Here is a 57,671-nt window from a genome sequence, read left to right on the forward strand (position 1 = left end):
CAGGCGCGAGGCTGCGGTGCACTCGCGCGGGCTGGTGTCCTACGTGCCGAGCGCGGCGCTGCTGGCGCGGCGCAGGGCGCTGCTGGAACAAGGCGGCTTCGACGAGTCGATGCACGTCGCCGAGGACGTCGACCTGTGCTGGCGGCTGGAGCGGGCGGGCTGGCGGCTGCGCTACGAGCCCGCGGCCCACGTGGCGCACGACCACCGGGTGTGCTTCCGCGCGTGGTTCGGCCGAAAGCTGTTCTACGGCACCGGCGCGGCGCCGCTGGGCGAGCGGCACGCGGGAACGGTGTCACCGCTGTCGGTGCCGTCCTGGACGCTGCTGGCCGCTTTCCTGTTCGCGACGCTCACCAAGTGGGGACTGTTCGGCGGCATCGTCACCCTGATCACCGCGCTGGCCCGGTTGCGCCGCGTCTTCGCCGGGCTGGACAACTCCACCCGGATCGCCGCGATCTATCTGGCGCGCGGCTTCTTCGCCGGACTATGGCGTCTGGCCTCGGCGATGTGCAGGCATTACTGGCCGATCACGGTGCTGGCGATGTTCTTCTCCCGTCGGGTGCGGCGCATCGCGATCACCATGGCCGTCGCGGACGGATTGGCCGACTGGTTCACCCACCGCGACTCGGGCGGCCTCGATCCCGTCCGCTACACGGTCTACAAGCGCCTCGACGACATCGCCTACGGCACCGGCCTGTGGCTCGGCGCGTTCCGCGCGCGCAGCGTGGAAGCGCTGAAACCCACCACACCATCCCGTTGATCGACCCGAATCACCCGCGATGACCTGGATCTTGCCCGCACCCTCGCCGCGCCGCCGTCCGGCGACGCGGACCGCGCCGAGATACTGAACGGGAGTCCGAATGGCCGACACGCTCATCGTCGGGGGCGGTACCGCCGGGTGTGTCCTGGCGGAGCGGTTGAGCGCCGATCCGGCGCACACGGTGCGGCTGCTCGAAGCCGGTCGGATGTGGAGCAGTCGCGAGGCGATGCCCGCCGAGTTGCTGGACGCCGCGTCGCTGCCGATCGGTCCGGAGGCCCCGTGGCTGTGGCGTTACGAGGTGGTCCTCGCCGACGACCCGCCGGTGCCGGCAACCATCGTGCGCGGCAAGGTGATCGGCGGCTCGGGGGCGGTCAACGGCGGTTACTTCGTCCGTGCCACGGTGGCGGATTTCGACGCATGGAGCCGGGTGCTCGGCGACTCGAACAGCTGGTCGTTCGATTCCGTGCTTCCGCTCTACTGCCGGATCGAGCGTGACCTCGACTTCGGCGAACAGCCCTGGCACGGCGACCGCGGCCCGATTCCCGTGGTGCGCAGCTCGGATCCCTCGCCGGTCAGCGCGGCGTTCACGGAGGCCTGCCTCGCGTCCGGGTTCGCCGAGGTGCCCGATCTCAATGCCCCCGGCAGCGGGGCGGGGGTGGGCGCGGTGCCGTGCAATTGCGACCGAGGCAGGCGCATCGGCCCGTCGATCGGCTATCTGCTGCCCGCGCTGGCCCGCCCGAACCTGACCGTCGCCGGGGAAACGTCGGTCACGCGAATCCGCTTCGACGGAACCCGTGCGGTCGGCGTGGAGTACGTACGCGATGGCGAGAGCGGCATCGAGTGGGCCGACCGGATCGTGCTCTGCGCGGGCGCGATCGAGTCGGCCACGCTGCTGTTGCGCTCCGGCGTCGGCGACCCGGAACGGCTGCGCCCCCTCGGCATCCCGGTCGTGCACGCCGCCCCGGTGGGCTCATGGCTCAGCGACCATCCGGAAGTGGGCATCTCCTATCTGCTGCACCTGGCCGAACCGCCGAGCGTCCCGCTGGAGACGGTGCTCGAGGTGGACGATGTCGAAATCCGGCCGTACGCCGTGTCGTTCACACCCGGGGTGCGCAGGCTCGGCGTCACACTGATGCGGCCGCGATCCTCCGGCGTGCTCCGCTTGCGGTCGGCCGACCCCGGCGCCGCGCCGCTGATCGACTACCGCTACCTGACCGCCGACCAGGATCGCGCCCGATTACGCGACGCGGTGGCGACCGCGGGCGGGCTGCTGCGACGAATGAACGCGCGGCCGGTCGATCCGATTCCGCGGCCCGCGGATCTCGATGCCTGGTTACGCGCGAATCTCGCCACTTCGCAACATTTGTCCGGAACCTGTCGAATGGGCCGGGAAAACGATGCGGCCGCCGTGGTGGACGAGCGCTGCCGGGTGCGCGGAGTTACCGGGTTGTCCGTGGTGGATCTGTCCGTGGTGCCGGTGCCGCTCGGTCGTGGACCGCAGGCCACGACCATGGTGATCGCGGAAAAGGCGGCCGCACACCTGTGCTCGTGAAGTGAAAGACGGTTCGGTCACAATTTGCCGGGATGCGCACCGGGTGTGACCTGGCGGACAAAGCCGAACATCGGTCGTTCCCGCCCTGAGTGCGCCGGTACAGTTTGGGGCGGAAAGAAAGGCAAATGGTCAGCAACATCGCAGGTGGGCGACCCCCACGGCCGGGCGTGGAGCCGGGCGCCCAACTCGGTGCGCTCGAAGTCTACGCCGCGCAGGCGCACGGATATCTCGGCGCGGGTGGCGATCAACTTGCCCGCCTCGCCGGTCTGCTGCGTCCCGCCGTGCTGGAGTCCTGGCTGCGCAGCTTGCGCGGCGGGGTCGATCCGATGGACGCGGTCGACGGCCGCGGTCTGCGCGGCGCCGATCTGCAGCGCTATCTCCAGGCACATCCGATCGCCGCGCTGATGCCGCTGATCGACAAATTGCTCGTACAGGACACGGCCAGAACAGGTTTGATCGTCGTGGTGGCCGATCAGTTCGGCCGGGTGCTCTCGGTGCACGGTGGTGACGAACAGGTCGCGGCCGCCGCGGAGATCGGCCTGCGCGCCGGTGACGACCTGAGCGAGCGCCGCATCGGGACGAACGCGGTCGGCCTGGTGGTGCGTACCGGGCGCGCCGCGTGGATCCACGGCCCGGAGCACTTCCTGCACCGGATGCACCAGATCACCGGAGCCGCGGCCCCGGTGCACGATCCGGACGGCAGGCTGGTGGGAGTGCTGATGATCGCGGGCGGCGTCCGGGTGGCCAAGCCGGAGATTCTCGCCCTGATCAAAGCCACCGCCACGGCCGCGGAGATGGACCTGCTGCTCACCGCGATACGGTCCGGCGAGCGTCGGAACGACGGTCGCGGCAGGCGTGACCCGGCGCAGCCGCACCCGGCGGGCAGGCTCGCGCTCGACGTGCTCGGCCTCGGTCAGCCGCAACTGAGCGTCGCGGATGATCGAGTGCCCCTGTCGCAGCGGCATGCCGAGATCCTGCTGCTGCTGGCCGAACATCCGGAGGGACTCGGCGCCGATCATCTCGCGCTGTTGCTCGATGACACCGATCTGGACAACGGCACCATCCGCGCGGCCGTGTCCCGCTTGCGTTCGGTGGTCGGTCCGACCGTGTTCGGTTCGCGGCCTTACCGTTTGCGCGTTCCGGTCGCAACCGATGTGGAGGCTTTGCGCGCGGCGCTCGACTCCGGTGATGTCGATTCCGCATTACGGCTCTATGCCGGGCCGGTGCTGCCGCGTTCGACCGCGCCGGGCATCATCGATATTCGCGACGAACTGCGGGTTCGATTGCGCACAGCGGTGCTGGCTTCGGGCGACCCGGCGGTGCTGCGCCGGTGGACCGCGTGTCCGGAGGGGCGCGACGACGCCGCGGCGTGGGCGGCCTACCGGGCCACGGTCGATCGTGACTCGCCGCTGTACGCGCAGATCGAGGCCAAGATCCGGGTACTGGATCGCCGCCTCGGCGCCGATGCAACGCGAATGCAACGTTTCGGCTCATAGTCTGCACAGCCATCGGCGTCGCCGCGGTCGAATGTGATCGCGCATTACGCTTTGCCCTGGACTTCCGGCCCTGGTAGCCGCGTTGGACAAGCGTCCAGAAGTTTTTAGTGCAAATTGTTCCCTTTTATTAACGAAGCGCCTAATGTTCGCAATGCACGGATCACGACCGTGTGACGTAGCTGACATAGCCGTGGCGCCCGCTCCACGGCGATGACGTTGGAGGATTGGCGGCTTTCCGCGCGAGCGTGCCCGAGCACCGCTCGCGCTCTCATCGAATCGCACGTGGTGGTCGACGCCATGCGCCCGGGCTGGGCAGCCGGGCGCAGCGGCTTGTTCGTGCTGCTCGAAAGCGTTCGGACAGCCGTTGTTCCGCCGAGTAGGAGGCTCTGGTGCACGATACGGAGTTGGGTGGGGCCAGCGCGTTGCCGCCGCGTTCCGTCGAGCCGGAGTCGTCCCGGATCGCACCCGAACCGTTCGCTCTGGCGCCCGCGCAGCTCGGCGTCTGGTACGCGCAGCTGCTCGACCCGGACGCGCCGATCAACGTCGCGCAGTACGTGGACGTGCACGGCGAGTTGGATGCCGTTCTGCTGCAAGAGGTCTCGGTGGAGGCGGCGCGCGAGTACGAGTCGGTGCTGGTGCGGCTGGGGGAATCCGGCGGCGTCCCGCACCAGTACGTCGACTTCAGCCTCTCGGTCGACATTCCGCTGATCGACCTGCGCGACCAGACCGACCCGGTGGCCGCGGCGCACGCCTGGATGCGCGCGGACGCGAGCGCGCCGGTCGACCTGCGCACCGACCGGCTGTTCGCGGGCGCCCTATTGCGCGTCGCCGAGCGACGGTACTTCTGGTACCTGCGGGCTCATCACATCGTGCTGGACGGCTACGGCGCGCTCACCAACACCATGCGGGTGGCCGAGCGGTACACCGCGCGGATGCTCGGCACCGAACCCGAGGCCGTGCGGCCGGGGACGCTCGCCTCGTTGACGCAGGCCGAACTCGCCTACCGGAGCAGCCCCCGGTTCGAGTCCGATCGCGCGCACTGGGCCGGGCGGGTGGCCGGGCTGGACGGCGCGACCAGCCTCGCCGGTCGCTCCGCACCCCGTGGCGCGACCAACCTGATCGCCGGGCGAGCGCTCACGCCGGAACTCGTCGAACGGATGAACGCGCTTGCCGCGAGCCAGGATTCGACGCTCGCCGTGGTGCTGCTCGCGGCGTTCGCCGCCTACCTGGCACGACTGACCGACCGGGACGAGGCGGTGCTGAGCCTGCCGGTGACCGCGCGCACCACCGCGGCGCTGCGGCGCTCGGCCGGCATGCTGTCGAACATCGTGCCGCTGCGGTTGCCGGTCGACGGCAGCTGGGGCGCGTTGCTGCGCGCCACCCGCGTCGAGGTCGCGGGGGCGCTGCGCCACCAGCGCTACCGCCACGAGGACATCCAGCGCGACACCGAGCGCGCCGCCGGTCCGGCGCGCCGCGGGCTGTTCGGTCCGCTGGCCAACATCATGCTGTTCCGCAGCGATCTCACCCTCGGCGCCACCGTGGGGCGGTACCACGTGTTGTCCACCGGTCCGGTCGAGGACCTGAGTCTCAACGTCTACTACGGCGACCGGGACCGGGTGCACGTCGACTTCGAGGCCAATCCGCACCTGTACACCGCCGACGACGTCGCCAGGCAGCACGCCCGGTTCCTCCGCTATCTGGAGCGCCTGGTCGCCACCGAGCCGGACACCGCGCTCGCCGTCGTGGACGTCGCGACCGAGCTGGAACTCGAGGTCAGCACCCGGATCTGGAACGAGACGGGTTTCGACGTGGAAGCGCAGCTGCCGGGTCGCTCCGCGGCCTTCGCTCCCGTGGCGACGCTGGTGTCGATGTTCGAGGCGCAGGCGGCCCGCACGCCGAGCGCGGTGGCGCTGCGGGCCGCCGGTGCGCCGGACCTGACCTACCGGGACCTCGCCGCGCGCGCCAATCGGCTCGCCCGCACGCTGATCGCGCTCGGCGTCGGGCCCGAAACGCTGGTGGCGCTGCGCCTGCCGCGCTCGCCGGAGCTGGTCGTCGCGATGTACGCGGTGCTCGCCGCGGGCGGCGCCTATCTGCCGCTGGATCCGGATCACCCGCCCGAGCGCACCGCGCACATCCTGGCCACGGCCCGTCCGGCCTGCGTGCTGATCGCCGGGGACGAGCGGCCGCCGGAGCTGTCCGGTCTGCCGGTGGTGCGGGTGGACCGAGCCGACGAGACGGTCGGGGCGGGGCCGATATGGGACCGGGAACGAGTCGCGGCCTTGCGGCCGGAGCATCCGGCGTATGTGATCTTCACCTCCGGATCGACCGGTCTGCCCAAGGGCGTCGCCATCACCCACCGCGCGATCGTCAACCGGTTGGTGTGGATGCAGCAGACCTACCGACTATCGGCGCAAGACGTTGTGCTGCAGAAGACTCCGGCCACGTTCGACGTGTCGGTGTGGGAATTCTTCTGGCCGCTGCAGATCGGCGCGACGCTGGTGCTCGCCCAGCCGGACGGGCACCGCGATCCCGCTTATCTGCGTCGGGTCATCGACGAATACGGAGTCACCACAGCACATTTCGTGCCTTCGATGCTCGCGGCGTTCCTCGCCGATCAGCATGTCGCGTTCCGCACGCCGCTGCGCACGGTGTTCGCCTCCGGGGAGGCGCTGCCCGCCGCGCTCGCTCAGCGGCTGCGCGCCATGACCGGCGTTCGCCTGCACAATCTGTATGGTCCGACGGAAGCAGCGGTCGACGTCACCTTTCACGAAGTCGCCGACACCGATACCCTCTCGGTGCCGATCGGCGCGCCGGTGTTCAACACCAGGCTTCATGTTCTCGACTCGCGGCTTCGGCCGGTGCCGGTCGGGGCGCCGGGTGAGCTGTATCTGTCGGGGGTACAGCTCGCCCGGGGCTATGTGGCTCGACCGGAACTGACCGCGGCGCGGTTCGTAGCCGATCCGTTCGGCGGGCCCGCACAGGCGGGGAACCGGATGTATCGCACCGGTGACCTGGTGCGATGGACCACGCACGGCGAGCTGGAGTATCTCGGCCGTACGGACTTCCAGGTGAAGCTGCGCGGTCTGCGCATCGAACTCGGCGAGATCGAGGCCGTGCTCGCCGGGGTGGACGAGGTGGCCCGCGCGGTGGTCGTGGTGCGCGACGACGCGGGGATCGGCGAGCAGTTGGTGGCCTACGTCGTGGCGGCGGTTCCCGGCGCGGTGCGTCCGGAGCGGCTGCGCGCCGTGGCGGCCGAGGCGCTGCCCGGGTACATGGTGCCCGCCGCCTACGTGGTGCTCGACACATTGCCGGTGAACGCGTCCGGAAAGTTGGATCGCGCCGCTCTACCTGCCCCGAGCAGAACTTCGACGGGCTACACCGCGCCCGCCACCCCTGTGGAACTGGCGGTCGCGCGGGTGTTCGCCGAAGTGCTCGGTAACGAGCTGGTCGGTCGCGACGACGACTTCTTCGCACTCGGCGGAAACAGTTTGGTGGCCACGCAGGTCGCCGCGCGGCTGTCCGCCGACCTGAACTGCCCGCTCGGAGTCCGCGACGTGTTCGCCGCCTGCACGGTGGCCGAACTCGCCGGGCTCGTCGAGCGGGCCGGTGGATCCGGCGGCGCGTCCTTGGTCGCGCAGCTGCGGGCACGGCCACGGCCGCCGCTGGTTCCGCTCTCTCCGGCGCAGCAGCGCATCTGGTTTCTCAACCGGTTCGAGCGCGCCGGCGCGAGCTACAACATGCCCTTCGTGGTGCGGCTGCGCGGGGCGGTGGACGTTACCGCGCTGCGGCAGGCGCTCGATGACCTGGTTCTCCGGCACGAAGTGCTGCGCACGATCTTCCCCGCGCTCCTGCCCGCCGACGGCGCGGGGCTCGCGGCACGGCAGGTCGTGTTGTCGGTGGCGCCGATCGCCGCCGCGCCGGAGGCGATCGGCGCCGCCGACCTCGACGAGCGGCTGAGCGCGTTCGCCGCCCGCGGCTTCGATCTGGAACGTGAGATCCCGATCCGGGCGCGGATCTTCGCGGTGGACGACGGCAGTCACGCCCTCGCGCTGGTCCTGCACCACGTCGCCGCCGACGGGCTGTCGCTGCGCGTGCTGGCCCGCGACGTGATGACCGCGTACGGGGCGCGCCGCGGCGGCAGCGCGCCCGCATGGGCCCCGCTGCCGATTCAGTACGCCGACTACAGCCTCTGGCAGCACGAGTTGCTGGGCTCCTCGGACGATTCGTTCGCGGCCGATCGGCTGTCGTTCTGGACCGACGCGCTGGCGGACGCGCCCGACCAGCTCGACCTGCCCGCCGACCGGCCCCGCCCTGCGGTCGCCTCCGGCCGTGGCGCGGTGTTCGGTTTCGAGTTCCCCGGCGAACTGGTCGCCCGGATGAACGAATTCGCCCGCGCGCACGGCGTTTCGACCTTCATGCTGACGCACGCCGCACTGGCCGCGCTGCTGGCGCGGCTGTCCGGCGCCGACGACATCGTGATCGGCACCCCGGTCGGAGGTCGGGGCGACCGCGCGCTCGACGACCTGATCGGCATGTTCGTCAACACCCTGGCACTGCGCACCCGGTTGGACGCCGCCGAGCCCTTCACCGCCTTGCTGGCGCGGGTCCGCGAGGACGACCTCGCCGCCTTCGGCCATGCCGAACTGCCGTTCGAGCGGGTGGTCGCGGCGCTGGATCCGCCGCGCTCGCAGGCGCGCCACCCGTTGTTCCAAGTGCTGCTCGCCTTCGACAACGCCGAGGCAATCGCTTTCGAACTGCCCGAACTGTCGGTCGCCACCAGTACCCTGGACACCGGAGTGACCAAGCTGGATCTCCAGCTCACGGTCACCGAGAACGCCGCCGGTGCCGGACTCGGGGAAGGTTCGGCACCGGCGGGGGTTCCCGCGGAATTCACCTACGCCACCGATCTCTTCGACGAAGCCACCATCGCGGGTTACGCGGGCAGGCTGATCGGCTTCTTGTGGGCGATCACCGCCGATCCCGCGATCGCGGTGCGCGATCTGCCTCTCCTGGACCGCGACGAGCGAGCGCGCGCACTCGCGGCGGCGCAGGCCGTCGCGGGCGCACAGGACCCGGCGGAGACGTTGCTCACCGCCTTCGAGGCACAGGCGCGGCGCACCCCCGACGCGGTCGCGGTGCTAGACGCCGAGCGGCGGCTGACCTACGCGGAGTTCGCGGGTGCGGTCAACCGGCTGGCGCGTCGGCTGATCGCCGCGGGGGTGGGGCCCGAGCGGTTGGTCGTGCTCGGCATGCCGCGTTCGGTCGATCTCGTGGTGGCCGCGTACGCGGTGCTGACCGCGGGCAGTGGGTACGTGCCGGTGGACCCGGACCAGCCGGCGGCCCGGATCGCGCAGGTGATCGCCGCGGCCCGCCCGGTGTGCGTCTTGACCCGATCCCGGGAGGAGGCGGGGGAATTCGCCGATCGATGCGCGCTCGCGGAGCTACCCGCAACACGGGTGCTCACGGCCGACGCCCCTGAGGTCGCCGAATACTCCGCCGCGCCGGTCGGCGACGCGCATCGTCTCGCCCCCTTGCGCGCTTCCGGTACCGCGTACGTCATCTTCACCTCCGGTTCGACCGGCCGTCCCAAAGGCGTGGCGGTGCAGCATGACGCGGCGGTCAATCAGGTCAGGTGGATCGCGGACGAATACCGGATCGACGCGAACGACGTCGTGCTGTTCAAGACCCCCGCCACCTTCGACGTGTCGGTGTGGGAGCAGTTCGCGCCGCTCACCCGGGGCGCGCGGATCGTGGTCGCCGACCACGACGGGCACCGCGATCCCCGGTATCTCGCCGCGACCATCGCCGCGCACCGGGTGACGATGACCTCCTTCGTTCCGTCCATGCTCACGGTGTTCGCCGACGCCGCCGCGCCGGGAGCGATCGCGTCCCTGCGCACCGTGCTGGTCGCGGGGGAGGCGATGACCGGTGAGGCCGCCGCCGCGTTCGCCGCTGTGAGCCCCGCGCGGCTGCACAACCTCTACGGGCCCACCGAATTCACCGTGCACGCCACGTACGCCCCGGTCGACCCGGCCGCGAGCGGTCCGGCGCCGATCGGGCGTCCGGTGCCGGGCAGCCGTGCCATGGTCCTGGACGAACGGTTGCGACCGGTTCCGGACGCCGTGGTCGGCGAGTTGTACTTGTCCGGCGTGCAACTGGCGCGCGGCTACCTCGGCCGGGCCGACCTGACCGCGGAGCGTTTCGTCGCCGACCCGTACGGGCCTGCGGGCAGCCGGATGTACCGGACCGGGGATCTGGTGCGCCGCCGCCGCGACGGCGCGCTGGAGTACCTGGGCCGCGGCGACTTCCAGGTGAAGCTGCGTGGGCAGCGGATCGAGCTCGGCGAGATCGAGGCCGCCTTGCTCGCCATGGACGACGTGCGGGCGGCGGCGGTTCGGATCGTCGCGCAGCCCTCCGGCGAGACGCTGGCCGCCTACGTGGTCGGCGCGATCGCCCCCGATCGGCTCGCCGCGGAGCTGGAGCAGCGGCTGCGCCCGGTGCTGCCCTCGTACATGGTGCCCACCGCGTACGTCCCGCTGACCGCGATGCCGCTGACTCCGTCGGGCAAGCTGGACCGCAAGGCGCTGCCCGACCCGGTGCCGGTCACGAAGACTTTCCGCGCGCCCTGCACGCCGGTGGAGCGGACCGTCGCCGACGTGTTCGGGCAGGTGCTGGGGATTGATCCGGTCGGCTCGGACGACGATTTCTTCGCGCTGGGCGGGAATTCGCTGGTCGCCACGCAGATCGCGGCCCGCCTGGCGGACGCGCTGGACACCGAGGTGCCGGTGCGGGCGCTGTTCGAGTTCCCGACCGTGTCGGCGCTGGCCGTGCACCTGTCCGGCGGCCGGGCGCGTAGACGGGCGCCGCTGGTCGCCGGGGCGCGCCCCACACTGATCCCGCTGTCCTACGCGCAGCAGCGCATGTGGTTCCTGAACCAGTTCGACGCGGCCTCGGTGGCGGACAATCTGGTCGCCGCCATCCGGTTGCGCGGCGCGCTCGATCAGACGGCGCTGGCGGACGCGGTGGTCGACGTGCTCGCCAGGCACGAGTCATTGCGCACGGTCTACCCGGCGGCGGAGGGTATTCCGTATCAACTGGTGCTCCCGGTCGAGGAGGCGCGGGTCGAGCTGGTCGCGGAATCGGTCGACGAGCGGCGGCTGACGGAACGGATTCGCGAACTGGTGGCCACGCCCTTCCGGGTCGATCGCGAGCCGCCGGTGCGCCTCGCCCTGCTGCGCCTCGGCGCGGAGCAGCACGTGCTCGTCGTCGCTTTGCATCACATCAGCGCCGATGGTTGGTCGCTGGCACCGCTCACCCGTGATCTCATGCGCGCCTACGAGGCTCGCCGTGCGGGCGGCGCACCCGACTGGACGCCACTGGCCGTCCACTACGCCGACTACGCGTTGTGGCAGCGGGAGGTCCTCGGCTGCGAGGACGACCCGGACGCGATGCTGGCCGAGCAGATCCGGTTCTGGCGGGGCGAATTGGCCGGTCTGCCGGACGTGACGACGCTGCCCGCCGATAGGCCGCGCCCGGCCGTCGCGTCGGGGCGCGGCGCGCGCCATGTCTTCACCATCGATGCCGCTACGCGGCGCCGGTTGCGCGAGATCGCGGACAGCGCGAACGCCTCGCTGTTCATGGTGCTGCACGCGGCGTTCGCCACGCTGCTGGCCGGATTGACCGGGCAGCAGGACATCGTGATCGGCACCCCGGTGGCCGGTCGCGGCGAGCGTGCGCTCGATGAGCTCGTCGGCATGTTCGTCAACACCGTCGTGCTGCGCGCCGATGTGCGGGCCGGGTTGACGTTCACCGGCCTGGTCGCGGCGGTGCGCGAGCGCGACCTGGCCGCCTTCGCCCACGCCGACGCGCCGTTCGAGCGTTTGGTCGAAGTGCTCGCGCCGGAGCGGTCGGCGGCCAGGCATCCGCTGTTCCAGGTGATGCTGGACTTGCAGAACACCGCGCGCACCGAACTCGAGTTGCCCGGCCTGACCGTTTCCGGGCTCGACATCGACACGGGAACGGCGAAATTCGATCTGCACCTGTCGGTGACGGAGGCGGCGGACGGTTCCGGTCTCGCCGCGGCCTTCGAATACGCGACCGATCTGTTCGATTCGGCTACCGTCGCGTCGTTCGCCCTGCGTTTGCGCCGGGTGCTCGACGCGGTGGCCGCCGACCCGAGGGTGCCCGTCGGCGCGATCGACCTGCTCAGCCCAGGGGAACGTGCCCGCATCCTGGGCACCTGGAATGCCACCGTGCACCCGGTGGATCCGGCCGCGACGCTCGTGTCGCTGTTCGAGGCGCAGGCGGCGCGGACGCCCGAGGCGCTCGCGGTGACCTTCGACGGTGCATCGCTCAGCTACGCCGAGTTCGCGAGCCGGGTGCACCGGCTGGCCAGGCTGCTGGTGTCCGTCGGCGTGCGGCCGGACCAGCCGGTGGCGGTGGGCATGCGGCGGTCGGTCGATCTCGTGGTGGCCCTGTACGCGGTGCTCGCGGCCGGGGGAGTCTACGTTCCGATCGATCCGGAGCATCCGGCCGGGCGGATCGCCGACATGCTGCGAACGGTGCGGCCGGTGTGCGTGCTGAGCCGCTCCGCGGACGGGCTCGACCTGTCCGGGCGGGCCACCGGGATGTGGGCGGTGCTGGACGTCGACCTGTTCGATACCGGGGACTATTCCGGCGAACCGCTGACCGACGAGGATCGTCTCGGGACGCTCGCGCCGTCGAATGCGGCGTATGTGATCTTCACGTCGGGTTCGACGGGTCGTCCGAAGGGTGTGGCGGTTTCGCATTCGGCGATCGTCAATCGCCTGGTGTGGATGCAGACGGCCTACCAGTTGACCGGCGCTGATGTGGTGTTGCAGAAGACTCCTGCGACCTTCGATGTGTCGGTGTGGGAGTTCTTCTGGCCGTTGCAGATCGGCGCGCGCCTGGTCGTGGCGAAGCCGGACGGTCATCGCGACCCGGCCTATCTCGCCGAGATCATCAGCGCCGAGAAGGTGACGGTCACGCATTTCGTGCCGTCGATGCTGGCGGTGTTCGTGGCTGATGCGGCTGCCGCGCAGTGTGATTCGCTGCGTCTGGTGTTCGCTTCGGGTGAGGCGTTGCCGCCCAAGCCTGCGCATCGGTTGCGTGAGTTGACCGGCGCGTCCCTGCACAACTTGTACGGCCCGACGGAGGCGGCGGTCGACGTCACTTTCCACGAGGTCGTGGATGCCGATATCGAGTCGGTGCCGATTGGTGCGCCGGTGTTCAACACGCAGGTGTTCGTGTTGGATGCGCGGTTGCGTCCGGTGCCGGTGGGTGTCGCGGGTGAGCTTTATCTGGCGGGCGTTCAGCTCGCGCGGGGTTATGTCGCGCGTCCGGATCTGACCAGTGATCGGTTTGTCGCCAACCCGTATGGGGAGCCGGGTGCGCGGATGTATCGCACGGGCGACTTGGTGGCGTGGACCGAACACGGTGAACTCGAATACTTGGGCCGCACCGACTTCCAGGTGAAACTGCGTGGTCTGCGTATCGAGCTGGGTGAGATCGAGTCGGCGCTAACGGGTCTGGAGGAAGTCGCTCAGGCGGTCGTGGTCCTGCGCGACGACACCGAGACCGGCGAGCGGCTCGTCGCCTACCTGGTCTCCGCGTCCGGCGCGGACCTCGACCCCGGTGCGCTCGAAGCGACGCTCACCCGGCGTCTCCCGGCGTATATGATCCCGTCGGCATACGTCGTGCTGCCCGAATTCCCGGTCAACGCCTCCGGCAAGCTGGACCGCCGAGCGCTACCGGCGCCCGCGATCGAGCCCGCGCGGTTCCGCGCGCCCGCGACGCCCGTGCAGAAACTCGTCGCCGCGGCGTTCGGCGAGCTGCTCGGCGTCGACCGGGTGGGCCTGGACGACGATTTCTTCGCCCTCGGCGGCAACTCGCTCACCGCCGCCAGGGTCGCGGCCCGGCTCGGCGCCGCGCTCGACACCCGGATTCCGGTGCGGGCGCTGTTCGACGCACCGACGGTCGCCGCGTTGGCGGCTCGCGCCGAAACGCATCGGGGCGACGGCGGTCGCGTCCCGCTGCGCCCCCGCCCGCGGCCGGAGCGCGTCCCGCTGTCCGCGGCCCAGCAGCGCGTCTGGTTCGTCAACCGCTTCCACGCCGACGAGCAGGCCGGGCCCGCCGCCGCGATCGACAACATCCCGGTCGCGCTGCGCCTCGCCGGTGAGCTCGACGTCGCGGCGATGACCACGGCGTTGGCCGACGTGGCGGCCCGGCACGAGATCCTGCGGACCGTCTACCCCGACGGCTCGGACGGGCCGGAACAACTGGTCCTGCCGCAGTCCGCGCCCGACCTTCCGGTCACGCGTGTGGCCGAAACCGAGCTGGTGGAACAGCTTCGGGAGCTGGCGGCCGCGCCTTTCGATCTGACCACGGAAACACCGCTGCGGGCAGCGCTGTTCGCGATCGACGGTGCGCCACAAGCGGAATACGCGCTCGCCCTGGTGCTGCACCACATCGCCGCGGACGGTTTCTCGCTCGGTCCGTTGGCCGAGGATCTGATGACCGCCTACTCGGCCCGCCGGGCCGGGGCAGCGCCCGCGTGGGATCCGCTGCCGGTGCAGTACGCCGACTACACGCTCTGGCAGGCCGATCTCGCCGACGCCGAGCGGCAACTCGACTACTGGCGCGGCGCCCTGGACGGCCTGCCGGAGCAACTCGAACTGCCCACCGACCGTCCCCGTCCGGCGATCTCCTCCCATCGCGGTGCGACGCACCGCTTGCGGATCGATTCCGACCTGCACAGCGAGCTGGGCGAGCTGGCGCGCAAACGCGAGACCACGCTGTTCAGCACGGTGCACGCGGCCTTGGCGGTACTGCTGGCCCGGCTGTCGGGCGGCGCGGACATCGCGATCGGCACCCCGGTCGCCGGACGCGGTGACGCGGCGCTGGACCGGCTCGTCGGCATGTTCGTGAACACGCTGGTGCTGCGCACCGCCGTCGACTCCAGAGCCAGGTTCGAGACCGTGCTGGACGCGGTGCGCGACCAGGACCTCGACGCGCTCTCGCACGCCGACGCGCCGTTCGAGCGGCTCGTCGAGATGCTCGCTCCGACCCGCGCGCGCAACCGTCATCCGCTCTTCCAGGTGGCGCTGACCTTCCAGAACTTCGCCTTGCCCGAGCTCGAGCTGCCCGATCTACGGGTGCGCGCGCAGGAGTTCGAGGCGCCGGTGGCCGAGTTCGACCTCCAGTTCACCGTGCTCGAATCGAACGACCCGGACGGGCGCGCCGACGGCATGCAGGTCGAAATCCGCTATGCCACCGATCTTTTCGACGCGCCGTCGGTCGCCGTTCTCGGCAGGCGGTTCACCCAGGTGCTCGCCGCCATCGCCGCCGATCCCACGGTGGTCGTGGGCGACATCCAGTTGCTCAGCGCCGAGGAGCAGCATCGCGCTTTGTACGAGTGGCCGGTCGGCGGCCCCGACGTCGCGGACGCCACCGGCAGTGTGGCCGAGCGTTTCGCGCGGGCCGCCGCGCTGGACCCGGCCGCCGTCGCGGTGCGCGACGGGGCACGGTCGCTGGCCTATGCCGAACTCGACGACTGGTCCAACCGGCTGGCGCGGCGGCTGATCGCCGCGGGCGTCGGGCCGGAAACACTGGTGGCCGTCGCGCTGCCCCGCTCGGCGGAACTGGTGGTCGCCCTGCTCGCGGTGCTCAAAGCGGGCGGCGGATACCTGCCGATCGATCCGGCCTACCCGGACGACCGGATCGAATACGTCCTGGACGATGCCCGGCCGATCTGCGCGATCGCGGGGGCCGCCACCGAGTTGCCGCGCGGCTGGTTCGGCGGACCGGTGATCGACGTCGCCGCACCGAACCTCGTCGAGTTCGGCGGCGAGCCGGTCACCGATGTGGATCGGCGCGCCCCGCTGCGCTCCGGTCACGTTGCCTACGTCATCTACACCTCCGGTTCCACCGGCAGGCCCAAAGGCGTCGTGGTGCCGCATCGCAACGTGCTGCGGCTGCTGGACAACACGCGGCGGCGCTTCGGCTTCGGCTCGGCGGACGTGTGGACCCTGTTCCACTCCTACGCCTTCGACTTCTCGGTCTGGGAAATGTGGGGACCGCTGCTGTCCGGCGCGACGGTGGTGGTGGTCGACTACTACACCTCGCGCTCGCCGCGGCAGTTCCGTGAGCTGCTGATCGCCGAGCGGGTCACCGTGCTCAACCAGACCCCGTCGGCGTTCTATCAGCTCGTCGCCGCCGATCTGGCCGAGCCGGAACCCGCCGCGTTCGCGTTGCGGGTCGTCGTCTTCGGCGGCGAGGCGCTGGAGCCGCAGCGCCTCGGTGGTTGGTTCGCCCGCTACCCGGACGCGCCGCGCCTGGTGAACATGTACGGCATCACCGAGACCACGGTGCACGTGTCCTATCGGGAGATCGACGGGCACACCGGCTCGACCGGCGTGATCGGCGCGGGGTTGCCCGGACTGACCGTCCGCCTGCTCGACGACCGGTTGCGGCCGGTCCCGGTCGGCGTGCCCGGCGAGATCTACGTCTCCGGCGGCCAATTGGCGCGCGGCTACTTGCACCGTCCCGCCCTGACCGCGGGCCGCTTCGTCGCGGACCCGTACGCGGGCGACGGAGCGCTCACCTACCGCTCCGGCGATCTGGCCCGCTGGACCGCCGACGGCGAGCTGGAGTATCTCGGGCGCGCGGACCAGCAGGTGAACCTGCGCGGCTTCCGCGTCGAGCTCGGTGAGATCGAGGCCGCGCTGCTCGAGGCGTCCGAAGCGGTCCGGGAAGTGGCCGTGGTGGTGCGCACCGATCTGGTGGACGAACCGCGCATCGTCGCGTACGCGGTCGTCGCGGACGACTCCGTCGACAGCGCCGCGCTACGACAAGCCCTGGTGTATCGCCTGCCCGAGCACATGGTGCCCGCCGCGATCGTCCCGCTGCCGCGCATCCCGTTGACGGTCAACGGGAAGCTGGACCGCGCCGCGCTGCCCGCGCCACGGTTCGAATCGACCACCTACCGGGCGCCGTCCACGCCGAGCGAACGGGTCGTGGCGGAGGTGTTCGCCGAAGTGCTGGGCGCGGAGCGCGCCGTCGGCGCCGACGACGATTTCTTCGCGCTCGGCGGCAGCTCCCTGTTGGCCGCGAAAGCGGTCAGCAGGATCGGCGCGGCGCTGGGCCGGACGGTCGGTGTGCGCGCGCTGTTCGAAGCTCCCAGGGTCGCGGACCTCGCGGCGGCGGCGAGCGCGGTGGCCATGGGAGGCGCCCTGCCCGCGCTGGTGGCGGCGCCGCGCCCGGAGCGGGTCCCGCTCTCGCCCGCGCAGCAGCGCATGTGGTTCCTCAATCGGTTCGACCGGTCCTCCACCGCCTACAACATCCCGGTGGCCCTGCGGCTGTCCGGTCGGCTGGACGTGCCCGCGTTGCGCGCCGCGCTCGGTGACGTGGTCGCCCGGCACGAGGCGCTGCGCACTCGCTATCCGGAGATCGACGGCGAACCGGTGCAACTCGTCGAACCCGCCACCGTTCCGGCGCTGCGGCCGATCGATGTCCCGGAAGACGAACTACCGCAGCGGGTCAGGGAACTGGCGGAGACGACCTTCGACGTCACCGCCGAGATTCCGGTGCGGATGCGATTGTTCCGCGTGGTCGGCACGGGCGCGCGGCCGGAGTTCGTGCTCGCCGCGGTGCTGCACCACATCGCCGCCGACGGCTCGTCCATCGCGCCGTTCGTGCGGGACCTGATGGTCGCCTACACCGCGCGCCGTGGTGGCGCTGCGCCGGACTGGACACCGCTGACCGTGCAGTACGCCGATTACGCACTGTGGCAACGCGATTTGCTCGGCGCCGAGGACGACGCCGAATCGGTGGCGGCCCGCGAGATCCGTTTCTGGAACCGGACACTCGCCGGACTGCCGGATCAGCTGGCGCTGCCGACCGACCGCCCCCGCCCCGCGAGGCAGACCCTGCGCGGGGACAAGGTTCCGCTCACGATCGGCGCGCGGCTGCACGCGGATCTGGCCGCCCTCGGCCGACGGCATGGCGCGACGCTGTTCATGGTGGTGCACACCGCGTTCGCCGTGCTGCTCGCGCGGTGGTCGGGCGCAGGAGACATCGCGATCGGCACGCCGGTGGCCGGACGCGGCGCCGCCGAACTGGACGACGTCATCGGGATGTTCGTCAACACTCTCGTCCTGCGCGTCGGTGTCGACGGCGGCGAATCGTTCGCCGGACTGCTGGCCCGGGCGCGGGCCGCCGACTTGGCGGCGCTGGAACACGCGACCGTGCCGTTCGAACGTCTGGTGGAAGTGCTCAACCCGGTGCGCTCCACCGCACGCCACCCGCTGTTCCAGGTCGGCTACTCGTTCCAGAACCATGAGCGCGGACAGCTGCGGCTGCCCGAACTCGAGATTCGCGAATACGAGTTCGACAACGGCGTAGCGCAATTCGACCTGCACCTGTTCGCGGTGGACGCCTACGACGCCGAGGGCGCGCCCGACGGCATCGAGCTGTCCCTCGGCTACGCCACCGATCTGTTCGAGCGCGCGACCGCGTTCCGGTTCGCCGCCCAACTGCGCCGGGTGCTGGAAACGATCGCGGCGCGGCCGGATCTGCCGGTGGGTGACATCGAGCTGCTCGGGACCGACCGATCGCAGGTGCTCGCCGAATGGAACCGGACCCGGCGGCCGGTCCCGCGGGCCACGCTGGCGGATCTGATCGACGCGCAGACCGCGCGCAGCCCAGGCGCGGTCGCGCTGGTGGACGCGGCGACCGGCGAAGAGCTGCGCTACGCCGAGTTCGACGGGCGGGTGAACCGGTTGGCGCGCAGGCTCATCGCGTCCGGTGTCGGACCGGAGTCGACGGTCGTGCTGGCGATGCGCCGCTCGCTCGAACTGGTCGTCGCGATGTACGCCGTGGTGCGGGCGGGCGGCGCGTATGTGCCCATCGATCCGGACCATCCGGCCGAGCGGATCGCCCACATCGTGGCCACCGCGGCGCCGGCCGTGGTCCTGACCACCTCGCGCGACGGGTTCCCGTTCGAAACCGACTGCGTTGTCATGGAAATCGATCGGCTCGACGTCGCCGGGCTCGCCGCGACGCCGATCACCGACGCGGACCGGATCGGTCCGCTGCGTCCCGAGCATCCGGCGTACGTCGTCTTCACCTCCGGCTCCACGGGCGTGCCCAAAGGCGTGACGGTTCCGCACGCCGCGATCGTCAATCAACTCGTCTGGCTGGCGGACAGATACGGCCTCGGCGCGAACGATCGCGTGCTGCTGAAGACGCCCGCGACCTTCGATCTGTCGGTGTGGGAGTTCTGGTCCGCGCTGGTCACCGGCGGGTCGCTGATCGTCACCGCGCCCGGCGCCGAACGTGACCCGGACCTGCTGCGCGCGCTGCTGCGCCGCCACGGCGTCACCGTGCTGCACGCGGTGCCCGCCCTGATCGGCATGCTGCTGGCGGCCGAGCCGGGTGGCGCGCTGCCGGAAACGCTGCGCCACGTGCTGGCCATCGGCGAGGCGCTGCCGTCGGCCACGGCCGTGGACTTCCTGTGCCGCCATAGCGGCACGACCGCGCTGGACAACCTCTACGGCCCCACGGAGGCGGCGGTGTCGATCACCGCGTTCGCGGTCGACACTCAGCCGGAGCACACCGTCCCGATCGGGTCGCCCGCCTGGAACAGCCGGGTCTACGTCTTGGACGGGCGGTTGCGGCCCGCGCCGATCGGAGTGCCCGGCGAGCTGTACCTCGCGGGAGCGCAGCTGGCGCGCGGCTATCAGCGCCGTCCGGCGCAGACCGCCGACCGCTTCGTGGCCGATCCGTTCGCGGTGGAACTCGGTGCGGCGGCCGGCGAGCGGATGTACCGCACCGGCGACATCGTGCGCTGGCGTCCCGACGGCACCCTGGAATACCTCGAGCGCGCCGACTTCCAGGTGCAGATCGGCGGCTTCCGCATCGAGCTCGGCGAGGTGGAGGCCGCGCTGCTGCGGCAACCCGGGGTGGCCGCGGCCGTCGCGGTGGCGAAGGCCGACGACCGCGCGGGAACACGGCTCATCGCGTATGCCGCAGTGCCGGAGGCGGATCCGGTCGGGTACGCCGACCTGGCCGTGTCGCTGCGCGCCGCTGTGGCCGCGCGACTGCCCGGATACATGACGCCTGCCGCCGTCGTCGTGCTGGCGGCGCTGCCGCTCACGGCCAACGGCAAGATCGATCGTTCGGCGCTGCCCGAGCCGCCGTTCGCCGAGGCGGCCTTCCGCGCGCCGTCCGGTGCGTTGGAGCGCCTGGTCGCGGACGCGTTCGCGGAGGTCGTCGGCGTGGACGCGGTGAGCGTCGACGACGACTTCTTCGCCAGGGGCGGCAACTCCCTGATGGCCACCCGGCTCGCGGCCCGGCTCGGCGCGGCACTCGGCGGCCATGTCGCGGTGGCCGCGGTGTTCGAAGCCCCGACGCCCGCCGCACTCGCAGAACGCATCGCGGCCACCGAGCGCGGCGTGGCCCGGCCCGCTTTGGTCCGTCGCGCCGATGCCGGGCCGGTGCCGCTCGCGCCCGCGCAGCAGCGCATCTGGGTGCTCGACCGGCTCGCACCGGACTCGTCGGCCTATCACATTCCCACGGCACTGCGGCTGCGCGGCCGGCTGGATGTGGCGGCGCTGGCGGCGGCGCTCGGCGATGTGCTCGACCGGCACGAGACGCTGCGCACCAGGTACCCGGACACCGAGGACGGACCGGTCCAGGAGGTGGTGCTCGCGTCGCCGGTCGATCTGACACCGATTCCGGTGGGCCGAGCGGAAATGGACAGGCGGATCGCGGAATTCGTGGCCCCCGCCTTCGATCTCGCTTCCGCGCCGCCGGTGCGCGCCGCCCTGTTCACCCCCGCCGCCGACGAACACGTCTTGGTGGTCGTGCTGCACCACATCGGTGCGGATGGATACTCGATCGCGCCGTTGACCGCCGATCTGGTGCGCGCCTACCTGGCCAGATCCACCGGACACGCGCCGGACTCGGCCCCGCCCGCGATCCGTTACCGCGACTACAGCGCCTGGCAGCACGAGCTGCTCGGCGACGGCGCGGACCCCGACAGCCTGCTGGCGCGCCAACTCGCCTTCTGGCGCACCGAATTGACCGGTGCGCCGGAACTGCTCGCCCTGCCCACCGATCGACCGCGACCGGCCAGGCGAAGCATGCAGGGGGCAAGCGTTACCCGGGAGATCGACGCCGAGCGCACCGTACGCCTGGAGCGACTGGCCCGCGAACACGGCGGCACACTGTTCACCCTGGTGCACAGCGCGCTCGCGGTGCTGCTGGCGAAACTGTCCGGCGCGGCGGACGTCACGGTCGGCGTGCCGGTCGCCGGGCGCGGTGTCCGCGAGCTGGACGAGCTGGTCGGCATGTTCGTCAACACCGTGGCGTTGCGCACTGAGGTCGATCCCCGTGCGAGTTTCGGCGAGCTGCTGCGCCAGGTCACCCGGCGGGATCTGGCGGCGTTCTCGCACGCCGACGTCCCGTTCGATCAGGTGGTCGAGGTGCTGGGCGTCACCCGTTCCGGCTCGTACGCACCGCTGTGCCAAGTACTGCTCACCTTCCAGAACTTGCCGCGGGCGGAGGTGGAACTGCCCGGCCTCGCGGTCGAGGCGATCGACCTGACGTCGGCGGAGGCGAAGTTCGACCTCCAGGTGACCGTGCTGGAGCAGTTCGCCGCCGACGGTGCGCGCGCCGGTATGGAGCTACGCGTCGGCTACGCGACCGACCTCTTCGACGAACCGACGGCGCACGCGTTCGGTGACCGCTTGCTGCGGGTGCTGGAGGCGGTGGCCGCGGATCCGGCGGTAGCCCTTCGCGCGATCGACATCCGTTCCGCGGCCGAACGGCTGCCCCGGCCCACCGCGTCGGTGGCGGACCTGCCCGCGCTGATCGCCCGGGCGGCCCGGGCCGTCCCCGCCGCCACCGCGTTCGAGCACGGCGATCGGCTGGTCTCCTTCGGCGAGCTCGACGTGAAGCTCGCGTCCGTCGCGAAGGCGATGGGCCCTGCGGCCAAACCCGAAGCCCTGATCCATGTCTCGCTCGCGGGGTTGGTGCCCGGCCTGCTCGCCGCACTCGGCGGCAGCGGTCTGGCGGCCTTGCTGCGGACCCTGCCCGCCACCGCCGAGGCGCTGCTCGCCGACTCGGCGGCGGCCCTCGATTCGGAAGGAAACCGCTGATGACCCACGCAGACGCCGTGCGCCGCGGCTACGGCATCGACGACCTGCCCGGTCTCATCGCGACTGTTGCCGGGCTGGACCCGCAGCGCGTGGCGTTGCGGCACGGAGAGCTCACCGTCACCTACGCGGCGCTGGCCGACGAACTCGCGACCCTGTCCGAAGCCATGGGCGCGGGGGTGGGCGCGGAGGCGCTGGTTCCGGTGGTGGTCTCCGGTCGACTGCCCGCGCTGCTGGAATCCGGTGACGGCGCGCTCGGCGCGGTGCTGGACGCGCTGCTCGACGACGCGCTCGCGGCCGCGCCCGACCTTCCGGCGACCACCACCGCGCCGGTCGAGACATTGGTGAGCCTGTTCGAGGAGCAGGTGTGGCGGACTCCGGACGCGATCGCCGTCGAATACGCGGGAATCACCCTCACCTACGCCGAATTCGACGGCCGAGTCAACGCGCTGGCCCACCATTTGGTCGAACTCGGCGTGCGGCGGAACTCGCTGGTGGGCTTGGCCGTGCGGCGCTCGATCGACCTGCTGGTCGGCATGTACGCGATCCTGCGGGCGGGCGGCGCGTACCTGCCGATCGACCCGGACCATCCGGCCGACCGCATCGGCTACGTGCTCGTGGTCGCCGAGCCGGTGTTCGTGCTGACCACCACGCGTGACGAGCCCGACTTGGGCGGTGCGGTCGCGACGCTGCGGATCGACGAATTCGCTGGCTCGCCCACGCCGGAAGCGCCCGCGGTCGCCCGGTCGGCCGACGACCTCGCCTACGTGATCTTCACGTCCGGCTCGACCGGCAGGCCGAAGGGCGTCGCCGTGTCGCACCGCGCGATCGTGGCGAATCTGCGGTGGCGGCAACGGATGTACCGGCTGCGCGCCGACGACGTGGTGTTGCAGAAGACGCCGTTCACCTTCGACGTGTCGGTGTGGGAGTTCTTCTGGCCGTTGCAGGTCGGCGCCCGGCTGGTCGTCGCGGAGCCGGACGGTCATCGGGACCCGGCGTACTTGGCGCGTGCGATCGCCGAAAACGGTGTCACGGTGGCGCATTTCGTGCCGTCCATGCTCGCGGTCTTCGTCGCCGAGTCGGTCGCGGTGGACTCGCTGCGGCTGGTCTTCGCCTCGGGTGAGGCGCTTGCGGCCGCCACCGCCGCGGCCTTCCGCGACGTCTGCGGGGCGACGCTGCACAACCTGTACGGGCCCACCGAGGCGGCGGTCGACGTGACCGCGCACGAGGTGACCGGCGCGGACGTGGCGGGCGTGCCGATCGGCGTCGCCGCCGACGACACCGAGTTGCTGGTGCTCGACGACAGCCTGCGTCCGGTGGCGCGCGGCGTCGTCGGCGAGCTGTACCTGGCAGGCGTGCAATTGGCCCGCGGTTATGTCGCCCGGCCAGGCCTGACCGCCGAGCGATTCGTGGCGAACCCCGAGGGACCGGCCGGGGAGCGGATGTACCGCACCGGCGACCTGGTGCGCTGGGCGCCCGGGGTGGAGGGCGGGCCGGAGGAGCTGGAGTATCTGGGCCGCACGGACTTCCAGGTGAAGTTGCGCGGCCTGCGGATCGAACTCGGCGAAATCGAGGCGGCGCTGCTGCGCCACCCGCGCGTCACCCAGGCCGCCGTGGTGCTGCACCGGCACACGAGCGGCGATCAACTGGTCGGCTACGTGGTCGGCGACGCTGTCGAGACCGCCGAGGTACTGGATTCCGTCCGCCGCGAGCTGCCCGAGTACATGGTGCCGACGCTGCTCGTCGCGCTGGCGGCGATGCCGTTGAACGCCAATGGCAAGCTGGACCGCAGAGCGCTTCCTGAGCCGAAATTCGATTCCGGGACGACGGCTTATCGGGCGCCGGAGACCGAGGCGGAGACGGCGGTCGCCGCGATTTTCGCCGAACTGCTGGACGTGCCGCGCGTGGGCGCGGACGACGACTTCTTCGCGCTGGGCGGCAATTCGCTGCTCGCCACCCGAGCCATCGCCCGGATCGGCGCGGCCATCGGCGCGACCGTGGACGTGCGCGATTTCTTCGCTCGTCCCACCGCGGCCGCGGTGGTCGCGTCGGCGCGCCCGGCCGCGGCGCGTCCGCCGCTGGTGGCCGGTCCGCGCCCGGAGCATGTTCCGCTCTCGCCCGCGCAGCGGCGCATGTGGTTCCTCAACCGGTTCGGCGCCGACACCGATCAGGCCCGCGAGCTGGGCGCCGCCGCCGTGGACAACATCCCGGTGGCGCTGCGCCTGCGCGGCCCGCTGGACGTCGCCGCGCTGTCGGCGGCGATCACCGATCTGGTGGCCAGGCACGAAGTGCTGCGCACCGTGTATCCGCAGACCGCCTACGGGCCTGCGCAATCGGTGCGACGCGTACACGCGGTGTTCGACCTGACGCCCGCCGAGGTGCCGCGGGAGCGGTTGGCCGCGGCGATCCGCCGGGCGGCGAGCCAGGGCTTCGACGTGGCGGAGGAGATCCCGGTGCGGGTGCGCCTGCTGCGCTGCGAACCCGAGGACCACACGCTCGTGCTCGTCGTCCACCACATCGCGGCCGACGGCGTCTCGCTCGTGCCCCTGATGCGCGACCTGGCCACGGCCTATGCCGCGCGGCGCGACGGCCGCGGGCCGGAGTGGACTCCGCTGGCCGTGCAGTACGCGGACTACGCGCTGTGGCAGCAACGGGTCCTCGGTGCGGAGACCGACGCGGATTCCGTGGCGGCGCGCCAGCTCGCCTTCTGGCGCGCCGAATTGGCCGAGCTGCCCGCGCAATTGGATCTGCCCGCCGATCGGCCGCGTCCGGCCGCGCCCTCGTACCAGGGCGCCACCTACGAGTTCGCCGTCGACGCCGCGCTGCGCTCCGCCGTCGAGGCGATCGCCGCGCGCGTTCGCGCGACACCGTTCATGGTGCTGCACGCGGCGCTGGCCGCCCTGCTGGCCCGGTTGTCCGGCACCGCGGACATCGCTATCGGCACACCGGTCGCGGGCCGGGGCGAGGCCGTACTCGACGACCTGGTCGGCATGTTCGTCAACACCCTCGTGCTGCGCACCGAAGTGGACGCCGCGCGCGGTTTCGCCGACTTGGTGGCGCACGCCGCCGACCGCGACCTGCGCGCCTTCGCGCACGCCGACATCCCGTTCGAGCAGTTGGTGGAGGCGCTGAACCCGCCGCGTTCGGCCGCCAGGCATCCGCTGTTCCAGGTCGCGCTGTTCATGCAGAACATCGGGCCGATCGCGCTGACCATGCCCGGTCTCGACACCGAGCAGGTCGACTTCGACTCCGGTTTCGCGAAGTTCGACCTCCAGCTCACGGTGTCCGAAGCCGCCGACAGCTACCGCGCCGAATTCACCTACGCCACCGACCTGTTCGACGCCGCGACGGTGCGGGAGTTCGCCGCGAAGTTCGTCCGGCTGTTGCGTGCGGCGGTGGACGACCCGGACGCACCGGTCGGGGATCTCCCGCTGCTCGACGCGGGCGAGCTGGACTATGTCACCGCGAGCTGGAACGCCAGCGGGCACCGAGTGCCCGATCGGTTCCTGCACGAGGGTTTCGACGCGCAGGTGCGCCGTACCCCGGATGCCGTCGCGGTGGTCACCGACGGCGAGCGGCTGACCTACGCCGAGCTGTCCGACCGCGCCGATCGGCTGGCGAGGATGCTGATCGGGCTCGGCGTCGGTCCGGAAGCGCTGGTCGTGCTGGCCCTGCCGCGCTCGGTGGAACTGGTCGTCGCCATGTACGCGGTGGCGCGGGCGGGCGGCGCGTACGTCCCGGTGGACCCAGGACATCCCGCCGAACGCATCGGCCACATCCTCGACACCGCGCGTCCGCATGCCATCCTGACCACGAGCGATAGCGGTTTCGACGCGGCCGCGCAGGTTTCCGTTCCGGTGTATCGCCTGGATGAACTCGATCTCTCCGCCTATCCCTCCGGCAAGATCGGCGACCGCGAACGCCACGGCGCGCTGCACCCGCAGCATCCCGCATACGTGATCTTCACTTCCGGGTCCACCGGAAAGCCGAAGGGCGTGGCGGTCAGTCATCAGGCCATCGCCAACCAGCTGGCCTGGATGCACGCGGAGTACCGTCCGCGCACCGGCGATGTCTACTTGCAGAAGACCGCGAGCACCTTCGACGTCTCGCTGTGGGGCTACTTCCTACCGCTACGAGCGGGCGCGACCGTGCTGCTGGCCGCACCGGACGGACATCGCGATCCGCGCTATCTCGCCGAGACCGTCGCACGCCACGGCGTCACGCTCACCGACTTCGTGCCATCGATGCTCGCGGTGTTCGCCGCGCACGCCGCGCCGGGCGAACTCGACTCGCTGCGCGACGTGTTCGTCATCGGCGAGGCGCTGCCGCCCGAGACCGTCGCCGCCTTCCGGCAGGTGTGCGACGCGGGCCTGCACAACCTCTACGGCCCCACCGAGGCGGCGGTGTCCATCACCAACCGCGAGGTCACCGAGGTGAACTCGCCGCAAGTGCCGATCGGCGAGCCGGAGTGGAACTCGCAGGTCTACGTGTTGGACGGACGGTTGCGGCCCGCGCCGATCGGCGTGCAGGGCGAGCTGTACCTGGCGGGAGCGCAGCTGGCGCGCGGCTACCACGGCCGCGTCGACCTCACCGCCGATCGTTTCGTCGCCAATCCCTTCGGCGCGCCGGGCGCCCGCATGTACCGCACCGGCGACCTGGTGCGCTGGAGCCGCGACGGCGAGCTGATCTATCTGGGCCGCAGCGACTTCCAGGTGAAGTTCCGCGGCCGGCGCGTCGAACTCGCCGAAATCGAGACAGCGCTGCTGGCGGCGGCCGGGGTCGGCCAGGCCGCGGCGCGGCTGGTCACCGGACCGGCGGGGGAGTTCCTGGCGGGCTACGTGATCGCAGCGCCCGGCGCGACGCTCGATCTCGACGCGGTGAAATCGTGTGTCGCTCAGCGTCTTCCCAGCTACCTGGTGCCGACCGCAGTGGTCGAGCTGAACGAATTCCCCCGCAACACCAGCGGCAAGCTCGATCGCGCCGCCCTGCCGATCCCGGTGCTCGCGGCCGAGCGCTTCCGTCCGCCGGTGAGCGCCGCGCAACGTCTGGTCGCCGCGGTGGTCGCGGAGGTGCTGCGGGTCGAGCGGGCCGGGCTGGACGACGATTTCTTCGCTCTCGGCGGCAGCTCGCTGGACGCCACCCAGGTCAGCGCCCGCACGGGTGAGGCGATGGGAGTACGCGTTCCGGTGCGCGCGCTGTTCGACGCGCCCACGGTGGAGGGTTTCGCCGCCGCCGTCGAGCGGCTCGGCGCCGCAGGGGCGCCGCGACTCCCGCTGGTCCGCCGTCCACGGCCCGAGCGGGTGCCGCTCTCGCCCGCGCAGCAGCGCCTGTGGTTCCTCAACCGCGTCGAGAGCCAGGACGGCGCCGACAGCGTCTACAACCTGCCGATCGTGCTGCGGCTGACCGGCCGCCTCGACGTGACGGCGCTGGAGCGCGCCGTACTCGACGTGCTCGCCCGGCACGAGACGCTGCGCACCACCTTCCCCGAAACCGACGACGGCCCCTGCCAATCCGTTCGCGACGCCACCGACATCGGCCTGAGCCTGCATCCGGTGCCGATCGACCGCTCCGCACTGGAGGATGCCGTGGCAGGCATCGTCGGCGCCGGGTTCGACGTGACCGCCGAGTTGCCGTGCCGGGTCGCGCTGCTCGCGGTGGAGCGGGTCGACGAGGCGCGCGGCGTCACCGGCGACGAATACGTGCTGGTGTTCGTCGTGCACCACATCGCCGCCGACGCCTTGTCGATGGTCCCGCTGGTCACCGACCTGGTCGGGGCCTACCTCGCGCGCCTGACCGGGCGGCGGCCGGACTGGGAGCCGCTGGCGGTGCAGTACGCCGACTACAGCCTCTGGCATCGGGACCTGCTCGGCGCCGAGGACGTCCCCGGTGATCTCGCCTACCAGCAGCTGCGCTTCTGGCGCGACGTGCTGACCGGCGCGCCGGCGCAACTGCCCCTCCCGGTCGATCATCCACGGCCCGCGATCCCCTCGCACGAGGGAGCGGGCGTCGATTTCGTGATCGAGCCCGAGGTCGTCGCCGGCTTGCGCGCGCTGGCCCGGCGCGGCGGCGCGACGTTGTTCATGACGCTGCACGCGGCCTTCGCCGCCACCCTGGCCCGCTTGAGCGGCAGCGCCGACATCGTGATCGGCTCGCCCGTCGGCGGACGCGGGGAGCGGGCGCTGGACGCACTCGTCGGCATGTTCGTCAACACCCTGGCGTTGCGCACCCGAGTAGTCGCCGACGCCTCGTTCGCCGCGCTGCTGAGCGAGGTGCGCGAGGCCGATCTGGCCGCGTTCGCCAACGCCGACCTGCCATTCGAGCGCCTGGTGGACGTCATGGCGGTGGATCGCTCCGCGGGCGCGCATCCGCTGTTCCAGGTGATGTTCAGCTTCGAGACCGCGACGCCCGCATTCGGCGGGAAAGCCATGGAGGTGCCGTGGCTGTCGGTGCACCCGGTCGAGATCCCCGACAACGGAGCGAAATTCGACCTGCACTTGGTGGTGGCGGAGCGCGCGGATTCGGCGGGACTGTCGGGCACCCTGCGCTACGCGACCGATCTGTTCGACGCCGCGACCGTCGAGTCGTTCGCCGACCGCTTCCAGCGGATGCTCGCCGCCGTCGCGGTCGACGCCGGTGCGCGGATCGGTGACGTCGAACTGCTTTCGGACGCCGAACGCACACGGGTGTTGCGGGTGTGGAATGCCACCGACCGCCCGTTCCCCGAATCCGACACGCTCGCCTCCCTGTTCGCCGCGCAAGTCGAACGCACACCGGACGCGCCCGCGGTCACCTTCGAGGAGACGACGCGGGCCTACCCGTCGCCGGACCACAGCTCCTCAGCGGCTGGCTCTGCGGCGCCGGCCCACCCGTCACCCGACCAGGACCTCTCAGCGGGTGGCTCCGCTGTCCTGCCTCAGCTATTGCCCGGCCACGACTCCTCGGCGGGTAGCTCTGCGGCCCTGGCCCACCCGTCACCCGGCCACCCCTCGGCGGGTAGCTCCGCGACGCTGGCTCACCCGTCACCCGACCACCACCCCCCAACGAGTCGCTCCGCGACGCTCACTTATTCGGAATTCGCCGGGCGGGTCAACCGGCTGGCGCGGTGGCTCGTAGCACAGGGTGTCGGCCCGGAAACGCTGGTTGCGCTCGGTATGCGCCGATCCCTCGACCTGGTGGTGGGCATGTACGCGGTCACCGTCGCGGGCGGCGGATACGTGCCACTCGATCCCGACCACCCCGCCGAACGCACCGCCCACATCCTGGCCACCGCCGCGCCGGTGTGCGTACTGACCGCAGGCGCGGACCTGAGCTGCGGCGTGCCCGAGACGCGGATCGACCGGCTGGACCTGTCCGGTTACCGGGACACCCCGCTCACCGACGCCGACCGGCGCGCTCCGCTGCGCCCGGCGAACACCGCCTACGTGCTGTTCACCTCGGGCTCCACGGGCAAGCCGAAGGGTGTCGCGATGAGCCACCGCGGCATCGTGAACCGGTTGTGCTGGATGCAATCCGCGTACGCCGCGCTCGGGCCGGGTGATGTGCTGTTGCAGAAGACGCCCGCCACCTTCGACGTCTCGGTGCCGGAGTTCTTCTGGCCGTTGCAGGTCGGCGCGCGCATGGTGCTGGCGCGGCCGGACGGGCATCGCGACCCGGCGTATCTGGCCCGCCTCATCCGCGCCGAGGGCGTCACCGCGGCGCACTTCGTGCCGTCCATGCTGGCCGTCTTCGTCGCGGGCGAGTTCGACGTGCCGTCGCTGCGTGAGGTGTTCTGCTCCGGCGAGGCGCTACCCGTCGGCGTGGCCCAGCGGATGCGCGAACTCACCGGCGCGCGGGTGCACAACGGCTACGGCCCCACGGAGGCCGCGGTGGAGGTGACCTTTCACGAGGTGCGCGACACCGATTTCGAGACCGTGCCGATGGGCGAACCGATCTGGAACACCAGAACGTATGTGCTCGACGCGCGACTGCGCCCGGTGCCTGCGGGTGTGCCGGGGGAGTTGTATCTCGCGGGCGTGCAACTGGCGCGCGGCTATCTGGACCGCCCCGGCCGCACCGGCGACCGGTTCGTCGCCGACCCGTTCGGCCCGCCCGGTGAACGGATGTACCGCACCGGCGACTCGGTGCGGTGGAACGCTTCGGGAGAGCTGGAGTTCCTCGGCCGCACCGACTTCCAGGTCAAGATCCGCGGCTTGCGCGTCGAACTCGGCGAGATCGAGTCGGTGCTGCTCGCGACGCCCGCCGTGACCCAGGCCGCCGTGCTGGTCCGGGACGATCGCGGCGTGGGCGAGCGCCTGGTCGCCTACTTGGTGACGGACGGACCGGTCGAGATCGCGGCGGTGCGTGACGCGGTGGCCCAACGGCTTCCGGGCTACATGGTGCCGCAGGCGTTCGTGGTGCTGGACCGGTTCCCGGTGAACGCGTCGGGGAAGCTGGACCGATCGGCGCTGCCCGCGCCCGTGATCGCCGGCGTGGTGTTCGAGGCGCCGAGCGGTGCGGCGGAAGAACTCGTCGCCGAGACATTCTCGGCTCTGCTCGGGGTGAACGAGGTCGGCGCCGAGGACGATTTCTTCGCCCTGGGCGGCAATTCGCTCAGCGCCACCCAGCTCGCCGCGCGGCTTGGCAAAGCCACCGGCGGGGAAGTGGCGGTGCGCACGATCTTCGACGCGCCCACGGTGCGGGCGCTGGCGCGGCGGATCACCGTCGACGCTCCGGCCGAGATCGGGCCCGTCGCGCTGCCGCCGCTCACGCCGCAGGAGCGCGGCCGGTCGATCCCGCTGTCGATCGCCCAGCAGCGCATGTGGTTCCTGAACCGGTTCGACACCACCAGCGGCGCGTACAACATCCCGTTCGCGCTGCGCCTCACCGGAGCGCTGAACGTGCCCGCCCTGGAGGCGGCGATCGCCGACGTGATCGCCCGGCACGAAACCTTGCGCACGATCTACCCCGAGCAGGACGGCGGTGCGACGCAGCTGGTACTGCCCGCGGGGACGAGGCTGGTCGAGCTGGTCGCACGGCCGGTTCCCGCGCCGCAGGTGCCCGAACTCGTCGCCGCCGCCGCGCGAGCCGGGTTCGACGTGACCGCCGAGGTCCCGCTGCGCGTGCGCCTGCTGCGCGTGGAGGACGACGCCGCAGCAGGCAGCCACCAGGTGCACGTCCTGCTGTTCGTCGTGCATCACATCGCCGCGGACGGTTGGTCGTTCGCGCCGCTCACCCGGGATTTGGCCAACGCTTACGTCGCGCGGTGCGCGGACACGGCTCCCGCGCCGGGAGCGTTGCCGGTGCAGTACGCCGACTTCGCGATCTGGCAGCGCACCGCGCTGGGTTCCGCCGACGACCCGGCCTCGGTGCTGGCACGCCAGCTGTCCTACTGGACCGACCGGCTGGCCGGGCTGCCGGAGGTGCTGACACTCCCATCCGACCGGCCCCGCCCCGCGGTCGCCACCAACCGGGGCGGTGCGCTGACCGGACGGCTGGACGCCGCCCTGCACGAGCGGATCCAGGAACTGGCCGCCGCGCACCGGGCGACCCCGTTCATGGTGCTGCACACCGCGCTGGCCGTGCTGTTGAGCCGTTACGGCGCGGGCCGGGACGTCGTGATCGGCGCGCCGGTCGCCGGGCGCGGCGAGGAAGCGCTGGACGAGCTGGTCGGCATGTTCGTCAACACGCTGGTGCTGCGCACCGAGGTTCGCCCGGACGCGACTCTGGCCGAGTTGCTGGCGTCCGTGCGCGCGGCCGACCTGGCCGCCTTCGATCACGCCGCGGTGCCGTTCGAGCAGTTGGTCGAGGTGGTGAACCCGGTTCGCTCACAGGCGCACGCTCCGCTGTACCAGGTCGCGCTGACCTTGCAGAACCAGACCGCGCCGGAGTTCCGGTTGCACCGGCTGGCCATCGCGGCGCTGGAGATCGGCGCGGCGCCGATCCAGCTCGACCTGGACTGGACGCTGACCGACCGCCACACCGCTGACGGCGCGCCCGACGGCATCGACGTGCACCTGCACTACGCGCTGGACCTGTTCGACGAACCGACCGCCGCCGGGTTCCTCGCCGCCTTCGACCGCGTGCTGCGCGCCATGGTGCGCGACGCCCGCACCAGGGTCGGCGCGGTCGAGCTGATGTCGGTGGCCGAACGCGGCCTGCTGCTGTCGGATCGCAACGCCACCGCGCACCCGTTGCCCGCCGAGACGCTGGACGACCTGCTCACCGCCCGTGTCGCGGCCACGCCCGACCGTGTCGGCGTGCGTTATGAGAACGAAGCTGTGACCTACGCGGAGTTCTCCTCTCGCGTGAACCGTCTGGCCCGCAAGCTGATCCGGACAGGTGTGGGCCCGGAGGACATCGTCGGCCTGGCCGCGGCGCGTTCGATCGACATGCTCGTGGCGATGTACGCGATCGTGCGCGCGGGCGCGGCGTATCTGCCGATCGATCCGGCGCACCCGGCCGAACGCCTGGCGCAGGTCGTCGCGAGCGCGGAGCCCCGGTTGGTGCTGACCGCCGGTGACGTGACGCTGCGCCCGCTCGACGGCGTCCCCGTGCTCGAGCTCGACGCTCTCGACCTCGATGACTTCGCCGACGGACCGGTGGCCGACGCCGAGCGGATCACCGCGCTGCGCCAGGACAACACGGCCTACGTGCTGTTCACCTCCGGCTCCACGGGGCGTCCGAAGGGCGTCGCGGTGACCCACCGCGCCATCATGAACCAGCTGCGCTGGCTGGAATTCCGCTACCAGGTCACGGCGTCCGACCGCATCCTGCAACGGGCCCCGCTGACCTTCGACGTGTCGGTGTGGGAATGCTTCCTGCCGATCGCCGTCGGCGCGCCGCTGGTGATCGCCCGGCCCTGCGGGCACCTGGACCTGGCCTACTTCGCGGATCTGCTGCGCGAATACCGGATCACCATCGCGGAGTACGTGCCCTCGGTGCTGGCCGCGCTGATCGGCGAGGGCATGGGCGACGCGCTGCGGTCGTTCCGGCATCTGCACTGCGGAGGCGAGGCGCTCACCCCGGACCTGCTCGCCGCGCTGCGCGGCAGCTTCGACGGCGCGGTGCACAACGCCTACGGCCCGACCGAGGCGGCGATTTCGGCGATCTACCACGAATTCACCGACAGCGACGCCGAATCCGGGCGGGACGTCGCCATCGGCCGTCCGTGCTGGAACACCAGGGCCTATGTGCTGGACGGCCGGTTGCACCCGGTGCCGATCGGCGTCACAGGCGAGCTGTATCTCGCGGGCGACCAGCTGGCGCGCGGCTATCACGCCCGCCCCGGACCGACCGCCGAGCGGTTCGTCGCCGATCCGTTCGGCGTGCCCGGCCGCATGATGTACCGGACCGGCGACCTGGTGCGCTGGCACCGCGACGGCGATCTGGTGTATCTGGGCCGCAACGATTTGCAGGTCAAGCTGCGCGGCCAGCGGATCGAGCTGGGCGAGATCGAGTCCGTCCTCGCCGCCGCGACCGGCGTGACCAACGCGGCGGTGCTCGTGGCTCGCGACAACGCGGGACAGGAATGCCTCGTCGGTTACGTCACCGGAGCCGACCCGACGCCCGATGCGGTGCTCGATGAGGCACGGGCACAACTGCCCGCGTACATGGTGCCCGCCCTCATCGTCGTGCTCGACCAGATGCCACTGACCACTGTCGGCAAGCTCGATCGGTCGGCGCTGCCCGCCGTCGAGCTCACCGGCGCCACGGAAGACTTCCGCGCACCGCGGGAGGGGTCCGAGGCGGTGCTCGCCACCCTGGTCGCCGACCTGACCGGCGCGGAGCGGATCGGCGCGGACGACGACTTCTTCGCCCGCGGCGGCAACTCGCTGCTGGCCATGCGGCTGGTCGCCCGGGTCAACGCGGCCTTCGGGTGCGCGCTGACGGTGCGGGAGGTGTTCGAAGCGCCGACCGTGGCCGGACTCGCGCTGCGAGTGGCGGGATCGGAACGGCCGGACGTCACCCGGCCCGCGCTCGTTCCCCGCGAACGGCCGGAGCGGATCCCGTTGTCCCTGGCACAGACCCGGATGTGGCTGCTGCACCGGCTCGATCCGGATTCGGCGGTCTATCACATCCCGATCACCATCCGGCTCACCGGCGCGTTGGACCTCGCGGCATTGCGCGCGGCCGTGCGCGACGTGATCGATCGGCACGAATCGCTGCGCACCGTCTTCCCCGCCGACGCGGACGGCCCCGCCCAAGTCGTCCGCACCGACGCGGATGTGCCCGAACTGCCACTGCATCCGATCGAGGTGACCGAGCCGAACCTGCGGGACGCGGTGCTCGCGTCGATCGGCGAGAGCTTCGACCTGCGCAGTCGTATCCCGGTGCGGGCGAACCTGTTCCGCGTCGCGCCCGAAGAACATGTGCTTGTCGTGGTGGTCCATCACATCGCCGCCGACGGCGTCTCCACCGCACCGCTGGCCCGCGACCTCATGACGGCCTATACCGCGCGCGTCGCGGGGGAGCGGCCGTCGTGGCCGCCGCTGCCCGTGCAGTACGCGGACTTCACCCTCTGGCGGCGCGAGGCCCTCGGCTCCGCGGATGATCCGGACTCGCCGCTGTCGAACCAGATCGCCTACTGGCGCTCGGAACTCGACGGACTCGCCCCGGTGCTGGAACTGCCCGCCGACCGTCCTCGCCCGGCGGTGGCCTCGGGGCGCGGCGCCACCGTCGAGTTCGCGATTCCCGCCGACATCACCGGCTCGATCGCGGAACTCGCCCGGCGGCATGGCGTCTCGATGTTCATGGTGTTGCACGCCGCCTACGCCGCGCTGCTCGCCCGGCTCGCCGGAGTCGGCGACGTCGCCATCGGCACCCCCGTCGCGGGACGGGGCGAACAAGCGCTGGACGACTTGGTCGGCATGTTCGTCAACACCCTCGTACTGCGCACGCCGATCACGCCGGACGCGTCGTTCGCCGCCTTTCTCGGCGGCGTCCGGGAGATCGACGTGCGGGCCTTCGCCCACGCCGACCTGCCGTTCGAGCGCTTGGTCGAGGAGCTGAACCCGATTCGCTCGCAGTCTCATTCGCCGCTGGTGCAGACACTGCTCACCTTCGAACAGCACGACGACACCGTGCTGCGCCTGCCCGGCCTGACGGTGACGGCCTATCCGCTGGACAACCGCGTCGCGCAGTTCGACCTGGCGGTGGAACTGACCGAACACCGCGTGGCGACCGGTTACGCGCTGCGCGGCGTGCTGCGGTATGCCACCGACCTGTTCGACCGAGCCACCGTCGAGACGTTCGGGGCGCGCTTCACGCGCGTGCTGCGGGCCGCGGTGGCCGACTCCTCGGTGCGGGTCGGCGACCTCGAAATCCTGGACGACGCGGAACGGGCACTGGTGCTCGACCGCTGGAACGACACCGCCGTCCCCGTCGACCTGGCCGCCACGCTGATCTCGTTGTTCGAGGCGCAGGTCGCGAGGACCCCGGACGCGCCTGCGGTCACGGTCGATGGGCGCACCCTGTCCTACGCCGAGTTCGCCGCGCGGGCGCGGCGGCTGGCGCGCTGGCTGGTCGGTCAGGGCGTCGGCCCGGACGCGCCGGTCGCGCTCGGCATGCGACGGTCGCTGGATCTGGTGGTCGGCATCTACGCGGTCACCCTCGCGGGCGGCGCGTACGTCCCGCTCGACCCCGACCATCCGGCCGAGCGGCTGGAGTACGTGCTGTCGACCGCCCGGCCGGTGTGCGTGCTCACCTCGGGCCTCGACCTGGACGCGGGCGCGGCGCGGCAGGTCCGCGTCGACCGGCTCGACCTGACCCGATACTCCGCCGATCCGCTCACCGCCGTAGACCGGCTCGGTGCGCCCGCCCCTGGCCACACCGCGTATGTGATCTTCACCTCAGGATCGACCGGTCGCCCGAAGGGCGTGGCCGTCACCCACGCGGCGATCGTGAATCGCCTCACCTGGATGCAGTCGGCCTATCCGCTGGTCACGGACGATGTGGTGCTGCAGAAGACCCCCGCCACCTTCGACGTCTCGGTCTGGGAATTTTTCTGGCCCTTGGCTTTCGGCGCTCGCTTGGTGGTCGCACGTCCAGATGGGCATCGCGACCCCGCCTATCTGGCCCGCCTGATCGTCGAGCAACGCGTCACGACGGTGCACTTCGTACCCGCCATGCTGGCGGTTTTCCTGGCGGATCCGCGCACAGAAAAGTGCATTACGCTGCGCAACGTCTTCGCATCGGGCGAGGCATTGCCCGCGGTTGCCGCGCAGCGGGCGCGAGAGGTGATCGGAGCGCGGGTGCACAACCTGTACGGCCCTACCGAGGCCGCCGTCGACGTCACCTATCACGAGGTGACCGATCAGGACCTGGGGTCCGTGCCGATCGGCAGACCGGTGGCCAACACCCGCCTGCTGGTGCTGGACGCCCGGATGCGGCCGGTCCCGGTCGGCGTTCCGGGGGAGCTGTACCTCGCCGGCGCACAGCTGGCCCAGGGTTACGTGGCGCGCCCGGAGTTGACCGCCGACCGGTTCGTAGCCAACCCGTACGGACCCGCCGGGGCGCGGATGTACCGCACCGGCGACCTCGTCTCCTGGACCGACAAGGGTGAGCTGGAGTATCTCGGTCGCACGGACTTCCAGGTGAAGCTGCGCGGTCTGCGCATCGAGCCGGGCGAGATCGAGTCGGCGCTGTCGGCGCTGGACGCGGTTGCCCAGGCGGTGGTGCTGGTCCGTTCGGACGAGCGGTTGGGCGCTCAGCTGGTCGCCTACCTGGTTGCCTCGCGCCGCCACCCGATCGACATCGAGGACGTGCGGGCCGCACTGAGCGCCGAACTGCCCGCGTATATGGTGCCCACCTCGTTCGTCCTGCTCGAGCGGTTCCCGGTCAACGCCTCCGGCAAGCTGGACCGCGCCGCGCTGCCCGCGCCGCAGTTCGCGACCGTGGGGTACCGAGCTCCGGCCACTCGGACCGAGGCGACCGTCGCGGGGATCGTCGCGGCTCTGCTCGGCGTCGAGCGCGTGGGGGCGGACGACGATTTCTTCGCCCTCGGCGGAAACTCGCTGCTCGCGACCCAGGTCGCCGCCCGGCTGGGCGCCGAACTGGACGCCGAGATCCCGGTGCGCCTGCTGTTCGAGGCGCCGACCGTGACCGCGCTGGCCGCGCGGGCCGAACGGCTCGCGGGGACGGGCGCCAAACCGGCGCTCGCGCCCCGGCCGCGCCCGGAGCGCATCCCGCTCTCGCCCGCGCAGCAGCGGATGTGGTTCCTCAACCGCTTCGATCCCGCCGAAACCGTGCACAACATCGCGGTGGTGGTCCGCCTCACCGGCTACCTGGACCCGGACACCCTCGCCGGCGCCGTCGCTGACGTGGTCGGCAGGCACGAAACGCTGCGCACCGTGTACCCCGACCACGAGGGCGTCGGGTACCAGCGCATCCTTGACGCCGATCAGGTACCCGTCATCCGAATGCTGGAAGCGACGGGCGCGCTGCGGGAGTTCGTCGCCGCCCCGTTCGACCTGACCGCCGAAGTGCCGCTGCGCGTCGGCCTGGTGACCCGGTCCGATCGCGACCACCTGCTGGCGCTGGTGGTGCACCACATCGCGGCCGACGGCTTCTCGATGGGCCCGCTGGCCCGCGATCTCGCCGCCGCCTACGCGGCTCGCGCGACGCGAACCGCCCCGGTCTGGACCGAACTCGACCTGCAATACGCCGACTACGCGCTCTGGCAGCGCGAGGTGCTCGGCGCCGAGGACGACCCGGACTCGGTGGCCGCACGCCAGCTCGCGTACTGGCGCGAGACGCTGCGGGCTCTGCCCGCCCAGCTCGACCTGCCCGCCGACCGGCCGCGCCCCGCCGTCGCCTCGCACATGGCGGCGAGCACGACCGTCGCTCTCCCGCAGGAGATAGGCGCGGGCATCGCCGAGGTGGCCGCGCGCTACGAGGCCACACCGTTCATGGTCGTGCACGCCGCGCTGGCCACCCTGCTGGCCAGGCTGTCCGGCACGGAGGACATCGCGATCGGCGCGCCCGTCGCGGGCCGCGGTGACGCGGCGCTGGACGAGTTGGTCGGCATGTTCGTCAATACCCTGGTGCTGCGCGCGCAGGTCCCCGGCTCGGACACCTTCGCCGCCGTGCTGCGCCGGGTGCGCGAGCGCGACCTGGACGCCTTCGCCCATGCCGACGTACCGTTCGAGCGCCTGGTCGAGCTGCTCGACCCGCCGCGTTCGCAGGCCAGGCACCCGCTGTTCCAGATCGCGCTGTTCTTCCAGAACCTCGGGCCGGTCACCCTGGACATGGCAGGCGTCGCCGTGGCGGAGCACGACTTCGATTACGAGACAACGCCGTTCGACCTCCAGCTCACCGTCACGGGTGACGCGCTGCGCTTCACCTACGCCACCGACCTGTTCGACGCCGACACCGTGGCGACGTTCGGCTTGCGCTTCACCCGTCTGCTCGCCGCGGTGACCGCCGACCCGGAACAGGTGGTCGGCGACATCGACCTGTTCGGCGCGGGCGAACTGCGCCGCGTGGTCACGGAGTGGAACGACTCCACGCACACCGCCCTGGCCGACGAGCTGCTGCTCGACGAATTCGAGGCGCAGGCCGCCGCGACGCCCGACGACCCCGCGCTGGTGTTCGTGCCCGACAGCGCGATGCCTCCCGTCACCGTGACCTACGGCGAGCTGGACGGGCGCGCCAACCGGCTGGCCCGCCACCTGATCGCGGCGGGCGTCGGCCCGGAAGCGCTGGTGGCGCTGGCGATCCGGCGCTCACCGGAGCTGGTGGTCGCGATGTACGCGGTGCTCAAGGCGGGCGGGGCGTATGTGCCGATCGACCCGGACCACCCCGCTCGGCGCATCGCCCACATCCTCGACACCGCCGCGCCCGTGGCCGTGCTCACCACGGCGGCCGACCGGATCGATCTCGGCGATTCCGTCGCCACCGTCCTGGTCGACGCCGTCGCGCTGGACGGTTACGCCGACGACCCGATCGCGGCCGACGAACGTCGCGCGCCGATCCACCCGGGCAGCCCGGCGTACGTGATCTTCACCAGCGGCTCCACCGGGAAACCCAAGGGCGTCAGCGTGTCGCACGCCGCGATCGTCAACCAGATGACCTGGATGCAGTCGCGGTACGGTCTCACCGCCGAGGACGTCTACCTGCAGAAGACGGCGACCACGTTCGACGTGTCGCTGTGGGGCTACTTCCTGCCGCTGCGGGTCGGCGCCACCCTCGTGCTGGCGGCTGCGGACGGCCATCGCGACCCGGCCTATCTCACCGGCGTGATCGCCGAAAGGCAAGTCACCGTCACCGATTTCGTGCCGTCGATGCTGAGCGTCTTCGCCGGGCACGTCGCCGCCGCAGGGCGCGGCGCCGCACTCGCGTCGCTGCACACGGTGTTCGTGATCGGCGAGGCGCTGCCCGCCGAGACCGTGCGGGCATTCGGCGCGGTGAGCGCCGCACGGGTGCACAACCTGTACGGCCCCACCGAAGCGGCGGTGAGCATCACCCACCGCGACGTGACGGGCGAGAGCGACCGCACCGCGCTGCCGATCGGCAATCCGGAATGGAACAGCCGCGTCTACGTGCTGGATTCGCGGCTGCGCCCGACGCTGCCCGGCGTCGCGGGCGAACTGTATCTCGCGGGCGTCCAGCTCGCGCGCGGCTATCACGGCAGGCCGGATCTCACCGCGGACCGGTTCGTGGCCGATCCGTTCGGCGCGCCGGGGCTGCGGATGTACCGCACCGGCGACCTGGTGCGCTGGGAGACCCGAGGGAACACCGCCGAATTGGTGTACCTGGGCCGCACCGACTTCCAGGTGAAGTTCCGCGGCCAGCGCGTCGAGCTCGGCGAGATCGAGGCCGCGCTCGCGGCCGCCCCCGGGGTGGCGCAGGCGGCGGCCCGGGTGGTCACCACCGTCACCGGCGACGATCACCTGGTCGGTTACGTCACCACCGAGCCGGGCACGGTGCCTGCGGATGCCGAGGTGCTGCGCGCCGCCGCGCGCACGCTGCCGTCGTACATGCTCCCCTCGGCTCTGGTCACGCTCGACGCCTTCCCGCTCAACGCCTCCGGCAAACTGGACCGGAAAGCGTTGCCGGATCCGGTTTTCGACCGCGCCGCCTATCTCGCCCCCGTCACCCTGGCCGAGCGCGTAGTGGTCGAGGCCTTCGAAACGGTGCTGGGCGATGGGCCGATCGGCGTCGACGACCACTTCTTCGCCCTCGGCGGCAACTCGCTCAGCGCCACTCGGGTCGCGGCCCGGCTGGCCGACCGGCTCGGTCGCCGCGTCCCGGTGCGGCTGCTGTTCGAAGCGCCGACGGTAGGCGCGCTGGCCGCGCTGCTCACCGCGGAGGCCGCCGCGACCGAACAGGTGGTGCCCTTGGTCGCCGGACCGCGACCGGAACGGATTCCGCTCGCGCCGGTCCAGCGTGGCATGTGGTTCCTCAACCGGCTCGATCCGGCGTCCGCCGCGCACAACATCCCGGTCGCGCTGCGCATAGAGGGAGAGCTGAACACCGACGCCATGATCGCCGCGTTCGCCGACGTCGTGGCCAGGCACGAGACCTTGCGCACGGTGTATCCGGCCGACGCGACCGGCGCGGGTCATCAGGTGATCCTGCCCGCGGACGGCGCTTCGGTGCGCTTGACGGTCGAAGCGCTGGACGGTCGCGCCGCCGACGACCGGATCGCCGAGTTCCTCGACGCCGGTTTCGACGTCACCGCCGCCGTTCCGGTGCGCGCGGCGCTGCTGCGGGAGCACGCCACCAGCCACGTGCTGGTCGCGGTGGTGCACCACATCGCGGCCGACGGTTATTCGATGAGCCCGTTGCTGCGCGATCTGCTGACGGCCTATCTCTCCCGCGTCCTCGGCGCCGAACCGGTCTGGCCCGCGCTCGCCGCCCAGTACGCCGACTACGCCCTGTGGCAGGACGCTCAGCTGGAAACCACTGCCGCGCACCAACTCTCGTATTGGGCGGAGACGCTGCGCGATCTGCCGGGCGAGCTGGAGCTGCCCGCCGACCGTTCGCGTCCCGCCGTCGCGAGCAAGCGCGGCGCCAGCGTGCGGGCCAGGATCGGCGACGGGATCGCGGCGCGGGTCCGTGAACTGGCGCTGCGCCACGACGCGACGCCGTTCATGGTGGTGCACGCCGCTCTCGCCGTCCTGCTGTCCCGGTTGTCGGGTTCCGGCGACGTCCCGATCGGCACCCCGGTGGCCGGACGCGGCGCGGCGGCCCTGGACGACCTGGTCGGCATGTTCGTCAACACCGTGGTGCTGCGCGCCGAAGTGCACGCCGACGAGTCCTTCACCGACCTGCTCGCCCGGATCAGGGCCGTCGATCTCACGGCGTTCGAGCACGCGAGCGTGCCGTTCGATCGGGTGGTCGACGAACTCGGCGTCGAGCGTTCCCAGGATCGGCATCCGCTGTTCACCGTGGCGCTGAGCTACCCGAACACCGCCGCCGACGCCTTCACCGTGCCCGGTCTCGAACTCACCGCCGTCGCGTTCGACGAACAGGTGGCGCGTTTCGACCTGCAATTCACCGTCGCCGCCGAGCCCGACGCCGACGGCCACCTCGCGGTCGAACTGGACTACGCCACAGACCTCTTCGACGCCGCCACCGCGCGCGCTCTGCTGCGCCGCTTCGGCAGGCTGCTCGGCACGCTCATCGCGCGACCGGACGCGCCGATCGCCGCCGCCGATCTACTCGCCCCCGCCGAACGCGCCGACCTGCTCGGCCGCCGGGGCGACGCGCCGGTGCCGCCGCGCACGCTGGCCGAACTGATGGCCGCCGCCGTCGCGTTCGACCCCGGCGCGGTCGCACTGGTCGGCGGCGAACGGCAGCTGACCTACCGGATGCTGGACGAGCAGTCGTCGCGGCTGGCGCGCATGCTCATCGGCCGCGGTCTCGGCGCGGAGGACGTGGTGGCCGTCGCGGCGCCGCGCTCGATCACCTCCGTGCTCGCGGTGTGGGCGGTGGCCAAGACCGGCGCCGCGTTCGTTCCGGTCGACCCGGCCTATCCGGCCGAGCGGATCGCGCACATGCTGACCGATTCCGGTGCGGCGCTGGGCCTGACGATCGCCACCTGCCGCGCGGCGCTGCCCGGTGCCGTCGACTGGCTGGTGCTGGACGCCCCGTCCACGGCCGCGCGGATGCGCCGCAACAGCACGGCGCCGATCGACCCCGCCGAACTCGTCCGTCCCGTGCGGTGCGAGAACCCGGCCTGGATGATCTACACCTCCGGCTCGACCGGGACGCCCAAGGGCGTGGTCGCCACGCACGGTGGCCTCGCCGGAGTGGCCCTCGCCCAGCGGGACCGGTACCTGGTCACCGCGGACGCGCGCGTGCTGCACGTGGCCTCGCCCAGCTTCGACGCGTCCATGCTGGAACTGCTGCTGGCTCTGTCCGCGGGCGCGGCGTTGGTGATCGCGCCCCCTGGCGTCTACGGCGGCGCGGAACTCACCGCGCTCATCCGTGACCGGCGGGTGACGCACGCGTTCCTCACCCCGGCCGTCCTGCCCACGCTCGACCCGGCCGAGCTGGACTGCTTACGGCAACTCACCGTCGGCGGCGAGTCCTACGGCCCGGACACGGTGCGCCGCTGGGCCCCCGGCCGGTCGTTCCACAACACCTACGGCCCGACCGAGACCACCGTCATCGCGACGATCAGCGCCGCGCTGCGGCCCGGCGACCCGCTCGACCTGGGCACGCCGATCCTCGGCATGTCAGCGGTGGTGCTGGACGGCAGGCTGCGGCCCGTGCCGGTCGGCGTCACCGGCGAGCTGTACCTGCGCGGTCCAGGCCTGGCCCGGGGATACCATGCGCGACCAGGGCTTTCTGCCGCACGGTTCGTCGCCGACCCTTACGGTCCCGCGGGCGGACGGCTGTACCGGACCGGTGATCTGGTGCGCTGGACCGGATCCGGCGCACTGCGCTATGTCGGGCGTTCCGACCACCAGGTGAAGGTGCGCGGCCTGCGCATCGAACTCGGTGAGATCGACGCCGTGCTCGCGGCGCACGAGACGGTGCGCACGGCCGTCACCGTCGGCCACACCGATGCCTCGGGTGCGGTATCGCTGGTCGCCTATGTGGTCGCGGCCGCGGGTCACACGATCGACGCCGCCGACCTGCTGGCTCATGCCGCGCGCTCGCTCGCCGCGTACATGGTGCCGAGCCGCGTGCTGTCGCTCGACGAGCTGCCCCTGACCCCGGTCGGCAAGCTGGACCGTAGAGCATTGCCGCAGCCCGAGTTTCGCGCTGCTCCGTTCCGTGCGCCGCGTGCCGAGACCGAGCGGGTGGTGGCGCACACGGTCGCGGAGGTGCTCGGACTCGACGGCGGCGTGGGCCTGGACGACGATTTCTTCGCCCGAGGCGGCAATTCGCTGACCGCGACCCAGCTGGCCGCGCGGCTCGGTGACCGGCTCTCGGTCGCCGTCGGCGTCCGCGCGGTGTTCGAGCACTCGACCGTCGCCGCGCTGGCCCGCGCGCTGGACGACGCCTCAGGTGGGTCCGCGCGTCCCGCGCTCACCCGGCGCGCGGTGACCGGTCCCGTGCCGCTCTCGCTCGCGCAGCAGCGCATGTGGTTCCTCAACCGCCTCGATCGGCAGTCCACCGCCTACAACATCCCGCTGGCGGTGCGCCTGACCGGCGAGCTGGACGTGGCGGCGTTGAACGCCGCGATCGGGGACGTGGTGGCTCGCCACGACGTGCTGCGCACCGTCTACCCGCTGCACGCGTCCGGACCGGTGCAGGTCGTATTGCCCGTCGCGGACACCACCCCGGTGCTCGCGCCCATCGCCGTCCCGGCCGACGACCTGGCCGCGGCGGTGGCCGATTTCGTCGGCGGCGGCTTCGACGTCGCCGAGACCGTCCCGGTCCGCGCCCGGTTGTTCGCGCCGGTCGACGGCGACGCGGCGGGGACCGAACACGTGCTCGTGGTGGTGGTGCACCACATCGCCGCGGACGGCTCGTCGCTGGCGCCGCTGGCGCGCGACGTCATGTCCGCCTACGCAGCACGCAAACGCGGCGTCGCACCGGACCGGCCACCGCTTCCCGTGCAGTACACCGATTTCAGCGTGTGGCAGCGTGAACTTCTCGGCGCGGAGGACGATCCCGCCTCGCTGCTGGCGCGGCAGATCCGATTCTGGACCGAGACGCTGGCCGAGCTGCCCGCGCAGCTGAGCCTGCCCACCGATCGCCCGCGTCCCGCGGTCGTCTCCACGCGCGGCAGGCACGTCGATTTCGCGATCACCCCGGATGTGCACACGCGGCTGGCCGATCTCGGCCGGTCCTGCGGCGCCACGCTGTTCATGGTGTTGCACACGGCGTTCACGGTGCTGCTCGCCCGCCTGTCGGGCACCTCGGACATCGCGGTGGGCACCCCGGTGGCCGGGCGCGGCGCCGCCGAACTCGACGACGTCGTCGGCATGTTCGTCAACACGCTGGTGCTGCGCGCCAGGGTGGACGCGGGCGAGGGCTTCACCGACCTGCTCGCGCGCGTGCGCGCCGCCGACGTCGCGGCCTTCGCGCACGCCGACGTGCCGTTCGAGCGTCTGGTCGAGGTGCTCAACCCGGAGCGCTCCACCGCCCGTCACCCGCTGTTCCAGGTCGGCTTCTCCTTCCACAACCAGGCGGAGGCCGATTTCTCGCTGGACGGATTGAACGTCACCGCCGCCGATTTCGAATCCGAAGTCGCCCAGTTCGACCTGCATTTGATCGTCACCGATCGCTACGGCTCCGACGGAACCCCGGCTGGCATGGCGGCTTCGATCACCTACGCCACCGCCCTGTTCGACGAGTCGACGGTGGCCGGTTTCGCCACTCGCCTGCAACGGCTGCTGGGCGCGGTGTGCGCGGACCCGCGACTGCCGGTCGGGGATCTCGCGCTGCTGGACCCGGCGGAGACCGAGCGCGTGCTGGTCACCTGGAACCAGTCCGGGCGCGCCCGCACGCCTGCCACGCTGGCCGCCGCGTTCGAGGCGAGGGTGGCCAGGACGCCGGAGGCCATCGCGATCGTCGACGACGCCACGACGGTCACGTACCAGGAGTTCGGCGCGCGGGTCAATCGCCTGGCCCGGGTGCTCATCGCGCGCGGCATCGGCCCGGAAAAGCTGGTGGCGCTGGCTATTCCGCGCAGCGTCGACCTGCTCGTCGCGATGTACGCGGTGGTGACGGCCGGTGGCGCCTACGTGCCGCTCGACCCGGCGCATCCGCTGGAACGCACCGCGAGCGTATTGGCCGCCGCAGCGCCGCGGCTGGTGCTCACTTCGGCGCGGGAGCCGATGCTGCCCGCGACGGCGTCGGAACACAGCGTGGTGCTGGATATCTCGACCGTCGCCGACACGGTGGCCGACGGTCCGGTGCGCGACGACGAACGGATCGCCGCGCTGTCGCCAACGAACACCGCGTATGTCATCTTCACCTCCGGTTCCACCGGCGCGCCGAAGGGCGTGGCGATGCCGCACGCCGCCGTCGCGCACCAGCTGGATTGGATGCAGTCGGAATACGCGCTCGGCCAAGACGACGCGGCGCTGGTGCTGACCTCGGCCGCGTTCGACCTGTCGGTGTGGGAGTACTGGTGGGCGCCGCGGGCCGGGGCGCGGCTCGTGCTCGCACCTCGGGGCGCGCAGCGCGATCCGTCGGGGCTGCTCGACCTGGTGCGCCGTGCCTCGGTGACGACGCTGACGCTGGTGCCGTCGCTGCTGGCGATGCTGGCCGAAGCGTCCGGCGAGCGCCGCCTGCCGCGTTCGCTGCGCCGACTGCTGGTCATCGGCGAGGCGTTGCCCGCCGCGACGGTGCGGCGGGTCCAGGCGCTCACCGCGGCCAGGATCGACAACCTCTACGGACCCACCGAAGCCGCGGTGTCGGTGACCCGCTTCCGCACCGCCGCGGGCGACCGGCAAGCGCTGGTGCCCATCGGCACACCCGAATCCGGCAACCGGGTCTACGTGCTCGACGACCGTCTGCACCCGGTGCCCGCCGGGGTGACCGGCGAGCTGTATCTCGGTGGCGCGCAATTGGCCCGCGGCTATCACGGCAGCGCCGAGCTCACCGCGGAGCGGTTCGTGGCCGACCCGTTCGGACCCGCGGGCACTCGCCTGTACCGCACCGGCGACATGGTGCGCTGGTCCGCGGGGGGCCACCTCGAGTACGTCGAGCGGCGCGACTTCCAGGTGAAGATCCGCGGCTACCGCATCGAACTCGCCGAGATCGAGCATGCCCTGCGCTCGCGGCCCGAGATCGGCGAGGCGATCGTCGTCGCCTACGACACCGACGGCGCGAACGCCGTGCTGGCGGGCTATTTCACCGCCGCAGAGCGGCTCGACCCGGCCGCGTTGCGCGCCGCGCTGGCCGAGATCCTGCCGAGCTACATGGTGCCCGCCGTGCTGCGGCAGTTGGCGACGTTGCCGCTCACCGCGAACGGCAAGGTCGACCGCTCCGCCTTGCCCCGACCCGAGACACAGGCCCGGGAATTCCGCGCCCCCGGCACGGACTTGGAGCATGCCGTGTGCGCGGATTTCGCCGAGATACTCGCCGTCGAGCGGGTCGGCCTGGACGACAATTTCTTCGAGCGCGGCGGCAACTCGCTGCTGGCCACCCGCCTGGCCGTCCGGCTGAGTGCGGCGCTCGGCGAACAGATTCCCGTGTTGTGGCTGTTCGCCGCGCCGACACCGGCCCGCCTGATCGCCCAGCTGGAGCAGCACCGGTCCGGTCGCGGCCGGGTGGACGCGACCGCCGCGTTCGACGTCGTGCTTCCGCTGCGCACCGGCGGCGCGCGGGAGCCGCTGTTCTGCCTCCACCCGGCCGGCGGCGTCGCGTGGTCGTTCGCGGGCCTCGCGGCGCACTTGGACCCGGAGCGCGACGTGTACGGCATCCAGTCGCCGGTGCTCAACTCGGAGGCCATGCCGGAGTCCATCGACGACTGGGCGAGCCGCTACGTGCGCGAGATCCGCGCCGTGCAGCCCGAGGGCCCGTATCACCTGCTCGGCTGGTCGCTCGGCGGCGTACTCGCGCACGCGGTCGCGGTGCGGCTCCAGGAGCAGGGCCAGCGGGTCGCGGTACTGGCCATGATGGACAGCTCGCTGCGGGTCGCCGCGCACGCGGCCATCGCGCTGCCGGTCGCCGATCTGCTCGGCGGGTTGCTCGGCGAAGCGGCCGACGACGAGGACGCCGAACTCGACCCGCCTCGGCTCGCGCGCCTGCTCGCGGACCTGCCCGAGCCGTTCGCCTCGTTCGGCGCCGACCGCCTCGACCGTGTGCTCGGCGCGGGCGCCGGGTCACTGGAGTTGATCCGGCGCTACCGCCCCCGCCCCTACAAGGGCAACCTCGTGTACTTCACCGCCGCGCTGGACGATCCGACCGGTGCCGCGGGCGCCGCGAGCTGGGCGGACGCCGTGGACGGCACCGTGCACAACCACGCGGTGCACGCCTCGCACTGGCGGATGACCTCCGAATCCGCGCTGGCACGGATCGGCCACGTCCTCACCGCGGCGCTGGCCGACACCGACCGCCCTTAGACCCCCCAACCTGATCTGACCAGGAAGAAGGAAATCCGAAATGACCAACCCGTTCGACGACGACAACGCCAAGTTCTACGTCCTGATCAACCAAGAAGGCGAACATTCCCTATGGCCGGTCTTCGCCGCCGTTCCCGGCGGCTGGTCCATCGCCTACGGCGCCGCCAACCGCAAGTCCTGCCTGGAGTACGTCGAGACGCACTGGGTGGACATGCGTCCCAAGTCGCTCATCGAAGCCATGTCCACCGAGGCGAACTGACCACCTGAATACGTGGGGCGCGCCGGTCCACATCCCCCTGCCGACCGGTGCGCCCCGCCTCGTCTCCGGGCTCAGACCTCGGCGTGCGCCGCGTCGATCACCGCGTGCGCGTGCTGCCGCCATTCCGCGACGGCTCTGGTGCGCAGGCCGCCGAGCGCCGAGTCGAACTGTTTCGCGCGCTTGGTGACCGTGAGCCCCACGTAGGTGTGCGCGTTCGTGATGGCGCTGGTCGCCACCGCGCAGGCCTCCTCGACCTCGCCCGAGGCCAGCAGCGCCGTGGCGTGCTCGAAGCGGACCAAGGCGGGCTCCATGGTCTCCGACGGGTCGTACAACGCCATCGCGCGGGCGGCCGCCACGGCGGTCTCCTCGGCGCGGCCGAGCCGGGAATATCCGATCGCCTGATAAAAAGCGAGTTTCTCCGGGCGGAAAGAAAAAATACCGACCGAAAGGTCTTCGGACCCGACGTCTTCCAAAGCCGATGCCGATCGTGCGATACACCGCGCGAATTCATCGGCGTGCCCGAGACTGGCGTGCGCACGCGCCGCCATTCCCCACAACCATGCGGCGGCCGGGCCGTAAGACGGATTTTCTTGCAAGCGGCCGTCGAGTAACTGCAAAACTTCCTTCGGTTTATCGCTATACGTCGGCAAATACGCGAGCCCGGCCAGGGCGATGTCCTCCGAATAACGGTCGCCGATGTCCTGCGCGGCGTGGATCGCGGTGGCATACCACATGCGCGCCTGACCGAAATGCCCTTCGTTGAAGAGGATCTCGCCCACCACGTTCGCCAGCCGTCCGGCCGTGCGCACCAATCGGACCTGCTGATGGGTGGGCTGCCGTTCGCCGAGACAGCCACGTACCAGCCGGAATTGCTCGAGCCCCGTCTGCAACAGCTCGTGCGGCGGAACCTGCACCACCCGCGTGCCCAGGACCTCGGCCGACTGCTCCAGGAACGCCAGTCGCCGTTCGCTGATCGACCCCGCGTCGAGGGTTGCCAGCATCCTCTCCGGTTCGCTCGCCACCAGGTCCGCCGCCTGGCCTGCCATGCCCGCGCCGATGCAGGCCAGCAGTTCTCGCCTTCTCACGTCGTCTTCCTCGACTTCCTTGTCGAGCCCGATTTCCCTACCGAGCTTGGTGTGCCTTTCGGGCGCCGAATCGGCGCGTTCGTAGTCGGGGGCCGGCTCCTGGCGCGTGGTGATCGCGCGCTCGAATCGTTCGGCGACGACGGAATCGACGCCCGACAAGACCCTGTCCAGGAGACGCTGGCTAGCGGCGTGCATCCGGGTTGTCCGGCCGTTCTCCCACAGGACCACGGTGCGCGGTGTGACGCCCACCAGACGCGCGAATTCGTAACGGCTTCGCTTCATCGCCGTGCGAAGCGCATGTACAGCTTCGCCCGTCCAGTCGACCTCCACCATAGGTCTCTCTTCCTCGCTCCAGGCCGCTACAAACGGAAAGTACTCGCAATTACCGCATTCGGGTCTGTTATCTACCGAATCGCAACGCGCACTGTTGAATCGCACCCGGCATCGGGGGTCCGCCCAAACCCTGTCGAGGGCGCCCGTTGTCCGGAACCCGGCGCACGGTCCCGACACGGCCCGATCCATCCGTGTCGAGCGCGGCTCCGGCGGCGCCTTCTCGGTGCCGGGTGCACTGCGCTTATGGAGGTGAACGATGGACGTGTTGCACTCGGATGTCCGAGAGCTGTGGTTGATTCAGAGCCGCGACTGCTCGCAGGAACCGCTCGGCCTGACCTATGACCGCGCGCGGTTCCTGTGCGCCGTCCACGCCGGGCACGGCGCGCACTGCAGGCAATACCTAACCGCGTCGGCGTTCTGTTCCCGGCAGGCCGCCGACCAGTGAGCGGCCGTGAATCCGCTGCTGAGCATGCTCGGCGCGTGCACCTTGCTGGTGGCCGCGATCGTCGGCGTCGGCTCCTGCCTGCCGCACGGCGGCGCGGAGGACGCGCACCGACCGCCCGATGAGCCGTTCACCGTCGAGCAGGCGCACCGCGTGATGCAGGGCCACCGCCCCTGCCGCGCCGACGCCTGCCCCCGCAAACAAGCGGCCTTCCGCACCTTGGTCGCATCCGGCCGCGTCGTCCCCGACAGCAGGGCCGACGGATACTCGCGCTGACCGACTGTCAGCGCACCGAACTCGTTGCCGGCAGCGTGATCCGCCCGCCAACGACGTTCATCCCCTGCACGGGACTACGGCGAGGGAGCCCCGGCAGCGCCGAAGTCCCCGTATCTCCGTACGACGGAGATACGGGGACTTCCCGGCGTCCGCTCACCGCGCATCTCGAATCGGCGCGAGTGCGAGCCACCGCAGCCTCGCCGGGGGACCGAGCACGGAGTGAGTAGGCTTCCGGCACGTGAGGTTCGGTCCGATAGCGGTCACTGCGTTGGCCGTGGTGGTGATCGCTGCGTGTTCGGCCGACAGGGGCCCGATCTCGGCGAGGGAGGAGAACGCGATGCTGTTGCCCGACGGCGATTCCCTGTTCATCAGAACGTATTTCGCCGACGACGCCGCCTGGTCCGAAACTTTGGATGCCGCGCTGCAGCCGTGGGACCTCGGTGACGGGATACTCGCCTATGCGGATATCACGCCGGTCGATGACCGTCGCTTCGAAGGTCTGACGGTGGAGAAGTTGGAAGAAATCGTTCCAGCGCCACCGCCCTACTACCTCTTCCTGGCGGACAAGCGAACGATGACCGATCCCGAACGCCCGATACTCGTCGTGGATACGAGCCGGGGCAACACGGACGTCGTCGGTTTCCAGACCTTCCGCGTGGTGCCCACCGAAATGCCTGCCGTGGAGAACAACCTGTCGCTGTCGAACATGGACTTCGAGGACTTCTCCGAAAACGTCGACGCCGACGGGGTGTTCCGCGGCTTCTGATGCGGGCCGTTATGTGCCACTCGCGGGGCCGGTCGATATCTGGTGGCCGTCCCCATCGCTGCTCGTATTGCCGCGGCGTCATGAATACCCAGCCCGCCACGACAGCCAGGGCGCATGAGTCATGACCGAGTGAAGTCGCGGTCGCGTCGGCCGCCGCCTGAGCACCCCGCCGCGGGGCGCTCAGCCGACAGCCGCGGCGGTCAGTTTCCGGTCGACCTGGCGGCGTCCGACAGCGCCTCGAATTCCTTGTCCGTCAGCTCGATTCGCGCGGCGGCGATGTTCTCCTCGACGTGCGCGACGCTGGAGGTGCCCGGGATCGGCAGCATGACGGGGGAGCGGCGCAGCAGCCAGGCCAGGGCGAGCTGGGCGGGGGTCGCGCCGTGCTCGGCGGAGATGGCGGCCAGCGGACCGCCGGGGGCGGCGAGTTCGCCCGTGGCGATGGGGAACCACGGGATGAAGCCGATGTTCTCCTGCTCGGCGTAGTTCAGCACGTCCTCGTCGGCGCGATTGGCGAGGTTGTACAGGTTCTGCACCGAGACGATGGTGGCGAGTTCGCGCACCTGGCGCAGCTGTTCGACGGTCACCTGCGAGAGGCCGATGTGCCGGATCTTGCCCTCCTGCTGGAGTGCGACCAGCTCGCCGATCTGGTCGGCCAGCGGCACCTGCGAGTCGATGCGATGCAGCTGGTACAGATCGATCCGGTCGACGCCGAGATGGCGCAGGCTCAGTTCCGCTTGCTGGCGCAGGTATTCGGGCCGCGCGACCGGGCGCCACTCGTTCGGACCCTGCCGCGTGAGACCGGCCTTGGTGGCGATGACCAGGCCCTCCGGATAGGGGTGCAGGGCCTTGCGGATCAGTTTCTCGCTGACGAACGGACCGTAGGAGTCGGCGGTATCGATGAAGTTCACGCCGAGCTCCACCGCCCGGCGCAGCACCCGTACCGCCTCGTCCGGGTCCTTGGGGTCACCCCAGACGCCGGGGCCGGTCAACTGCATCGCGCCGTATCCCAGCCGATGCACCGGAAGATCGCCGCCGATGGCAAAGGTTCCGGATGCCGCGGCGGGTTGCGCGTCGAGATCTGTGCTCATGAGAATCTTCTTTCCGAAGTCGGAGACTGCGCCGATGCCCTGCGAATGTCGCGCCGGGACCGGACGCGGCCTTTCTACCGCAACAGCATTGCCCCGAGGCCGATTCCGCCCCGGCGTTCGCCGGTGGCGTAAACCGGCCGTGCCCTCGAACTGGCCCAGGACCCGCGCCCGATGTCCGGCCTATCGGCAACGCCCACGTAGTCGGCACGGATCCCACCGTACTCGGACTCGGGAATCGAGCACCCCGAGCGACCAGCCCCCGAACGAAAGCTTCCGCTACGATTCCGCCGGTACAGTGCGCGCCGACTCTCGCGCTCGGCCGACTCGGCGATACTCGTGCCATCGAGTGGCACCTCGCCGCGGTGGCCACCCACGATTCGCCGCGGCCGTGTGCCCACTCGCGAACGAAGGCGTCGAGCCGGTTCGCCGGTCGGTCGGCCGCCGTTACCGGACCGACGGTGCGCTGTCGCCCACGACCGTGGGCCATCCCGCGCTACGGCGTCAGGTGGCCGAAGAGGATCGCCTGCATCAGGCGCACCACGCGCCGGGGGGAGCAGGCCGGGTCGGTGGAGCCGAAGCGTTCGCCCAGGTCGACGACCAGGGCGAAGGCGGCGTGCACCAGCAGCCGCGCTTCGGCGGCGGACAACTCGGGCCGCACGCCGCCCAGCAGTTTGGCCCATTCCTCCACGTTGAGTCGCTGGATGTTGCGCAGCACCGTGCGCTCCTCCGGCGGCACGTTGCTGATTTCGGCGTAGTAGACGAAGGTCAGCTCGCGCTCGGCGAACGAGCCGGCCACATACAACTCGATCAGGGTGTCGAGCGCTTGCTGGGGCGTCTCGGCCGCGGAGACGGCAGGCCCGATGGCGGCCGACACCCGATCCGCCGCCCGGCGGAACGCCGCCGTGAGGATGTCGCCCTTGCCGCGGTAGAACCGGTACACCGCCGAGGATGCGGGCAGTCCGGCGGCGTTGGCGATGTCCTCCACGCTGACGTTCGGGTACCCGCGCTGATGGAACAGCTCCACCGCGCGCATCAGCAGCAACTCGTGTTTGAAGGTGAGCGGGATCTCGGTCGCGGTGAAGTTCTCGGCCTCGGCGCTGCCGGGCGGCGGCAGCTCGCACACGGCGAGTGCGTGGCAGGCCGCGGTGAGCCGCGCGGTGAGCGTCCGCACCGGGATCGACACATGGTGATCACCGATGCTGCTGAGCACGCTCAGTTCCGCCGCGGCCAGCACGGCGCGATCGGCCTTCGACAGCGCGGGCCTGGTCTCGGCGAGCAGTGCGGTGAGCGTCGCGTTCACGCCCGCGAGCTGATCGGCCAGCGTGTCCGCGTCGTCTTCCTCCAGGTAGCGCCGCTGCCAGCGCAACAGCGCCGCGCTGCGCCGGTTGACGATGGCGGCCTCGATCAAGGCGTCGAGCACCCGCGCGAGCCGCTGCTCGGCGGACAGGTCCGTGGCTTCGGGCAGCCGGACCGCTTCGGCGCTGACCGCGCCCAACCGCAACACTTCCTCGCGGAACAGCGCGTACTTGCTCGGATAGTGGCGATACAGCGCCGCGGAGCTGATGTCGAGCCGAGAGGCGATGTCGTCCATGCTGACGCCGTGGTAGCCGAGCGCCCCGAACGCCTCGGCCGACGCCGCCGCGATCTGGGCGCGGCGGTCACGTGGTCGGCGCCGGATCACGCGTGCCGGTGTCCCGTCGGCCGCCTTGTCCGCGGCATGGTGGTCCTGGGCACCCATGCCGCGATGGTAGCCCAACACAACGTTCGGTACAGCGACGCTACCCGCTCCCGGGAAGAAATGAATGGTAGATCACAAAAATCTGGTGATCCGCCTTCAATCTCCCGCAATGCGCCGATCGAAGCGAGAATCTCTGCTAACTTACCTGACTATCGCGCGGGCCGTCCGAAGAGCACCAGCTGCATCAGCAAGCGCACCCGGTCCTGGGCGGCCAGCGGTTCGTTGCCGAAGGCGCGGCCCAGGTCGACGACCACCGCGAAAGCCGCGTGGACGAGGATGCGCGCCTCCGCCGGAGCGAGCTCCGGACGCACCTCGCGCAGCAGCCGGGCCCACTCCTCGACGCTGAGTCGCTGGATATTGCGCAGCACCGTGCGGTCCTCGGTGGGGACATGCTGGAACTCGGTGTAGTACACGAAGGTGAGGGCGCGTTCGGCGAACGATCCGGCGACGTATTGCGTGATCAACGCGGTGAGCGCGTCCTCGGAATCGCCGGCCGCCGCCACGGCCGGGCCGACGGCGCCGGAAACCCGTTCGGCGGCACGGCGGAACGCGGCGGCCAGGATGTCGCTCTTGCCGCGGTAGAAGCGGTACACCGCCGAGGCCGCCGAAAGCCCTGCGGCGGTGGCGATGTCCTCCACGCTGACGTTGGGGTAGCCGCGTTCGTGGAACAGCTCGACCGCTTTGCGCAGCAGCAGTTCGTGTTTGAACGAATCCGGAATCTCCACCACCGCGACCGGCTCGACCGCGCGCGTCGCGGGCAGCTTCGCGTGGGCGACCGACCAGCACGCCGAATGCAGCAGGCGGGCAAGGGGTTTCGCCGGGAGAGCGGCGTGATGGTCGGCGATGCTGGTGATCGTGCTGAGCAAGGCGGCGCGCAGCACGCGCACGTCCTCCTCGATGAGTTCCGGGCGCAGCGCGGCCAGCTGGCTGCCCAGCGCGCCGAGTACCGTGGCCTGCTGGTCGTTGAGCGTGGTCTGGTCGTCGGGCTCGAGGTATCTGACTTCCCAGCGCACCAGCGTGACGGTGGGGCGGTTGTCGATGGTGACCGCGATGAGCGCGTCGAGCACGTGCCGCAGCCGCTGTTCGGCGGGCCAGTCGGCCGCCTCATCGGGCAGCTCGACCGATTCGGTCATCGCCTGGCCGACGCGCAGCAGTTCTTCCCGGAACAGCGCGTATTTGCTCGGGTAGTGGCGGTACAGCGCCGCGGAGCTGATGCCGAGCCCGGAGGCGATGTCGTCCATGCTGACGCCGTGGTAGCCGAGCGCGCCGAACGCGGCGGCCGACGCGGCGGCGATCTGGGCACGGCGGTTCTTCGGTCTGCGCCGGATCTCGCGAGGTGCCGAGTCGCCGCTGCTCGCCTTCCGCGCCGTACGGCGATTGTCGACACTCATGACGAACATCGTAACGACCTGGCCGTATGGCCGGGCTGGCCGTGCCACGGGATACGGCTCCCGGGGATGAGCGGCCCCCGGGAGCTGTACCTGTTCTCCGGTGCGCGCCGGCATGCGACGAGGCGGGATGTGCGCGCCGGTGCGTCCGGAAGTCGACAGCCGGACTCGGCCGAAGCGCGGGGCACGATGCGAGCCGTGCCGGGACTAGCTGTCGAACAGAGACAAACTTACACGAATATAAATCCAGTACAAGTGCTGATCGAACACAGAATCATTGTTCACATACTGGTTGACCGCCGGTCGACCACCACCCGCGCCCGGCCGCGCGGCACCGTGGTGATGTTGCGGATCTTGCCGCGCTCGGGCGCGCTGCCCGCCGGGAGCGAAAGCGTGTCGCGGACGAGGATTTCGCGCAGCACCGTGGTGCCCTCGAGCAGTGAGAACCCCGCGCCGATGCATCGCCGCACACCGCCGCCGAACGGCAGCCAGGTGTTCGGCGCCACTTCGCCGTCGAGGAAGCGGGCCGGGCGGAACACGGCGACGTCGGGGTAGGCCTCGGTACGGCGATGTGCGAGGACGATCGACGTGGCGACCACGGTGCCCGCGGGCAGCCGCTGTCCGCCGATCGTCATGTCCCTGGTCAGTTTTCGATTGGTGCCGGAGATGACGGTGTGCAACCGCATGGCCTCCTTGAGCACCGCGTCCAGGTATCGGTCGTCGCCGGTGCGCGCGGCCTCCGAGGCCTGCCGCTGGATCTCGGCGTCGGCGGCGAGTTCGTAGAGTGCCCAGGACAGCGCCGACGCGGTGGTCTCGTGCCCGGCCAGCAGTAGCGTGATGAGCTGGTCGCGCAGTTCGGCATCGGTGAGCGGCGCGTCGCCGTCGCCCGCGCCGACCTCGAGCAGGCGTGACAGCACGTCGGTGCGCCCGGCCAGATCGGTCGCCCGCCGCCGCTCGGCGATCTCCGCGTAGAGCAAGGCGTCCACCGCGGCCAGGTTCTCGGCGAAGCTCTTCCATGGGCCGACCCGCCGCAATCGGTCGTTCTTCAAACCCAGGAAGACCAGCGGATTCAGGTGGACGATCCGATTCAGGCGCGGGTTCAGCTCGGCCCTGGTCCGCTCGTCGGTGACGCCGAAGACCACCCGCGTGATCACCTCGAGGGTGAGCGCGTTCATACGGTCCAGCATGCGCACGGTGGATCCGGGCGCCCAACCGCCGATCTCCGCGGCCGCGATCTCGGAGATCAGCGCTCGGTAGCCGCGCAGCGCGGCGCCGTTGAACGCGGGCATGAGCAGCCTGCGCGCCCGCGCGTGCTCGGCCTCGTCGGTCAGCAGCAGCGAGTGCGGGCCCATGATCGCACCGAGGATCTGATTGCCCTCGCCCGCGTGCAGGTCGTGCGGATCGCCCGCGAAGATCTCCTTGATGTGCTCGGGGCGGGAGTACACCACGACGCGGTCGGCGAACGGCGGGATCCGGAGGGTGAAGACGTCACCGTAGCGGCGCGCCATCGCGGTGAGGAACCGGGCCCGGTCCCGCTGGAACAACGCGCTCTGCACGAGCGGCGGCAGCGCGGGCCCAGGCGGAAAACCCGCGGGCTCCGTGCGTTCTCGGACGTCCTGTGCGGCCACGATGCCACCTCCACGCGCATGTCGAACCGGCTGTCGCCTCCACGCTAGGAGAAACCCGGACGCCGGTCCATGCCCGATGCCCGCCGCTCGCGTACCCCGGCTCACCATCCAATACTCCGTTTGTCCGAAACCGCTTGTACCGGTGCGTCTTTCTGGTAAGGAGTTCGTCATGGCGTTGGCTTTGCGCCCGGTGGACCCCATCCCGGTGCTCGGCGCCGTGGTCGCCGCGGTACGGCGGATCACGGCGCGCTATCGGCTCACCCCGCAGGAGAAGCGCAACCTGGAAGCCGCCCGCGGCGCGCGGGCGGCGGTCTTCACCGCGTCCATCGGCGGGCGCGGCTACCGCCGATAGAATCCTGCGCCGCAGCCGAACTCGCGACGCACACAGCCGCGCCCGTTCTGGATCGCGGCGTCCGATTCGGGCGCTCCCGGCACTGCGTCCGGCAACTGATCGGGATCGTCCGCAGCCGAAGTCGGGAGCGCCCTCAGCCGCGCCCGCCGGGCCGGATCGTGCCGTACCAGTCGAGCAGGTCCGGGTTGTCCACGGCGCTGCGTTCGACGACGCGGGTCGGGTCGGCGCCCTGGAACAGCTTCTTGATCGGTACCTCGAGCTTCTTCCCGGTGCGGGTGTGCGGGATGCCGGGGGCCAGGATGATCTCGTCGGGCACGTGGCGGGGGGATACCTCGGTGCGGATGGTGCTGTTGACGCGCGCTTTCAGCTCGTCGGTGAGTTCCGCGCCGGGCGCGAGGGTCACGAACAGCGGCATCCAGTATCCGCCGTCGGGCTGCTCGGCGCCGATCACCAGCGCTTCGGCGATCTCCGGGAGCCGTTCGACGGATTGGTAGATGTCGGCGCTGCCCATCCGGATGCCGTGCCGGTTGAGCGTGGAGTCCGACCGCCCGTGCACGACCACGCTGTGGTGGTCGGTGATGGTGATCCAGTCGCCGTGCCGCCACACGCCGGGGAACATGTCGAAATACGCGTCGTGATAACGCTTCCCGTCCTCGTCGCGCCAGAAGGAGACCGGCATGGACGGCATCGGCGCGGTGACGACGAGCTCGCCGACTTCGCCGCGCACCGGCTGCCCCGCCGGGTCGTAGGCGTCCAGCGCGACGCCGAGGAAGGGCGCCGACAGCTCACCCGGCCACACGGGCACGGTGCGCGCGCCCCCGATGAATGCGGACACCACGTCGGTGCCGCCGCTGATCGAGGACACCTGGACGTGCTCGCCGACG

General features: G+C 71.1%; 16 protein-coding genes (2 of these 16 running past the window's edge). 10 read left to right on the forward strand and 6 right to left on the reverse strand.

Translation table 11 applies throughout. The features are described from left to right. The 6 genes from mftF to ACL03I_RS05840 form a co-directional block, all read left to right on the forward strand. Positions 1-757: the 3' portion of a mycofactocin biosynthesis glycosyltransferase MftF gene (gene mftF / locus ACL03I_RS05815; RefSeq protein ID WP_355074850.1), read on the forward strand. Its footprint begins 644 nt before the window's first position; 757 of the gene's 1,401 nt are visible here — the last part of the coding sequence; the start codon falls outside the window, past its left edge; its stop codon occupies positions 755-757. A gap of 100 nt (positions 758-857) precedes the next feature. Further along, a complete protein-coding gene (mftG, locus tag ACL03I_RS05820) occupies positions 858-2,309 on the forward strand; it encodes a mycofactocin dehydrogenase MftG (protein WP_412805288.1) in 1,452 nt (483 codons plus the stop codon). A 125-nt stretch (positions 2,310-2,434) separates the two neighbouring features. Beyond that, on the forward strand, positions 2,435-3,805 hold the full coding sequence (locus tag ACL03I_RS05825; protein ID WP_356963738.1) for a GAF domain-containing protein: 1,371 nt from the start codon (positions 2,435-2,437) through the stop codon (positions 3,803-3,805). 389 nt (positions 3,806-4,194) lie between these two features. Next, positions 4,195-21,984 carry a non-ribosomal peptide synthase/polyketide synthase gene (locus ACL03I_RS05830; protein ID WP_412805289.1) on the forward strand — a complete coding sequence of 5,930 codons (17,790 nt, stop codon included), beginning with the start codon at positions 4,195-4,197 and terminating at the stop codon, positions 21,982-21,984. After that, on the forward strand, positions 21,984-47,432 hold the full coding sequence (locus tag ACL03I_RS05835) for a non-ribosomal peptide synthase/polyketide synthase (protein ID WP_412805290.1): 25,449 nt from the start codon (positions 21,984-21,986) through the stop codon (positions 47,430-47,432). The genes ACL03I_RS05830 and ACL03I_RS05835 overlap by 1 nt, the downstream gene beginning before the upstream one ends. Before the next feature lie 40 nt (positions 47,433-47,472). Continuing rightward, the gene (locus tag ACL03I_RS05840; RefSeq protein WP_355074840.1) at positions 47,473-47,691 is read left to right on the forward strand and encodes an MbtH family protein; all 219 of its coding nucleotides are present in this window, start codon (positions 47,473-47,475) and stop codon (positions 47,689-47,691) included. 71 nt (positions 47,692-47,762) lie between these two features. On the opposite strand, the gene ACL03I_RS05845 is transcribed toward ACL03I_RS05840, so the two are convergent. Further along, positions 47,763-49,298: a helix-turn-helix domain-containing protein gene (locus tag ACL03I_RS05845; protein WP_397275008.1), complete on the reverse strand. Its 1,536-nt coding sequence runs from the start codon at positions 49,296-49,298 to the stop codon at positions 47,763-47,765. Between the two features lie 67 nt (positions 49,299-49,365). On the opposite strand from ACL03I_RS05845, the gene ACL03I_RS05850 reads away from it, so the two are divergent. The 3 genes from ACL03I_RS05850 (at position 49,366) to ACL03I_RS05860 (ending at position 50,593) form a co-directional block, all read left to right on the forward strand. Next, complete coding sequence (locus tag ACL03I_RS05850; protein ID WP_355074836.1) at positions 49,366-49,554, forward strand: hypothetical protein; 189 nt, start codon at positions 49,366-49,368, stop codon at positions 49,552-49,554. A gap of 6 nt (positions 49,555-49,560) precedes the next feature. Further along, a complete protein-coding gene (locus tag ACL03I_RS05855) occupies positions 49,561-49,827 on the forward strand; it encodes a hypothetical protein (RefSeq protein ID WP_355074834.1) in 267 nt (88 codons plus the stop codon). A gap of 337 nt (positions 49,828-50,164) precedes the next feature. Next, positions 50,165-50,593, forward strand: a complete 429-nt coding sequence (locus ACL03I_RS05860; protein ID WP_412805291.1) for a DUF6924 domain-containing protein — start codon at positions 50,165-50,167, stop codon at positions 50,591-50,593. A gap of 200 nt (positions 50,594-50,793) precedes the next feature. On the opposite strand, the gene ACL03I_RS05865 is transcribed toward ACL03I_RS05860, so the two are convergent. The 4 genes from ACL03I_RS05865 to ACL03I_RS05880 all read right to left on the reverse strand — a co-directional run bounded on the left by ACL03I_RS05865 (position 50,794) and on the right by ACL03I_RS05880 (position 56,435). Beyond that, entirely contained in the window at positions 50,794-51,681 is an 888-nt protein-coding gene (locus tag ACL03I_RS05865; protein ID WP_412805292.1) for an aldo/keto reductase, read from the reverse strand. A gap of 493 nt (positions 51,682-52,174) precedes the next feature. Next, on the reverse strand, positions 52,175-53,419 hold the full coding sequence (locus ACL03I_RS05870) for a TetR/AcrR family transcriptional regulator (RefSeq protein ID WP_412805293.1): 1,245 nt from the start codon (positions 53,417-53,419) through the stop codon (positions 52,175-52,177). A gap of 149 nt (positions 53,420-53,568) precedes the next feature. Then, on the reverse strand, positions 53,569-54,810 hold the full coding sequence (locus ACL03I_RS05875) for a TetR/AcrR family transcriptional regulator (protein ID WP_379250587.1): 1,242 nt from the start codon (positions 54,808-54,810) through the stop codon (positions 53,569-53,571). 278 nt (positions 54,811-55,088) lie between these two features. Then, a complete protein-coding gene (locus tag ACL03I_RS05880) occupies positions 55,089-56,435 on the reverse strand; it encodes a cytochrome P450 (RefSeq protein ID WP_412805294.1) in 1,347 nt (448 codons plus the stop codon). Between the two features lie 169 nt (positions 56,436-56,604). On the opposite strand from ACL03I_RS05880, the gene ACL03I_RS05885 reads away from it, so the two are divergent. Beyond that, positions 56,605-56,787: a hypothetical protein gene (locus tag ACL03I_RS05885; protein ID WP_412805295.1), complete on the forward strand. Its 183-nt coding sequence runs from the start codon at positions 56,605-56,607 to the stop codon at positions 56,785-56,787. Between the two features lie 133 nt (positions 56,788-56,920). Here the strand turns inward: ACL03I_RS05885 and ACL03I_RS05890 are convergent, their stop codons facing one another. Beyond that, positions 56,921-57,671, reverse strand: partial view of an acetoacetate--CoA ligase gene (locus tag ACL03I_RS05890; protein ID WP_412805296.1) — the final stretch only. Its footprint extends 1,199 nt past the window's final position; 751 of the gene's 1,950 nt are visible here — the last part of the coding sequence; its start codon lies beyond the right edge, outside the window; its stop codon occupies positions 56,921-56,923.

Source organism: Nocardia sichangensis, assembly GCF_047200615.1.
In the GTDB taxonomy this organism is placed as follows: Bacteria; Actinomycetota; Actinomycetes; order Mycobacteriales; family Mycobacteriaceae; genus Nocardia; species Nocardia sichangensis.

Excerpts from the sequence above, each read along its gene's own strand:
- mftG (WP_412805288.1), top strand. The coding sequence starts at position 858 with ATGGCCGACACGCTCATCGTCGGGGGCGGTACCGCCGGGTGTGTCCTG.
- ACL03I_RS05825 (WP_356963738.1), top strand. The coding sequence starts at position 2,435 with ATGGTCAGCAACATCGCAGGTGGGCGACCCCCACGGCCGGGCGTGGAG.
- ACL03I_RS05835 (WP_412805290.1), top strand. The coding sequence starts at position 21,984 with ATGACCCACGCAGACGCCGTGCGCCGCGGCTACGGCATCGACGACCTG.
- ACL03I_RS05840 (WP_355074840.1), top strand. The coding sequence starts at position 47,473 with ATGACCAACCCGTTCGACGACGACAACGCCAAGTTCTACGTCCTGATC.
- ACL03I_RS05845 (WP_397275008.1), bottom strand. The coding sequence starts at position 49,298 with ATGGATCGGGCCGTGTCGGGACCGTGCGCCGGGTTCCGGACAACGGGC.
- ACL03I_RS05850 (WP_355074836.1), top strand. The coding sequence starts at position 49,366 with ATGGACGTGTTGCACTCGGATGTCCGAGAGCTGTGGTTGATTCAGAGC.
- ACL03I_RS05860 (WP_412805291.1), top strand. The coding sequence starts at position 50,165 with ATGCTGTTGCCCGACGGCGATTCCCTGTTCATCAGAACGTATTTCGCC.
- ACL03I_RS05865 (WP_412805292.1), bottom strand. The coding sequence starts at position 51,681 with ATGAGCACAGATCTCGACGCGCAACCCGCCGCGGCATCCGGAACCTTT.
- ACL03I_RS05870 (WP_412805293.1), bottom strand. The coding sequence starts at position 53,419 with ATGGGTGCCCAGGACCACCATGCCGCGGACAAGGCGGCCGACGGGACA.
- ACL03I_RS05875 (WP_379250587.1), bottom strand. The coding sequence starts at position 54,810 with ATGAGTGTCGACAATCGCCGTACGGCGCGGAAGGCGAGCAGCGGCGAC.
- ACL03I_RS05885 (WP_412805295.1), top strand. The coding sequence starts at position 56,605 with ATGGCGTTGGCTTTGCGCCCGGTGGACCCCATCCCGGTGCTCGGCGCC.